Genomic DNA, 57,671 nt, shown 5'->3' with positions numbered 1-57,671 from the left:
CGACCTCGGTCGGTGATCAGAAACGAAAGTGCATACTTTCGGCCCGGCATCTCATGGTCGTTGATCTCGATAAGCAGCCCATCCTTCAGAATTTTCGACAAGGGCTTCATCATCGGACACAAGGGGCCGGGGATCTTTTCCGAGGGCACCGACCTCCACACCTTGCTTGCATTCCTCAATAGCTGCGTGACGACAAGGTTTCTCGGCGTCCTCAGCCCTGCTGTTGGATTCGAGATCGGCCAAATCGAGGATCTGCCGTTTCGCGACCCTGGGCCGGAGGCGGCATCGATCGCAATCGAACTGGTGGACATCTATCGCAAGGATTGGGACTTTAACGAGACCTCATGGGCTTTCAACACCAGCCCGCTGCTGTTGCAGAGCTCTAAAGATACAATCGAGTCGGCGTTCGAGGGCTGGAAGAATGCATGCGGTCTCGCGCTCTCCAGAGCCAGATCGCTCGAGGAAATGAACAACAAGATATTCATCCGGTGCTTTTCACTGGAAGCCCAGCTGTCCCCCGAGGTACCAGACGAGCAGATCACGCTTCACGCGGCCGAGCGCGAACAAGAGATCAAGAACATGATCTCCTACGCGGTCGGATGCTTGATGGGGCGCTTCAGTCTGGACAAGCCTGGATTGATCTACGCCGGCGAGGCGAGCCAAGACTTCGATCAGTCCCAATACAAAAAATTCCCGGCGGATGGGGACGGCATCGTTCCTGTTCTGAGTTCCGACTGGGGGGTGCCTGACGACGCCGCTGACCGGCTGACGGAGTTCGTCGCCGTGGTCTGGTCTAAGCCGAACCTCGAGGAAAACCTCAAATATGTTGCCGATAGCTTAGGGGCGGCCAATGGAGAGCAACCGCGGGACACGATCCGCAGATACCTTTCGAACGGTTTCTTCAAACATCATCTATCGACGTATAAGAAGCGGCCGATTTACTGGCTCTTTTCCAGCGGTAAATTGCGTGCGTTTCAATGCCTGGTATACCTGCACAGATATAACGACGGAACGCTGGCCCGTATTCGGACTGAGCAGGTGATACCGTTGCAGGGCAAAATCGCCGCGCGGATCGATGCCATCGAAGGCGAGAAGATCGCGGCTTCGAACTCCAGTCATCGCAGGAAGCTCCAGAAGGAACAGGACGAACTGAAGAAGCAGCTGGTAGAGTTGGCTGTCTTCGAGGAAAAGTTGAAGCACTTCGCTGATCAGAAGATCCAACTCGATCTCAACGACGGCGTGAAAGCAAACTACGGCAAGTTCGGAGATTTGCTCGCTGAGGTGAAGGCGGTCACGGGCGGGAAGGACGACGAGTGAGCGATTTTAAGCAAATCACCGCTGCCCTCTACCGTGTCTTTCACGAAGAAGGTCAACGCATCGTCTTCTGGAACGATCCGGATCGGGAATTCCTTGATGCGCTCCCGTCGATCGCAATCGATGGCGTCACTCCGGTCCGGTTGGACGAAGTCGGGGCTCTCGAGGTCAAGATCCGGTTGGAGCGTAAGGAGCCGGAAGGGAAATTCCTGCTGTACTCCCCCGCCGAGGAGCCGGATTTTGAAGATGACTGGCTGCTCGACATCCGGCTCTACAGCCGGAGCTTCAGGGCTGATCGCGCCAGCATCCTGCTGCAGGAGCTGGGCCTGGTGAACCAGCACTTGCGAACCCATATCGCCGACCGGCGCAAGTTCTTCGATGCCAAGGATCGGTTTCAGAAGCTGAAAGGCTTGGTGACGCCTGACGATACGGGTGCAGACATCGATCGCAAGATGATAGCGGTCGTTGCGAAGGCCGATCAGCCCGAGCTCTTCAATATTCTCCGGACGATCTTCCACGCGTGGTCCGAAGCGGGCGCTGACGTCGACCTCGACGAGCCTCCCGCGGCGTGGGCTAGTATTGAGAAATTTGACCTGGACGTCGCGTTTTGGCAAATGATCCGGGCAGCATTCGGGTACTTCGACGAGAACCCATCGCTGAAGAAGTTGCTGTTTGCGCTGTTCGTGACGGACTACGCCTACCAGTTGAATGGCGACATTCCCCAGGCTGTTCGTGGCTTCGTGCTGCCTCGCGTCGGCGCATCCAACGTCGTTGTCTGCCTGGCTCAATGGCGGGACAGCAACAGCAAGGGGGCCAGCTACGACAGGCTGTCCGCCGTTGCCGCGGCAATTCTCAAGATTGAGGACCATCTTCCCGACATCGAGATCGACCAGCTCGCCGGCGTGATGACGTTCTTGGCCGTCGAGAAGCGGATCGCCAGCAGCCTGCGCGAACGCGTTCAGACCACGGCGGACGCCATCAACGCAGACGACATTCGGGCGGTCGCGGTCCGTCGCCAGGTTGGTCATTGGGCATCCCTCGATGGACCGCAGTCTCCGGAGGCGCCCCGGAAGGCGCTGCACGACGTCTACGACGCCCTGGTCGCAGCCGCGGATTTCTACGCGCTGCGGAACATCCACAAGGCCGGCTTTGATTGCCCGAGCGCGATGGCCATGTATCGGGCGTACGAAGCCGAGCTCTATCGTTTCGATCAGCTTTACCGGCACTTTTGCGAGGCAGCGGACAGCGCCGAGGCTCAGGGCTGGAACATTGTCAAGCCGCTGCGGGCCGACATCGAGGCGCGATACGCAAACTGGTACCTCACGTCGCTTTCGTTGGCTTGGGGCAAATTTCTGGAGCCGAAGGACGGTCTGCTGGCCAAGTGGAAAATCGACGAGGTGCCGAACCAATACCGGTTCTACGACCGCCACGTCCGGACGTGGGTCGAGGAAGCCGAAAACCGCCGGGCTTTTGTCATCATCAGCGACGCCTTCCGGTATGAGGCGGCACAAGAGCTCACCAGCGAGCTCAACGGGAAATATCGGTTTGGAGCCGTCTTGTCGTCTCAGCTTGGCGTGCTCCCGTCCTATACGGCGTTAGGGATGGCCAGTCTGCTCCCGCATAAGTCGCTCACCTACAAGGGCGCCGACGTCCTGGTCGACGGCAGCGCCAGTGCCGCCGGCGACAGAGACGGGATCCTGCAGCGCGTCGGGGGGATGGCCTGCAGGTACGACGAACTCATGGCGAAGAAGAAGGAAGAGGGGCGGGAGTTCGTCAGGGATAAGAAGGTGGTCTACATCTACCACGACGCCGTCGACGCGATCGGTGATGACAGCAAAACCGAAGGGCACACTTTCGAAGCCGTCCGGAAGGCCATCAACGAGCTCACGGCTCTAGTGGGCTACATTGTCAACAGCCTGAACGGGCACCACATCCTGGTCACGGCGGACCACGGCTTCCTGTTCACCGAGACTGCTCGGCCGGAGACGGATAAGAGCAAGCTAACCGTCAAGCCCGACGACGCGGTTTTGACCAAGAAGCGCTACCTGCTCGCTCCCAAACTTCCGGATGTCGATGTCGCTTGGCATGGTAAGACCAGCGCGACGGCCAAGGTCGATGGAGAGATGGAGTTTTGGATTCCCAAAGGAACGAACCTTTTCCACTTCATGGGAGGCGCCAGGTTCGTGCACGGCGGCGCCATGCCGCAGGAGATCGTTGTCCCGGTCGTGACCGTGAAGCACGTGCGCGGGAAGTCGGCTCAGGAGACGAAGACCAAGCCGGTTACCGTGCAGGTGCTCGGTACCAACCATCGCATCACAAGTGCTTATTGCCGTTTCCAATTGATCCAGATGGAGGCCGTCAGTGAAAGGCTGAAGCAAGCGACACTTCGCGTCGCGGTCTACGAAGGGAACGAGGCGGTGACCGATGTTCAGACCGTCAAGTTCGACAGCCTGTCCGGAAACCTCGACGAGCGGAAGAAGTGGGTCAATCTGGTCCTGAAGGATCGAGACTACAACAAGAAGACGCCGTACCGTCTGGTCCTGAAGGATGCGGAAACGGGCATCGAGCAGCAGAGCGTTGAAGTGGTAATCGATAGGGCGTTCACCGATGACTTCTGAAGCACAGGTGATAGACAGCAGCTTGGATGATCTGCTGAACCGGTACTTCCCCGGTAAGGTGGTTCGTAAGGACCTGACCAAGCTGGTCAAGGAAGGCGCGAACGTGCCGGTCTACGTCCTCGAATATCTCTTGGGGAGCTACTGCTCGTCGGATGACGATGCAATCATTGCCGAAGGTCTCCGAACTGTGAAGCGGATTCTGGCCGAGAACTACGTCAGGCCGGACGAGGCGGAAAAGGTCAAGTCTACCATCCGTGAGCGCGGTAGCCTCAAGGTCATCGACAAGGTCTCAGTGACCCTCAACGAGAAGCGCGACGTTTACGAAGCCGATCTCGCCAACCTTGGGGTGGGCAAGATCGTCGTTTCCAGCTCGATCGTGAAGAAGTTCGAAAAGCTTCTGGTCGGCGGAATCTGGTGCATCTTGACGCTGCAGTATTTCTATGAAGAGGACCAGAAGGGAACTCCGTTCCTGCTCGAGGAGCTCAAGCCGATCCAGATGCCAAATATGGACATGGAGGAGCTATTCTCCGCTCGCGACCATTTCAGCGAGGGGCAGTGGATCGACGTGCTACTGCGCTCTACTGGCATGGAGCCTGCAAACTTCGACGAAAGGGTGAAGTGGCATTTATTGGCCCGGATGATTCCGCTCGTTGAAAACAACTATAATCTCGCCGAGCTAGGACCGCGGGGCACCGGCAAGAGCCACATTTACAAGGAGATCAGCCCCAACAGCATTCTCGTCTCGGGCGGTCAGACCACCGTTGCCAACCTCTTCTACAACATGGCCAGGCGCCAAGTCGGCTTGGTCGGCGTGTGGGATGTGGTCGCCTTCGACGAAGTGGCCGGAATTTCCTTCAAGGACAAAGACGGCGTCCAGATCATGAAGGACTACATGGCATCGGGTTCGTTTGCCCGCGGGCGGGATTCGATCAACGCATACGCATCCATGGTGTTCGTCGGCAACATCAATCAGCCGGTCGACACGCTGGTCAAGACGAGCCACCTGTTCGCTCCCTTTCCGGACGCGATGATCGACTCGGCGTTCTTCGATCGCTTCCACGCCTACGTTCCGGGCTGGGAAATCCCCAAGATGCGGCCGGAGTTCTTCACGAACCAGTACGGACTCATCGTCGACTACTTGGCGGAAGCGCTGCGCGAGATGCGGAAGCGCAATTTCGCGGATGCGATCAGCAGGTACTTCAAACTTGGACGGGACCTCAACCAACGCGACACCATCGCCGTCAAGCATACGGTCTCGGGGCTGCTCAAGCTGCTGTATCCGAATGAACGGTACGACAAGGAGGCCGTCCGGCGATGCCTCGAATACGCGCTCGAATGCCGCCGTCGCGTGAAGGAGCAGCTAAAGAAGATCGGCGGCATGGAGTTTTTCGACGTCCATTTTTCCTACATCGACGTCGAATCCATGGAGGAAAAGTTCATCAGCGTTCCGGAGCAAGGCGGGGGCTCACTGATCCCCGACGGTCCTCTGAATCCAGGGGTCCTGCATACCGTCGCCACGGGATCGGCGGGCCATCTGGGCCTCTACCGCCTAGAAACGCAGGTCACCGCCGGAAATGGCACCCTGAAGACATCGGGGCTTGGCTCCAATTCGACCGCCCGTGAGGCGATCAAGGTAGCGTTCGATTATTTCAAGGCGAACGTCCATCGGGTAAGTGCGTCGGTCAAGGCTGGCGATCACGATTACCACCTGCATGTCGTCGAGCTCCACAACGTGGGCCCGACGACTGCGATGACGCTGGCGGCGTTTGTCGCCTTCTGTTCTGGCTCTCTTGGTAGGCCGATTCAGCCGCAGATGGTCGTCCTCGGTAGCATGAGCCTTGGCGGGAATATCGTGCCGGTTGAGAACTTGGCCGAGGCCCTTCAAGTGGCGTTCGATGCCGGCGCCAAGCGCATTCTGCTGCCGATGGCCAGCGTCAAAGACATTCCGACAATTCCGGGCGAGCTGTTTGCCAAGTTTCAGACGGGGTTTTACTCGGATGCGACCGATGCGGTATTTAAGGCCCTCGGCGTGGGGTAGGCTCAGGCCGAGGGCATAACGAGACAGTTTCCAGGTGAGAAAGGTCATCCAGAAGGTTCGTTCGAGCCATATGCGAGAGCTGGAAAAAAAGGGTCTGGCCGACAGATCGTTGGCCATTGTCTTTAGGCGTAACTTCCCGCGCAAGCGGGGCCGCCGCCACCGGCGCCAAGCTTGGAGGGCACGATGCCCCTGCACGCACGAAAGGCTGACAAAGAATAGCGCACTCGGCACGATTTGAGCATGCGATCTTAGCCCTCTGAGGGGGCGCTTCCGGCATCATTTCGCGTATTTTGTGTGCGTGACTAGCGCGGCAGCTGCAGAGTGCACGGTCCACGGCGAGGGCGTTCCCCTCGTGCCGCCCATCGCCTTTATTGGCCTGCCTCAGTGGGGAAGGGCAAGCGTACGCCGGCAACTTTGCATATCTCTTCAATCAGGAGTCGAACGGCTTGAGCGTCCCAGTCAATTTGCTCGATAGGCGCATCCCAATGCTCTGAGACCACGTAGGCTGCATGGCGAGCCTTTATTCCCAGGCCTACGATACTCCGCGCTGGTGTAGCCATAATCGCCCGCTCAACGGGTTTAAGGTGCCTCAAGACCGACTCGATCTTACGAGTCAGACTCGTCTCGTCCGAGCGGAACTCCTGCGGGCGTTCGCGGCCGAAAGCTACAATGCCGCGCCCTCGCTTAGTCTCTAGCGCCGCAATCTCCGACAATAGCGTGACAAATCTTGTGTCTAGTTGGACCAGCGCGAAATCCTCCTGGATCTCGTTGGGCGGATACGGCGCTTGGCATCCATTTTGGTCATGCCGTCCCTGGTCTGTCGGAGGGCTAACGTTGTTCATCGAAATAACCTCTGGCGCCACCAGTACGTATTGTACATACGACAGTACAATAGTTACATGGACTGAACAAGCTGCATCAGAACAAATTGTTCTTATGCAGGTACTGGGCCAGAAGCTGCGAGCACGTGCCAAAGAGCTTGGCTTTTCAAACGCTGAGGTGGCGCGTCGTGCAGGTCTAAGCGAACGACGATATGGCTTTTATGTCACTGGGGATCGCGAACCGGATTTGTCGACACTATTGCGGATCTGCAAGGTGCTGGCAACGACACCGAATATCCTATTAGGTCTTTCCGAAGATGGAAAAGAAGGTTCGAGCCGAGCTGCGCTTCTCGAACGGCTTCGTGCGGCGAGCCGTGCTCTCTCCGAACACGATCTTCAGGGTTTGGTAGTTCAGGCCGAAGCGCTTGTGATGCATCGCCAACGGCTGAAATAGCGTCCTTTTGTATGCTACTTCGCTGAAGAGCGGAACCCAGAACCTGTGGAATTTCGCGGAGCCGGCCGTACTCTGTGTGACAGCGATGAAGGCCATCGGACCGATCGGGCGTGTTTGTGGTCGGGTTGCACCGCCACCACAACGCGCTGCACAATCAGAGATGAGCGTTCTAAGGTGCCAGATCGAAGCGATACTTACGGCTTCTGAGGTCAAAAGCCTCCCGCCCACCCTCCATAATTGAAGTAATGGTAGTCCTTACCGCCGGCGTTTCGATCGCGCCATCGCAGTCTAGCTGAACGCGAGGGGCATTATTGTTCGGGTTGGACGTCGGCTCCGGTGACTTAAGCGCGACAATCTTATCAGCGTCCCCGTTGACGACGATGTTCGCGTTGTGCGTCGTGAAAATGAGCTGGCGTGTCGATTTGGAGGTCCGCAGCAGCTCGACTATGCGCATAATGACCCGGTTGTCGAGGTCGTCCTCCGGTTGATCGATTATCAAGCTCCCTGCCGATTGCTTCAGTAACAGCTCTAACAGGGCGGATGCCTGCTGCCCTGGGGAGGCCATCTTGAAATCTATCGCCTTGCCCCCATCCACGTAGGACATGTTAATTGCGTCGTTGGGTACGGCAGCGACGATGCCTGCAATCACTGGGTCAGCAAGATTTTGATAGAGACGTTTGCACTGGCGATCCGTCAGTTGGCGGGTGCCGTTGAAAATAAGACCCCGCAAGGCGCTGAGTAAGCCATCGCTTGCGCCGGGTGGCGAGCCACTCATAATCTTGGCTTCGTACAGTTGTAGGAACCTTTGCCGCAACTTTGCCCAGCCTTGTGCTTCGTCTTCTTCGAGGACCTCTCGAATCCAATCGGCGCAGCCCTCCTCAACCGATTGGGTTCCGGAAGATTCGAAGAGTTTTTGTAAAGCGGCATGGTATTGAGCCGGCATGCGATCCTTCCGGACCCGGGCTTTCAGCATGTTGCTCGATCTCCCCGCGACTTTGTCGGCTGCGGCTTTCAAGATCTCGCGCCTGCGTCCGACCAGCATATCGAGACCTTCGAGGGCATCTCGGTAGTTCTTTTCCGCGGTCGCATGTGTTTGCCCGGCGCTTCTCGCTCTAGCCTGGGCACCTTCTGCATTTTGCAATTCAGCGTTGAGGCGGGCGACTTCATCAATGAGGTTGCTGTGTTTACTCTGTTCCTCGACCGCTGCATCATATATGAGCAAGAACGCCTCCCGCTTAAGAGCGAAGCGGCCCTTGGCGCTGAGCTGCTTTGCCAAAAGCTCATCCAGCGCCGCCCGAGCCGACTCGAACGCCGTCCCTACAGTGTTTTTTGCCTGGACCAGGGCGCGTTGCAACTCGCCAACCTCCTCGAAGTCACCTGCACCATCGTATTCCGCCGCATCAACAACCAGAGCCGAGGTCTTAAGCTCGTCGAGTTGGACGATCGCTTCCTCCGCCTGGCTGCCCACAGCTCCGATATACTCGCTCGCACGTCCGTACTTAGGACTTTCCTCGATCGTCCGAAGCGCCTCGGCCGACAAGCCCTCTTCCTCGAGCCGCTTGGTCAACGATGTAATGCGTACCCTGAGATCCTCGACCTTTTCGGTTGTTTGCCTGAGGTCGACCCTCGATTTCCAAAGCGCAACTAGATTGATAAGCGCCGCGCCCACACTGCGTTGCGAGTTATCGATGTCTCTGTCGACGTTTCGACGCTGATCGACTTCTTCGGCCGCGGCGATGTTGGTAATCTGATCCGAAGCCGTGACCGGATCGTTCATCGTGCTGGAAAGGCCTTTCTGCCGGAGCGCTCTTGATCGGAAACGTTCTCGTGCCGTGCTGGTTGTCAGCTGGAGTGTTCGATCTCCCACGGCGGCTGTTATGACCTCACTGTTCGTTATGACTCTCTTCCAGGTCTCCCTAACTCCCTCTCGCTCAAGAACGACCTCAACGTAGCCGTCTCCTGTCAAAGTCTCGGTGATGAGCTTCGCATCCCGGCTTTGTTCGAGATCGAGCTTGGCATCGAAATCCTTGTCGGTGCGACCCAAGCCGAAGCGCAAATATTCAAGAAGAGCACTCTTACCTGAACCGCGCCCACCGACTATGGCATTAAAACCATCGTTGAAGACGATCTTCACGGGATCCGGGCCAGTCAGACTGCTCTTCACACGAAGCTCTACCAGGTATTCTGTGGGACACGTCGGCGCCTCAAAGGCAATTCGCGCTTCATCAGCAAGGAGCGCCTGCCGCAGCGCCTCGATCGAGTGCTCGCCGAGCTTGATCCAGCAATCGTTCACTCCCAGGCGACCCCAATCGGCGCTTCGATTGTCACCAGTCGCTAAGATGGCCCGACGTCTTTTTCCCCAATCAACGATTTTGCCGCGTATCTTGTCGATGGTGGTTGCATCCAAGGTACTGTAAGCGCGCTCAATGTACACTCCATCCACGGGGAGGTTCGCGAAGCGGGGGTGGTGACCCTCTTCGTTTAGGCTTTTGTGATCCTCTTCTGTGCTGAAGTGGGGCAAGACTACGCTGGTATCGCGAAGATGCTGCTCCCCATGGACTGCCTCGACAAAGCTCGTCACCGTCTCCCGTGCCGGCACTATGTTGCACGTTTTGGGATCGGATGCTGGAGCAACGAGAATGTTGCCAGCAGCCCCAAGCGCAAGCTTCTGCGTGTCGATGCTCGCGCTCGGATCGAAAATAACGAGGCATTGGGCATTGTCTGAGCACGTAATTTCGAGAGCAGGAAAAACCCGGACCTTGGAATTGAGCCGAGCTGCGGCGTCAATAACGTAAGCGGAAAGGCAAATGTCGTGATGATCCGATATTGCTACTGCCTGCAGCCGGGCCGCCTCTGCGGCGGCGATGAAGCTCTCAGCCCATTGGCGTCGCGCGAGCTCTGACGCCTCGTCTCCGCCTGGCAGATCGGGCGACCCAGTCCAGCCCCGGTCACGTGGCGTATGGCACTGAAAATCGCACTTGTGCCACGTCGTGCCTGGATGAAGTCCAACGTCATAAGTCATTGCCCCGCCCCTCAGTTCGGGTGGGCATACTTCCGCAGGTTGTGAATGAGCACAACACCCGGCGCGCCGATGTGTGCATCCGACTTAAGTAGGGGCCAATCGGGAGCTTGGCCGCCGTCACGATCGGGAGGTGCTGGGTGGCATTGGCGACTGCTGCCCGGAGCGAAGCCGTTTCGGGGCCGTTCTGCGCTCAGTTCACCAGGCAGCCTACGATATCTCGCAGGGGATCGACGATGTGAACGAACGGCGCCGCCGAGGCTGCGAGATGCTCTATATTTCTCGGCACGCCTACGGACGGGACGGGTGATTCCGGATCCAACGATGTTCGATACCGTCAGCTTTGGAAGCAGGGTCACCTTCAGCGCCGACGCCGCAGCGTATGCGCCACCAATGATATGTCTAGTTGGCGGTTGCATAGCGCCATTTTCATTCCGGTTGAGAAAAAGCTCCAGTAGCTTGCGATGTTCAATGTGCGATATGTTTTCGCGCTCACGCAAGTTTCTCCCCGCCGATTGCAAGATCTTCGGTCCAGCGTGATGGTTCCAAATTTCCCGTACCACAGCAGGGCTGGCGATCTCCTGGCGAAAAAATGCGCCTTCATGGAGACTACCCTTGAGTAGCTGAATCAGACGTCACAGAACTCGCGCTTCGGACGCCATCGAACCGGATCTGCTATCCAGCGGTTGATGTCCGATTCATGCCATCCAGTCCCGTTGGTGCTGATCTTCAGCTGAGCAGGGAAGGTGCCCTCCGCGATCTTGCGGTAGATGGTGGACCGGGATAGCCCGGTTCTAGCGAGGACGGTTTTCATGCGGATGATACGGTCTGGTTCGCGCATGGCCGCGCTGCCTCCTGCCGGCTGTTTCTGACGACTTCTGAGACCAGACAGGACGGGCCGTTGCAGGCGCGCAAGAGAGTTTTTGCGTCGCCGTGCTACGGGGTAGAGCCGGCGGAAAATAGGATGGATCAGATTCCGATGCCGCGGCCTCGGCCAAGTTCGATGCCGTGGCTGAAGGCGAGTTCGAGGCCGAGCCGGCGACCTGACTCGAACGCGATGCCGAGCTCCCGCTTGCGGTTGTCAAGGAGCGATTCCAGTTGCGGATCGCGTTCGAGGCTTCTTGCCATGTCGCCCATCGCCGAGCGCGTGGCCCTGTAGCCGGAGAAATCGCCCGCCTGATACTGGCGCTGGCTGGCTTGGTCGAGCCTCTGCCAGTCCTCCACGAAGCGGTCGGCGCGGCGGTGAGGGGCGACGCGCAGTTCGGTCTCGAGCTGGAGCGCGCGGATGGCGCGGTCGACCCGGCTGCCAGCCGCCTCGCGGGCAAGCTCCGGGTTCTTCTTGTAGGCGGCTTCGGCATCGAGTGAGCCATAAGGCCGTACCTCCTCGAAGACCCGGCGGGCCTTTTGGAGTTCTTTCACCTGCTCGGGACTGGCCTCGCCCCCCATCTCCTGCGCCTCGAAGATCGCATCCACGGCGCGGGCATGGCGCACGAGCGCTCGGGTACGCACGCGACGCAATTCCTTTTCCGCCTCTTCCGCCACCTTCCTTTCCGGCGCTTCGGTTTCGCGCCGAAGGGCTTCCGTGCCGCTCATTTCCCTTTCCGGCGTTTCCCGCTCTGGCCTCCGTCCACCATCCGGGTCGGGCATATCTGACGGAGAGCGAAGGCCGTCGAACACGTTGCGTACCTTCTCGGGCACGACCTTGCGCACGATCTCGGCCACGCGCTCGCGGATGGTGATCCCTCGGCGTTCGGCATAGCTCTGTGCCGGATCCACACGCTCGTAGTCGGAAGCCATATCCTTAGACCGATCGCGCGACAGGGTGCGGACGAGCCGGTCCTGACCCACAAAATCGTCGCGGCCATAATGCAGGTCCACGCCGTCGCGGTGCCGCGACAGGGCGACATAGCTGCCATGGGCGTCCATGCCGGGCGTTGCCAACACATGGGTGCGGTCCACCGTCATGCCCTGCGCCTTGTGGATGGTCGCGGCATAGCCATGGTCGATCCGGTTGTAATCCTTGAGGTCGAAGCGAACGGATCGGCCATCGTTGGTTTGCACGGTCATGGATTGCGCGCTGACCTGCTCGATAGTCCCAAGCGTGCCGTTCTTGACGCCAAGACCGCGCTCGTTCTGCAGGAACATGAGGCGATCACCGCTGGCAAAATTCCTCGCGCCGCGCTCGACGGTCAGGCGGACGTCATCCCCCAGATCCCCCGCAGCCCGCATCCGCTCGCGCGCTGCCTCATTGAGAGCGCGGACTTCGTCGTTGGTGTGGGTAAGGATGATCCGGCTCTTGTCGGGCGACGCTTGCCGGTCGCGGTTCCAGCGCTCGATCAGATCGCCGCGCGCCTGTTCGCGGGTCTGGGCCTCATGCACCATACCGCGGGAGCGATAGGCTTCGAGCGCGTTGCCGGTTCGGCGATTGGCCAAGTTGCGCGTGGCGTCGCGCTGCCAGTCCTCCCGCTGACGGTGCACCTCGCCGATTTCGGCCCCGCCATGACGCTCATGGATCGACCGGAACGCCGCGCCGGCCTCGATGGCCTGCAGTTGTTGTGGATCGCCGACCAGCACGACCTTTGCGCCAGCCTCGGCCGCATGGGACAGCACGCGCTCCAACTGGCGCGTGCCGACCATACCGGCCTCGTCGATCACCAGCACATCGCGCGACGTGAACAGGTCGCGGCCCTGTCCCCAGCCATGCTCCAGGCTGGCGATGGTGCGTGACACAATGCCCGATCCACTTTCGAGGTTTTCCGCCGCGATGCCGGACAGCGCCACGCCCCGGACCTCATAGCCCGCTGCTTCCCAGGCCTCTCGCGCCACGCCCAGCATCGCACTCTTGCCGGTGCCGGCATGGCCGACGACAATGCCGAGATCGCGCCCATCGGTGACATGCGCCAGCGCCTCGGCTTGTTCGCCGGAAAGGACAAGGCCGCGCGCTTCCGCGCGTGCCAAAGCGGTCTCGCGGTCCGCGTCCTGCGTCCCATGGCCTTCCCGTTCCGCTATGAGTTCGGCCGCGCGGTGCAGGCGCTGTTCGGCCTCAATCATCTCGCGGGTGGTGAAGCGATCCTCGCCGCGGGTGTCCTTGCCCAGTTCGACCAGATCGGGCGCTCCCTGCATCGCGCCCATGACCTCGTTGAACTGGTCGATCCCGTCGCTGTGCCGGTGCGCAAACTTCGCCATGTCGCGCTGTGTGAAGGTCGATTGCTGCCGGGTGATAGCGTCCAACCCAATGGAGGGATCGGCGATGATCTGCGCGCCATTGCTGCGCGCGATCTCGCGGTGCATCTCGGCGCGATCGGCCTCGCTGCCTTCGCCCTCGATGCCGCCGTCCTCAATGCGTTTGGCGGGCGCGCCGATCTGGCTTTGCGGCTCCAGTGCGATACCCTGCGCTTCCAGACTGCGATGGTCGATCCGCGCGTCAATGTCGAGCTCCGCCAGGCGCTCATTGGCGATCTCCGCCCAGCGTTCGCGCCAGCGCTCGACCATCTCCGTGCGGTTCCAATCCCGCACCTTTTGGCCAAAGCCGTTCTCGTCCACCGCGCGCATGGTGAGCATGACATGGGCATGCGGTTTGGGCATGCCGTCCTCGCTCATGTCCCAATGCACGTTGAGATCGGCGATCATGCCCCGGTCGACGAATTCGGCCCGGGCGAAGTCGCGGGCCAGTTCGATGGCCTGAGCCTCACTCATCTCGCGAGGAAGGGCAAATTCGACCTCGCGGGCAAGTTGGGCATCCTTGCGGACCTCGAATGCCTCGACATCGTTCCACAGGAGCTCGCGGTCGCTCCATACCTGTGGAGCATTCTCCGGCAGCATCACCTCGGAATGGACGACGCCGCGCTTGCCAGAAAAGTCGTGGCTGCGGTCCAAGCCCTCGTCACGCAGCCGCGAGGCTGAGCGGTAGGCCGCCGACGCGACCGCGCTGCTCCCGGCCTTGCGGCCAATGACCTTGACGTGAAGATGATAGATCGCCATCGCGACCGGATTGTCTACACGGCGAAGCGCACGTCGGCACGACGTATAAGCGCGCCCTCCCTCGAAAAAATCTCGGGAGGGATTACCCCGTCTCAGTCTGTCCTGATGACCCTACAGCATTGTGCCTGGTGCTCGACTATCATTTCTCCATCGAGAGTCATGGAGATGAGGATGCGCAAACCAAGGGACTTTGATGCCGAACTGAAGGCGCTTGGGGACAAAGCGCGTGACCTCAAGAGCCGTAAGGTGCAACAACTCGGTGAACTGGTCATCGCGACGGGGGCTGATACATGCACCGTCGACGAACTGGCGGGCGCGCTCATTGTGCTGGCCGAGACGAAAGAGGCCGGAAAGAGGGAGGCATGGGCCAAGCGCGGCGCCGCGTTCTTTCAAAGCCGGGCGCGGCGAACTGCGCCAGCAACTGATCGCAACATGGACGGCGCTCGAGCGCAACCGGGTGGCACGCAACCGGCATCAAGCCGCAAGGGCGCGACATGACATGCGCGCGTGGCAAGTCGAGCGCCGCAAGCGCACGCGGCACCTTATCGAACTCGGTGGCCTCGTCGTCAAAGCCGGTATCGTGGACCTAATCGGCAGCGACCGCGCAATCATCCTTGGCGCACTGATTTGGATGGCCGACAAGCTCAAGAGCGACCAAGGCGAACGGGCACGAGCGCAATGGGCCGCAAAAGGAAAGAAGGCGTTCGAGGCGGACGCGGCGTCGCGCAACGAGATAGATTAAACTGGTCCGACACTTCGTCGCTAATACGCGACAACAGCGCCTCAACCGAGCGACAGCGTACCTCGCGCAACATTGGAGTGTATGCGCGAGGCAGCGCTTTGGTCGCGTTGCCGACGCCGCCGAAAAGGCCGGAAACGACGCCCGAGGTCGATCGAGGAAGTCGCTGTCCCAGTTGTCCATTTCGACGATGCGCCAATGGCCCGCAAAGACCTTGGCTAAGACGGGCACCTTGGCCTTCAACTGGCCTTCGCGATCAACTTAGGCAACCGCACCGATTGTAGGCGGCGGCAGCGAAAGTAAAGGCCCGTCCGACGCGATCACGGCCACGGAAGTGGGTCTTCCCTTGCCCGGCGACCGCCTTGATGCAGCCGAATGCCCCCTCGATGCGCTTGCGGATGCGCTGGCTGACGGCATAGCGGCCATGCCGGGTCGTTCGCCCGTCGATCGCGGAATTTGCGGCCGCTGGTGTTCTGCGCAGCATGCGGCGTCACGTTCATCGAGCGCAGCTCGTTGACGAAGTCTTCGGCGTCGTAGGCTCTGTCGGCGCCAAGCGTGATCGCTGTCGGCCGGTCGGCACGAGGCTCGATCATGTGCAGCGCGGCCACCCGTTCGGCATGCCCGGCGGCCAAAGTCAGGCAGGCGTCGACCACCAGACCATGGCGGTTCTCCACCAGCCGATGCCGGATGAGCACGGCTTCGTCTCCTTACCTTTGTCCTTGCGGTAGCGCCTGGCATCCGGATCGGTGATCGAAACACGGGCGTCGTTGGAGCGTTTCTGGCCGTGGAAGTCCGCCTTCGGCATTGCGCTCGCCGCGTTGCGCCGGCCCTTCCAGCAACCGGTCGCGGTTCTTCGAGAACACCGAATGGTGCCAGGCTGCGCCGTCCACGCCGATTCCAACGAACCAGCGGAACGGCAGGTCGTATTCAAGCCGCTCCTTCAGCAGCCGTTCCGAGCGGATCGAATAGAACGCCTGCAACAGCATCGTCCGCAGTAGCTTCTCCGGTGCGATCGACGGCCGCCCAATCGGCGAATAGAGCCTAACAAATTCGCGCTGCAGCGACGACAACGCCTCGTTCACGATCGTCTGGATCGCTCACAGCGGATGGTCACGCGCACCCGCGCCGCCAGATCGAGGTAGCTGAACGCGCCCGTTCGATTATTGCTGCGGCGCACGCACCATCTCCGAATCTCGTCGGAAACAATGAACCACGGCTGCTGGTCGGCGACGAGCACCTTTTTCAACAGCCTGCTAGTATTCCGCCGACCTCGCCATCTTTGAAATTTGTCGGCTCAACCTTGAGTTTTCCGATTGCGTTGCGATGCCAAGTCAAAATAGCATAGCGTTTCGGACGATGTCGTTTCCGTGACGAACGTGGAGATGATTAGCAGAATATTTTTGCATACTTGTTTCGTGATTTCTTGGTGCAATGATTGCGTTGTTTTGCCTTGGATGCTCTGGCTACTGGTAGCCGGTATCCGGCGGGATCAAGAATGCACTGCGATGGATTTCGCGCATTCTCTATATAGAACCGAAGCATGTCTGGCCCCACGGGTGCGCCAGGTCTCACTTTGTTGACCGTTAATTGTGAGCAAGGTTGATTGCGAATGGCAGGCGGGACCCGATCTGGAGATGGTAAACCGCCTGAGCCTGATGGTCGCACGTCCGCACCTTCGATCAGCCTCCCCAAAGGCGGCGGCGCTATCCGCGGGATAGGCGAGAAATTTTCCGTCAACTCGGCCAGCGGGACTGGGGCAACGAGTGTCCCGATCGCGGTGAGTCCTGGACGATCGGGTTTCGGTCCGCAGATATCTCTCGGCTATGACTCTGGCGGCGGAAACGGGCCCTTCGGCTTCGGCTGGTCGATCAATTTGCCGCATATCACCAGAAGAACAGACAAGGGATTGCCGCAGTATCACGATCTCGACGAGTCCGATGTTTTTCTGATTTCAGGCGCTGAGGATCTCGTCCCATTGTTGAATGCGGACGGCAGCAGATCCGCCAACACGGCCAGCTATCCAGGATTCCTGGTACAGCGCTATCGTCCGCGGATTGAGTCGTCATTCGATCGCATCGAGCGTTGGACGAGGACGAACGACGGTGACGTCCACTGGCGTTCTATTTCACGGGACAACATCTTGACGATCTACGGGAAGGATGAAACGTCCCGCATCTCCGACCCGGCTGATCCTCGCCGCGTTTTCACCTGGTTGATATGCGAGCGCCGGGACGACAAGGGTAACGCCGTCATCTACGAGCATAAACCGGAGGACGGGGCTGGCGCCAATCTCAGTCTTGCGTGCGAGCGCAACCGCGGACAACGCAGCGACCCGAGGCGCGCGGTCAACCGATACATCAAGCGCATCTTGTACGGTAACCGCCTGCCGCTGCTGGATGCGGGTGGTCGCAGACCTCGGCTCGTGACATCCGATCAGGTCCGTGACGCCAAATGGATGTTCGAGGTCGTCTTCGACTATGGCGAACATTCATCGGAGGCTCCCACGCCCGCAGAAGCCACCCCATGGGCATATCGCGCGGATCCCTTCTCGTCTTACCGCGCCGGCTTCGAAATCAGAACAACGCGTCTGTGTGAACGCGTGTTGATGTTTCATCACTTTCCAGATGAGCCGATCGGCGACGATTGCCTGGTGCGCTCGACGGATCTTGGCTACGGCTCAGCACAAGCTGGACAGGCTCCTTACAGCTTTTTGCGATCGGTCACCCAAAATAGCTACGTTCGACAGGCCGGAGGCTATCTCAAGCGCGGGCTGCCGCCGCTCGAATTCGAATACAGCGAACCAGTGGTTCAGCATTCCGTGCAGACCGTCGATGCAGCCAGCCTCGAAGACCTCCGGACCGCCGTCGACGGCACTAACAGCCGGCTCGTCGACCTGCATGGCGAAGGCGCCGCGGGCATCCTCACCGAGCAGGACGACGCCTGGTTCTACAAGAGCAACATCGGTATTGGTTTTGCTCCTCTCCGGCGAGTGCGCGCCAAGCCCAACAACACCCTTGCCGGCGGGCAAGCGCAACTCATGGACCTGTCCGGCGACGGCCGGCTCGACTTGGTCGTGCTCGATGGCCCCATGCAAGGCTTCTACGAACATGACGATGCGGAAGAGTGGCGTCCGTTTCATGCGTTCGCCAGGCCGATAAACCGCAAACTCAGCGATCCCAATGCAAGAATGGTTGATTTGGATGGGGACGGCGTTGCCGATGTGCTGATTACCGAGGATGAGGCCTTCGTTTGCTATGCGTCGCTGGCAGAGCGGGGGTTTTCCCCTGCCTGGCGCACGCGCCAGAAGGTCGACGAAGAGGAGGGGCCGCGTCTCGTCTTTGCCGATGGCAAACAGTCGATCTTCCTTGGCGATTTCAGCGGTGACGGCCTTTCCGACCTGGTGCGTATTCGCAACGGCGAAATCTGTTATTGGCCGAACCTTGGTTATGGCCGTTTCGGCGCCAAGATCACGATGGACGGCGCTCCCTGGTTCGACAGGCCGGACCAGTTCGCGAACGCGCGCATCAGATTGGTCGACATCGACGGATCCGGCACAACCGACCTCGTCTATTTGCATCGTGACGGGGTGCACATCTATTTCAATTGTTCGGGCAACAGTTGGAGCCCGCCGACGCGTTTGCCGGCATTTCCGCGCGTCGATAATCTCGTCTCGATCTACGCCGCCGATCTGTGGGGCAAGGGCACCGCCTGCCTCGTCTGGTCCTCATCCTTGCCGTCCGACGCGCATCATCAAATGCGCTATGTCGATTTGATGGGAGGCCGCAAGCCCCACTTGCTGGTGAGGATCATCAACAATCTCGGCGCGGAGACCCGGATCGAATATGCGGCTTCGACCAAGTTCTACCTGCAGGACAAGTACGCCGGCACGCCGTGGCTCACCCGGCTTCCTTTCCCCGTGCAAGTGGTGGAGCGGGTGGAGACTTTCGATTACATCAATCGCAATCGTTTCACCGTCCGCTACGCCTACCACCATGGCTATTTCGATGGCGTCGAGCGCGAGTTCCGAGGCTTCGGCATGGTCGAGCAGTGGGACACCGAGGATCTCGCCGCGGTGACAGGCGCGTCGGCGAGCGACACCGGCATCGACGCCTCGTCGTACGTACCGCCCGCCTATACAAAAACGTGGTTTCATACCGGTGCATTCCTTGGCGAAGGCCGTATTTCACGCCTGTTTGCCGGCGATGCGGTCGAGAGGGGTGATTACTACCGCCCGCCCGGGCTCACCGACGATCAGGCTCGCGCGTTGCTGCTGTCCGACAGTGTATTGCCGTCCGGCTTGACGCCTGATGAGCAACGTGAGGCAACCCGCGCGTTGAAGGGTGCGATGCTGCGCCAGGAGATTTATGCGCGCGACAACACACCTAAGGCAGCGCATCCCTACCTGGTCGCGGAGCAGAACTTCAGCATCAATTGCCTGCAACAGCGCAGCGGCAACCGGCACGCGGTGTTCCTCAGCCATATCAGCGAGTCCCTTCAGTTTCATTACGAGCGCAATCCGGCCGATCCGCGGATGCAACATGTCATCAACCTGGAGGTCGACGCGTACGGAAACATGTTGAAAGAAGTATCCATCGGTTACGGTCGGCGGCAGCCCGTCCTTGGGTTGCCACTGCATTCCGATCAGGACAAGCAAACCCGCGCGCTCATTACCTACACCGAGAATAGTCTGACGAACGCGATCGATGACGTCTCTGTTCACCCCGACGACTATCGAACGCCTCTCGCTGGCGAAACCGAGCTCTTTGAACTCACGGCTTACACCCCAACCGGCCCGTCCGGCCGCTATCAAGCGGGCGATTTCATCCGTGTCGACGCCGCCCGGCCGGGCGAGCTCATCGCCATATTCGACAGTGAGATCGCATACGAACAGGCGCCCACCAACGGCAGGCAACGTCGCCTGATCAAGAGCGAGCGCACACTGTATCGTCCCGACGATCTGGGCACTGCGCGCGGCGACCCTCTCTTCTTGCTGCCGCTGGGCCAGGTCGAATCGTTGGCATTGGTCGGCGAAAGCTACAAATTGGCGTTCACCGCGGGCTTGCTGGCGCAAGTATTTCAGCGTGAAGGTCAGGCGCTCCTGCCGAATCCTGCCGACATTCTAGCGGTGGACTTGTCCGGCGGCGCTGCGAGCGACCGTGGAGGCTATGTCGATTTGGGGGACGGCCGCTGGTGGGCCCCGAGCGGTCGAGCCTTTCTTTCGCTGGGCACCGGTGACACGGCGGCCCAGGAACTCGCCAACGCGCGTGCACACTTCTTCCTTCCCTGCCGTTTTCGGGATCCCTTCCACACCAGGGGAGCGAGCACCGAAAAGTTCATCGTCTATGACGCTTACGACCTACTTGCGGTCGAGAGCCGGGATGCGGCAGGGAACCGCATCACGGCGGGTGCCCGGTCGGCGGATGGGACGGTACAGCCGGCCAACGACTATCGTGTGCTCCAGCCACGCCTCGTGAGCGACGCCAATCGCAATCGCACCGAAGTGTCCTATGACGCGCTCGGCATGGTGGTCGGCACTGCGGTGATGGGCAAGCCCGAGGGAAATCTGGGGGACTCGCTGTCCGGTTTCCAGCCCGACTTGTCGGATGCCGTGGTCGCCGATCATATCGCCAATCCGTTGTCGGATCCGATGGCGATCCTTGGACGAGCGACGACGCGGCTGGTTTACGATCTCTTCGCTTATCTGCGGACCCGTGCCGACCCTCAGCCGCAGGCGCTGACGGTTTATACGTTAGCGCGGGAAACCCACGCCGCCGACCTCGTCGCTGGGCAAAAGCCCAACGTGCAGCACAGCTTCTCCTATTCGGACGGACTAGGCCGGGAAATTCAGAAAAAAGTCCAGGCCGAGCCGGACAATGCTGGCGCCTCTGCGGGGGCGCCACGCTGGGTCGGAAGTGGTTGGACGATTTTCAACAACAAGGGCAAGCCGGTCCGGCAATACGAGCCGTTTTTCAGTGCGACACACCATTTCGAATTTGCGCCTCTCGTCGGAGTAAGCCCGATCCTGTTCTACGACCCGCTGGATCGGGTGATCGCGACCCTGCATCCGAACCAGAGCTACCAGAAGGTGGTTTTCGACGCATGGCGGCAGGACACGTGGGACGCAAACGATACCGTGCTTGCCGATCCGCGCACCGACGATGACGTCAAAGGTCTCACACAGAATTTTTTCGCAAGCCTGCCGAATAACCCGCCATGGCAGACCTGGTACGCACAACGGCAGGGCGCCGCCCTGGGAGCGCACGAGCAGGCCGCCGCCGTCAAGGCCAGCGCGCACGCCAACACACCTACCGTGGCGCATGTCGACAGCATTGGCCGGCCGTTTCTCACTCTCGCGCATAATGGCTTTGACCCGCAAACGCAGCCGATCCTGTACGCCTCGCGGGTCGATCTGGATATTCTGGGTAAGCAGCGTGCCGTTCGCGACGCATCGATTCAGGCCGGCGATGCGCAAGGCCGCGTCATCATGCGGTATGACTATGACTTGCTCGGTAACTGCATTCATCACCTCAGTATGGAAACGGGCCCGCGCTGGATGTTGGGCGACGCGGCTGGAAAAGCTATCTGGGTATGGAACAGCCGCGGCCACGGCTTGAGCACGCAATATGATGTTTCGCGCCGACCGCTGCGTGTATTCGTCACCGGCATCGATCCCGCGACCCCCGACCGCGCGCTGTTGACCGAGAGGTTCGTCTACGGAGAACAGCATCCGCAAGGCGAGATGCAAAACTTGCTTGCGCGAGTCTACCTGCACCTCGATCAGGCGGGGGCCGCGGTCAACGACGAACACGATTTCAAGGGAAATCCGTTGGTGGCGTCGCGCCGCATCGCCGTCGAATACAGGCAAACACTTGATTGGGCTGCGGTCGACGCCACGGTGCCACCTGGTCCCGCGAAACTGGACCCCGACGCACTCAAACTCGCGCTTGGGCCGCGGCTCGAGGGCGACGTCTACACAAATCACATGACCTATGACGCGCTTAACCGCATGCTGACGCTGACCATGCCTGACAATTGCATGATCCGTCATGGCTACAATGCCGCTAATCTGCTTGAGCGGGTGGACGCTACATTGTCGGCCGTCACCGGCGGCAGTCAGCCGGTATGGACCGCATTCGTTGCCAACATCGATTACGATGCTAGGGGCCAGCGGCTGCGGATCGATTACGGCAACGCCATCAAGACCGTCTACGAATACGATCCACTGACATTTCGCTTGACGCATCTGGTCACGCAGCGGGACGCTGCGGCCTTCCCGAACGACTGCCCGCAGTTGCCACCGGGAGGCTGGCCCGGCTGCCAGTTGCAGAATCTCCGCTACACCTATGATGCCGCCGGCAACGTCACTCATGTCGACGACAGCGCACAGCAGACCGTTTACTTTCGCAACAAGCGTGTCGAGCCGAGCGCCGACTATACCTACGATCCCCTGTATCGCCTGATCGAGGCGACCGGCCGGGAACATCTGGGACAGGTTGGCGGCGCGCCGATCCCGCATTCCTGGAACGACGCGCCGCGGGTCGGCATCGCCTGGTCGGGCAATGACGGTAATGCGATGGGGACGTATGTCGAGCGATATTTGTATGATGCCGCCGGAAATTTTCTCGAGACCCGGCATCGCGGCAGCGATCCGGCCAACCCCGGCTGGACCCGCAGCTACGCCTACGACGAAACCAGCTTCATCGAGAACGGCGCAGCCGGCGCACCGCGCAAGACCAGCAATCAATTAAGCCGCACGACGATCGGCGGTGCTTCCGAAAACTATCGTTACGATGCCCACGGCAACATGACGCGAATGCCGCAGTTGGGCGCCGTCGATCCTGCCCCAAACATCACCTGGGATTACCGCGATCAACTTGGGAAAGCGGATCTTGGCGGCGGCGGAACGGCGTACTATGTCTATGACGCCGCCGGCCAGCGCGTCCGCAAGGTGTGGGAGAAATCCACCAATCTCGTCGAGGAGCGTGTTTACCTCGGCGCCTTCGAGATTTTCCGCCGCCGCCAGGGCACCACGCGGCTGGTGCGCAAAACCTTGCACGTCATGGACGACAAGCGGCGGATCGCGCTCGTGGAGACGCGCACGCTCGACATGGCCGGCACCGATACTTCGCCGGCGCAACTTACCCGCTATCAATTGAGCAACCAGCTCGATTCATGTTGCCTGGAGCTCGACGCGCAGGCGCAGCTCATTTCCTACGAGGAGTACACACCTTACGGCAGCACGTCCTATCAGGCGGTCCGCAGTCAGACCGAAACACCGAAGCGCTTTCGTTACACCAGCAAGGAGAGAGACGAGGAAACCGGCCTCTACTACAACGGGGCGCGATACTACGCGCCGTGGCTGGGGAGGTGGACCGCATGCGATCCGGCAGTGTTAGCAGGAGGATGGAATCTCTACGTCTATTCCAGAAATTCGCCAATTGGCTATCACGATCCTACGGGACTGGCTGAAGAGGATACGATCGGCGAGTCCTTTCGGGCTGGCGGGAATGGAAACTTGCCAAGACCAGGAACGTTGGACATCGACGAGATTCAGGCGATTTCGAGAGGCGGGTCATGGAGTAGTGCGAGCAACAAACGATTCGACATCTCTGTGAACAATCGATTCACAAAGAAAGATTTTGATTTCATGGGTCCAGCGCCTCCCCCGAGATCACAAATTTCGTTGGCAGAAGAATTCGCAAAAGGAGAGGAAGCGTTTCTGAAAGCGGCTGGACAAATCACTTTCCGCACTTTCGGCGAAGTCAAGGAACTCGAAAAAATCACCAATGATGCCGTAGCCGCGCTACGGAATACTAATCGTTCTCCCAGAGAGCTGGCCAACGCGGTGAACCGATCCATTCGTGGACGCATCGCACGCGAAGCCACCGATGAGACGAAGATCGTGGCACGAGCCATGCGTGCGACTGGAATCGATCCAAAGACCCTTTCCCTCGTCAAGCAAGACGTTGTCACCGCCGAGTCCTCAGCAAAGACCGCCGCCGCCGCTCTGAAGTCTTCAGGGCCGGCTGCGGCGGTTTCAGAAGCTGCGGCGCCGAGCCGGTTTGCAGGGGCTATCTCGCCGGCAGGTGAAGCTCTGCATATGGTGTCAGTCTTCGCTGGAAGAGCCTTAACCGTTGTCGGAGCGAAGAGCGAAGCGGACCGGATGGTCAATTTCGAGCTGCAGCACGACCGGGGCGCGCTCAACGCCGCCCTGATGGGAACGACCATGTTTGCGGCGGGTGTGGCGGCCGGCGCATTCGACGATGCGCTTGCGATCGCCGAGGCTCCGCTGACGGGCGGTGCGATCACCATGGGCTCTTGGGAACAGAACGGCGCGGGTCCGATGCAGCACGCTATCGGCGAAGCGATGCGCGGATTCCTCGAATGGTCTTTTAAACATGGGCTCTAGATGCCGTCCAGCAGCAAAGGTGGTGAGGTAGCCATGAGTACTCCAGGACAGCATTTCTCGACAAAGCGGTCGTCAATTTCAGCTGAGTCGAAAAGCCGATGACATGACGAATTAAAGCAGCCGGATTTGATACACGATGGCCAAGCGAGGGGGAAGTTCCATGGCTGCGAAGAAGCAGGACTGCTCGATTCATGGCATCGTGAAGCTGCCCTCCGGTGTTACCGGGAGCGATCTCGACGTGATCGCCTATGCGCGAGAGCTGCGGACGCGTCGCGAATTGGGTCGCGCCCGTACTGACCACATCGGCGAGTACGTCATCCGCTATCAGTGGGAACTGCCGGAGGGAACGCGGAGACAGGGGCTGGACCTGGCGATCGAGGTGACGTCGCGGGCCGGGCCGTCACTGTATTTGTCGTCCATCATATTCAATGCGCCCGACCAGCTCGTCTTCGATATCGACCTGCAACGGGAACCGGATGAACCGGAATTCGACCGGATTGTCCGGCTCGTTCAGCCGTTGACGGAGACGCAGCATCTGCCGCTGCGCGAGCTCGAGGAGAATGACCAACACCGCGACATCACCTTCCTGGCCGGCGCGTCGGGCCTCCGGCGCGATCGCCTCATCGACTTCGCCATTGCGCAAAAGCTGGCCACCGACCGACTCCCTGCAGAGTTCTGGTTCGCATTATTGCGCACCGCCGTGCGCCAGCCGCTGCCGCCGGTGTCCGGATGGCCTTCGCTGCAAGCCGCCGCCCAGGCGACGATGGCGCGGGCGCTGCGGGTTTCTCCGCGCAGCGTCGCAACGGGGTTGAACGAGGCGCTCGCGCGCGGCGTGCTCGGCGCCACATCAGAGGATACGCGTTCCCGATGGTCAAACGCGTTCCGTGATTCCGTGATCGCGTCCGCAGGTGCTTCCGGCTCCGACGCGGCGACCGATGCGTCGCTCGACCCGGCCGTCGCGCCAGTTGGCCACATCGGGCGTATATTGCACGTTGCCGACATCCCGGCGGACAAGCACGGCCCGGTGATCGAAGCATTCGCGGACGCGGACAGCCACAGGAATGCGCTCGATCAACTGCATGACAACAAGATCGTCGATACCGGCGAACTGCATGCGCTCAATACGCATTTGGCTGTGTACGACATTGCGCGCGGCGATCTGGGCATCGCCGCTGCCGTCAAGGAACTCGAGGTGGATGCGCGACATCCGCATGCGCTGCGCAATCTGGCCCGCAACCAGGCGGGCGATTGGCTCGGTGTCATGGAGAAGCTCGGATTGCAGACGCCGGACTTCATTGACGGTGAGACGGCGGAGCAGAGGCGCGCTAATTACGCCGACTTTCTCGTGTCGCAATTCCATGGCCGTTTCCCAACCGCCGCGTTTGCCGCGCAGCTGGCGAAAAATCAGGGCGACACCGGTCCCGGTCACGCGTCCGAGCTGGTGCGGTTTCTCGACAGCAATCCCGGCTTCGAGTTGACCTCCACACCGGTCGATCAGTTCCTGAAGAATGGGGTGCACCCCAGCACGGCGGCCCTAGCCGGGAATCCGGATTTCGTCGACGCGCTCAAGGCAAGCCAGCGGGTTCTGAAGATTTCGAATCCGGTCGCGGCAAACACCTTGCTGGCGAGTGGCCTCCATTCGGCGCAGCAGATTCATCAAATGGGCCAGGAGAGTTTCGTCAAAACGTTTGCCGACAAGCCCGGCTTCACCGAGTTCGCTGCGGCCGATGTTTTTCAGAGCGCAACCGATACCCACGCAGCGACCCTCGCGCTCGCCGGCGAACTGCACGCGCTGGACAGCGCCAACGCGGTATTCGCGTTGAACACCGGCACCAGCGTGATCGACAAGCTCCCGGATCTCGCAGGTCTGTTCGGCAATCTTGGCTCGTGCACGTGCGATCAGTGCAGCTCGGTATTCAGCGCGGCGGCCTATCTGGCGGACGTCCTGATGTATCTCAAAGCTCGCAAGATAGGCAATTCCGACGTCAAGTCGATATTGCTGACCAGGCGGCCGGAGATCGGCGACATTCAGCTGACCTGCGAGAACGCCAATACCATGCTGCCCTATGTGGACCTTGCGTGCGAGGTTCTGGAGGAGCGCGTGGCGCCATGGAAGGTGCTGCACGGCGCCGGCCTTGCGGCCCATCTGGTGCCGGGGGCCGTGGATGACACCGTCAGAACTGCGTTTTCAGTCGGCGAACCTTCGATCTCTCTCACGAACAAGGCGGTGATTGCGGCCGCCGACGGCTCGGGAGCGATCATGGTGCGCGACGGTCATCGCGCATGGCGCGTTCGGCTTGTCAGTGGCGCATTTCAGGTATCAGTGCTCCGCCAGACGACGGGTACCAGCGACGAGCTTTCCGCCAATCCCGAATATGTCAACGTAGCCGCCTACCAAAAGCTATCCGACGCGACGTACCCACTTACGCTGCCATTCGACCTTCCGAGCGAAGAAGTGCGCGCATATCTCGCCAAGGTCGGTGTCGAGCGTTCTGCCGTCATGGAGGCCTTCCGCAGCAGCGCGCCGCAGTCGGATGACAGCGACACGGCGGGTGAATTCTTCGGCATTACGCCAAAAGAGGCCGGGCTTATCTTCACCAGCGATATCGCAAGTCAGTCTCAGTATTGGGGTGAGGCCACCAACGATTCCGCAAAAAAAAATCTCGCTCACGTGGATGCCTTCCTTGCGAAGTCGCGATTGTCGTACGACGAATTGCAGACGCTTTTGGGTCTGACATTCATCAATCCGGACGGCCGAATCTCGATCGTTCCGGTGGATGCATCGTGCGACACCAGCACAAAGTCTATCCAGCCGCTGGACGAGACCATTCTCGACCGAATTCATCGCTTTCTTCGCTTGTGGCGCAAGCTTGGCTGGCGAATGTGGGAAGTCGATCTGGTGATCGGCAATCGCATGATCGGGAACGGCCAAATCAATGATGAGTTGCTCCGCAAACTTCACACCTTCACACAAGTCCGGCGAATGCTCGGCAACCTGGAGGTGGAGAAAGCCTGCGCGCTGTTCGACAGTATCAACACGCGAGCGAAAGCTACCGGCACCGGCGGCCGGCCTGAGCCTTCGCTTTACGAGCAGCTATTCCTGAACAAGCGAGTGTCGCGTACGCCCGACCCGGCATTCGCGATGGGGCTGGTCACACAGGCTGACTCTACGCCACCCCCGCCGAACGTGGCTGCGATCATTCCCGACCACGGCGGTGCAGTGATGGCGGCGCTGCGGGTGAGCGACGCCGATCTCAATCTGCTCCTCAAGCTCAACAAGTCGGCAGCGGCGCAGACCGCCGCGTCTTCGACCTATATCGACGGGAAGTTGAGTCTCTCCAATCTTTCCTTCCTTTACCGGCACAGCCTGTTGATGAAGCTCCTGAACATCAAGGGGAGCGATTGGGCGAGACTGCTGTATCTTGTGCAAGCCGACGTGTTCGGCTCACCGGCGAACCTACTTTCGTTCCTGAGGCTCAACGAACGGTTCAAGACGCTCGGTTTCACCGTCGATGAACTGAGCTATCTGCTCGCGGCGGACTTCGCGGCAAAAGCAGCGCAACCGGAGACCACAATTGCGGGCGCACTGACGCCGTTACGAAAGGCGCTGCAGGCGATTCCCGTTACCGATCCCGCAACGCTTCCGACCGATCCGGCAGGCTGCATCGCTCTCATCACGGCGCAGCTACTCGCGCTGGGATGGAATGCGAAGATCATCGATGAACTTGCGGCTTTGCTCAAGCCTGAGATCAGGGTCGATACCATTCCGGATGCGTTTGCAGGATTCCCCGATGCGTTGGGAATTCGACAGATCGGTTACGACGCAAAAGCAAAAAGCATCACGTTCACCGGCATCATGACCGCTGCGCAGCGCGACAAGCTTTTGCAAGACAATTCGCTCAACGCCATTACTGGCCTGCCCAAGTACCAGGATGCCATCAATGGCATGTTCACGCGCACGCACGTGGCGATGAAGTTCTTTTGGCCGGAGTTTCGCGTGCCATTGAAGGTATTGCCGGCCGGTGCCGACTTTTCCAAGCTGTCGCCCCCCGCCTTTGCCAGCAAGGTCAGTTACGACGCCGACGATGGCGAACTCGTCTTCTTCGGTGTGATGAATCCGGACCAGCAGCGCCAGCTGAAGGGATTGGCCGCCGGCGACCAGGCCTACGCTGCTGCGGTGGACGCCCTCTTTGCCGCATGCTCCGGCGACTTGCCGGACCAGCACTGGGTCGGGGACGGCGATGATGTCGCCGCCGCCGCGAAGAGCCTCGCGGCGTATACCGCTGTCCACATGACGCGCGCCGCGGCGATCCAGGGGCTGAGCCAGGCCGTGGGTGTTGCACCGGATGTCGGCGGGCGCCTGCTGACCACGACCACGCTTTTCAACGCCAGGCCCGTGCTTGACGATTTTATCGACCAGGCGTTCGTCGCATCGAGCGCAGCGATATCTTCCGCAACGTTCCCGAATGTGATCGCCGGATATCGGTGGCTTCACCGCGTCGCGCTGATCCTGGGCAAATCGAAACCCAATATCGTCGAAGTCGAATTCGTTACGGACAACGCCGCGACGATCGGTGTTGTCGACCTCAAGGCGCTTCCGCTGATCGCAGATACCGGCAAGCTCGGGATGAAGGCGATCGCTCCGCTGCTCGATCTGACGCGGTTATTTCAGCTGCAGCATGGGCTCAGCGCCCCCGGCCTGACACCGTTCGATGTTTTGGGCCGGCTGCTCCCTGACACCGGTTATTCCAACACGGCTTTTGCCGGTGACATGTCGGCGTTGACTGGCTGGTCGGCCGCAGACGTCGTGGCATTGACTGCCGCGCCCGGCGGTCTTGCTGAGGCCTATCCAGCGAAGTACCGGCAGGTCGCAGCATGGGAACACCTTGTGCGATGTTTCGACCTGATGACCCGCATGAACGCGTCGGCCGCAGCCGCCATGTCGTTGGCCGGAAAGCGTGTCGACGCCACAAGCGCGCAAACGCTTCAGCAGTTGCTGCGCGGAAAGTATGAGGAAACGCAATGGCTCGACATCAGCAAGTCGGTGCAGGACGGTCTGCGGCAACGCAAGCGAGACAGCCTGGTCGCTTATCTGCTGGCGCAGCCGGCACCGACGGACGCTCCTCCTGGAAAGTGGAACGACGCAAACGACCTGTATTCATACTTCCTGATCGACGTCGAGATGTGCGCATGCATGCAAACGTCGCGCATTGTGCAGGCAACAAACTCCGCACAGCTATTCGTTCAGCGCTGCTTCATGGGGCTCGAGCCGAACGTTCGTATTAGCACGGATGACGATTCGACCTGGCGGCAATGGAACTGGATGAAGGAGTATCGGGTCTGGGAAGCCAACCGGCGGGTGTTCGTTTATCCGGAGAACTACGCCGAGCCCGAATTGAGGCGCGATAAATCAGAGCTGTTCCAGAAGCTGGAGGACGACCTCCTGCATTCCGACATCACCAAGGACAGCGTCGATACGGCGTTCCGCAACTATCTCACGGGCCTCGACGAGATTGCCCAGCTCGAAGTTGCCGGCACCTATTTCCAGGAGTCGAACTCCACGTTGCATGTCTTCGGCCGTACGCCGGGCAGGGAACCGCACGTCTACTATTACCGCCAATTTATCAGCGCTCAGGAGCCCGGGCGCTGGACGCCATGGGCGAAGGTCGAGTGCGATATCAAGAGCGACTACCTTGTGCCTGTGGTGGCGAACGAACGCTTGCATCTGGTGTGGCCGGAGTTTCGCGAGGCGCCAAGCGAGCAGCCGGCGCAGCGATATCCCAGGGACCAGGATAAAGACGTCAAGCTGCCCACACCAACAAAGAAAATGGACGTCTATCTTGCGGTCACTGAATTGCGCAGTGGGAAATGGTCACCGAAGAAGGTTTCGCAGGAACCGGTGAGTGCGGGCGCACCGTATGATAACGATTTCAACGACAAGCCGTATGTCATTGTACCGCTCGACTTGAGCACGGTTTCCAAGGGCGCGTTGGCGCAAGGGCCGATCCTGCTACTGGTGTTCAAGCAAGACGACAAAGAAGGGCTGCCAAGTCTCCGACTTTTCGAGCTCGCCGGCTGCAAAGGTTATCCGGAGCCTTATGCCGGAAATCTGACGTTCGCGCCGAAGCTCACGCGCTTCGACAATGACGCAATGCTCTACATGAAGAACGTCGAGGGGACCAGAACGGACACCAATCCGCTGGCGATGACGAACAACGTCGGGTTCAGCGGACCAATCCTTTCGACTACGCCCGATCAGTTCAAGATCGCTTATCCACAATACTTGTTTGCGCTGGACCGGAAGAAACTGGAAAGTGCAGCGCCAACGGTTCCTCCCTCTGCCTATACGGTCACGTTGGGCGGGGGCGGCGACTGGTTCTACGCCGACAAGCTACGGACCTTCTTTGTTCGTTACGTAGGGCCGGTGGATCTCGAGCCCCTGCACTTCCAATTTCATGCGTTCTACCACCCGCTGACATGCTTCTTCATGCGGCAGCTCAACAGTCCCAGAGGTCTTGACGCGTTGATGTCCCGGGAGACGCAGTTCAAGGATAACAACCTGAATTTCAGCGAGCTGTACGGTCCGGTTTCGCCACTCATCTCTGATAAGACGTACCCAAAAGACGTCGCCAATTTCGATCCCGGCGAAAGCTATTCCGAGTACAATTGGGAGCTGTTCTTCTTCATCCCTCTGATGATTGCGTTGCGTCTGTCGGCGAACCAGAAGTTCGAGGATGCCATGCGCTGGTTCCACTACATTTTCGACCCAACCGGCGGGCACGACAAGGACCCGACGAAGCGGGATCCGAACACAAATGAGCCGCTAACAGCGCAGGCACCGCAGAAATACTGGATCGCCAAGCCGTTTTTTTCCACGATGGCCCAGGACTACATAGATGAGCGTATCGAGAGCCTGCTGACTCTGCTGGCCAAAAATCCCGGAATTCCCGACCCTTCGCCGCCGCTCACCATGGTTCGGATGATCTGGAACCATGTGCAGGAATGGCGCGCCAATCCGCTCGACCCGCACATCGTGGCCCAGTACCGGACCGTCGCCTATCAGAAACTGACGGTGATGAAGTATCTGGACAACCTGATCGCCTGGGGCGACCAGCAGTTCAGGAAATTCACCATGGAGTCGGTGAATACGGCGACGCAGCTCTACGTGCTCGCCTCGGAACTGCTGGGCCCGCGTCCAACCACCATTCGCCCGGCAGTGACGCGTGCGCCGGAGACCTATAATGAGATTGAGCCGCGGCTCGACGCGTTATCCAATGCCATCGCCAAACTGGAAAATCTTGTTCCGCCTCCACCGGCGGGCACGGGTGGCGGGACAAATGTGACGCCTCTTCCGACGCTGCCTCTGCTTTACTTCAGCATTCCGGGCAACGACAAGCTGCTCGGCTATTGGGATACTGTCGCCGATCGCCTGCACAAGATACGGAATTGCAAGGACCTGGACGGCGTGTCCCGTCAGCTCGCCTTGTTTGCTCCGCCGATCGATCCGGCGTTGCTGATTCAGGCCCTGGCCAGCGGCGCCAACCTTGCCGACGTCGTCGCGGGCCTCGACGCTCCGCTCCCGAATTATCGTTTCACCGCGATGTTGCGTACTGCCAACGAACTCGTCGGCGACCTCAAGGCACTGGGATCGTCACTGCTCTCGGCGCTCGAGAAAAAAGATGCAGAGGCCCTTACGCTGTTGCGCCAGCGGCAGGAAGTTGCGCTGCTGACTGCGACGCGCGCGGTCAAGCAAGCGCAGATCGGCGGCCTCAAGCAGTCGCTTGAGGGTCTGCAAAAAAGCAAGGAGATGGTGACGGTTCGGCGCGACTACTATGCGGGCCGACCCTTCATCAACCCGACCGAGGCGGGAGCGCTGGCCCTCAACACGGCGTCGCTCGTCGTGCATACCGCGGGCACCGTTGCAGACAATTTGGGTGGCGTCGTCGCGGCCATTCCCGATTTTCAGCTCGGCGCATCGGGGTTCGGCGGATCGCCCCACGTCACCATCAAAACGGGCGGTCAGAGCTTCGCCAAGGCTGCCGAGCTGCCGGCGCGCGCGTTGTACAACGTCGCGGCGATCATGGACAAAAGCGCGATGATAGCCTCGGTGCTGGCAGGCTATCAGCGGCGCATGGACGATTGGCAATTCCAGGTCAGCGTGGCCAACAAGGAACTGGAGCAGATGGACCGGCAGATTGCCGCAATGCAGGTTCAGCTCGACAATGCGCAACGCGAACTGGACAATCACGACCTGCAAATCGACAATGCCAAGGCGATCGACGCGTTCTTCCGCGGCAAGTACACCAACCAGGCCCTTTACCAGTGGACGATCGCGCAGATTTCGCAGACTTTCTGGCAGAGTTACCGGCTGGCCTACGACCTGGCGAAGCGGGCGGAACGTTGTTTCCAGTACGAGCTCGGCGTCGACAACACTTCGATTATCCAGTTCGGTTACTGGGACAATCTGCGCAGCGGCTTGCAGGCCGGCGAGCAGCTGCAATTGGCGTTGCGCCAGCTGGAAAGCGCCTATCTCGACCGAAACGTGCGCGAATTCGAGTGTACCAAGCACGTTTCCGTTGCCGCGTTGAATCCGCTGGCCTTGCTGAAGCTGAAGGACCTGGGTACCTGTCAGATCGACGTGCCGGAGGAACTTCTGGACCTCGACTACCCTGGTCACTACTTCAGGCGCATCAAGTCGGTGAGCCTGTCGCTTCCCTGCACCGCCGGGCCGCACACGACGGTCGGATGCACGTTGCGCCTCATCAAGAACATGATCCGGGTAACGCCGTCGGTCGGCGACGGCTATGCTCACAACAATGACGGCGGCGTCTTGACCGACGACGTTCGATTCCGGGAAAGCCATGTGCGCGTGAACGCCATCGCGACCGGTAGCGGACAGAACGACAGCGGAATGTTCGAGCTCAACTTCCACGACGAGCGCTACCTGCCGTTCGAAGGCGCAGGCGCGATCAGCACATGGCAGATCGAGCTGATGCCCGCCCGGAATCTGCGGCAGTTCGATTACAATACGATTTCCGACGTCGTCCTACACATCCACTACACGGCGCGGGAAGACGCCGGTCAACTCAAGATCGGCGCGATCGGCAACCTTCGCGACGTGTTGAGTGCGAATGCTCCGGGCATGGCCTTGCGACAGCTGCTCGACCTGCGTCGCGACTTCGCGACGGAGTGGAATGCGTTTATTCATCCTGCGGGTACGGATCCGCAGTTCCTGAAGCTCCGGCTCGGCAACGAGTATTTCGGAATGCTGGCGAGCGGGGCCGAGGTCGATATCACGGCTTTGACGCTGATCGCGCAAACCAAATCGCCTGACGAGATGAGGATGCAGATCAATCCGCTGTTCGGCGGCCAGGTCGTCCTGCCCGGAAGGAACGGTGGCGCGACATTCCGTTATGCCACGAAGACCTTCGACTACGTTTTCAATCCCAATGAGACGTGGTCGACCCGGATCTTCAAGACGGCGGATCCCAACAAGAACCTCGACCCCGACGAGTTCGAGGAGTGTTTCCTGATGATCGAATATAGATTGAAATTCCCATGATATCCGCGAGGAAAAGTCGGCGACCAGGCAATCGGGTCGAGCAGAAACGAAAGAGGGGACGCCATGGCGATTGAAAGGATCGGCACTGGCAGCGCGGGTCGTGCGCTCCGGCATCAAGGTCGGCAGTCGGCTTGGTATCGGAGAGCTGCCGTTGGCGCCGAACCACGCAAGTCTCGGCGCCGGCGAGCCTTGTTGCCGTTACTGGTTGCAGTGCTCGGGTTGATTACAGTCTCGGACGTGTTTGCGCAGCAGCGTTTGTACGGGCTGACCGGCAACTGGAATAGTGTCTTCTATCTGGATACCAGGAGTGGGGGCTCAAGCCAGATTGCCGTTGGATCGGGTGGGCTCATCTCGGATCGGGGGCTGGGTTTGCAAGGAAATCTTCCAACAGGCGAAGACCTTCGCGATGTCTTTCTCTTGGCGGACAGCAAACGGGGTTGGGCGGTTGGCGCAGCCGGCACAGTGCTCGTAACGACCGACGGAGGGGTAACGTGGCAGGCGCAGCAGCCACCCGCGGCCGTGGGACTGTACGGCGTCACCTTCGCGTCGGATGGTCGGCGTGGCTGGACTGTCGGCGAGAACGGCAAGATCTTTGCCACGAGCGACGGCGGTGCCAGTTGGTCCGCGCAGGACAGCGGCACCAAGACGTCACTATTGTCGAAGGTCGTCTTCACGCCCGACGGCAAGCAGGGCTGGGCGGTGGGAACCGACGGGTTTATCACTACGACAACAGACGGAACGACCTGGCAGCCACAGGCCAGCGGCACCTCGGCCTGGCTCTACGACATCGCGGTCGCGGCCGACGGGAAGCGGGCGTGGGTCGTAGGTTCGGAAGGCACCATCCGTTTCACGCTGGACGGCGGCACGGTTTGGCAGCAGCAGAACAGCCCGACGACGGCAGCTCTTTATGGCATTCGGTTCGCGGCTGGCGGGCAACTCGGTTTGGCGGTGGGCGAAAGCGGAACGATTTTGGCGACGGTTGATGGCGGCATCCACTGGAAACAAGTACCCAGCGGCACGACTGCTGCACTCTATGCTCTCGGCATGTCGTCCAATGGCGTAAGTGCGGTTGCCGTCGGCGAGCATGACACTGTGATCTATAGCTCAAGTCGCGGTTCTTCCTGGAACCCGTATGTTCAAGGAAAAGACAAGAGCATCAACGCCATAAGTTTCGATGCCAATCACCAGAACGCGTTCGCTTTGCGCAATGACGGGATGCTGATCAGGTCGAACGACGGTGGGGCAAGTTGGCAACTGCTGCGGGGACTTAGCGGCGCGAACATCGCTTCTGCTGCCGACGGAAAGCGTGGCTGGATTGCCGGCGCAGGATATATTGCGGGCACAACTGATGGATGGAAGACTTCGCGCACGCAATGGACCCAGGGTTCTGGACAGCAACTATCGCTCAACAGGGTTGTATCTACTGCTGACGGCCAGCTGGCTTGGGCTGCAGGCGTTGGGGGCAGTATCCTCGCCACGCGCGATGGAGGATCAAATTGGCAGCCGCAATCGAGTGGCGTTTCGGATTCAATCGGTGCTCTCGCCTTTTCACCCGATGGTCAGCGCGGATGGGCTTTTTCACCTAGCGCGATTTTAACGACGTCGAACGGAGGAGGGACATGGACGAAAGCGAAATTCCCCTGGGCAGTCGTCCGCGATGTATCGATGGGGTCGGATGGTTTACATGGCATCGCGGTGGAAGATTGGTTGGTTTGGACGAACGATGGCGGCCAAAGCTGGGATCGCCCCGTAATTAGCTTTGATGCGTTCCGGCTTTTCAACGTTTCTCTTTTGTTACCCGACGGGCAGCGTGGATGGGCGGCAGGCAAAGAGGGTGTGATTGCTGCAACCACGGACGGTGGGCAGAGCTGGCAAGTCCAGGCGGAGTTCGGGCGGCAATCGGACATCATCGGAATCAATTTCGCTTCCGATGGCCGCAAGGGCTGGGCGGTATTCGCAGATGGAATGATCGTCGAGACCCAGAACGGTGGGTTGACCTGGACGTACCAGACGGTGACGAAAGCATCGCTGAATGCGGTGCAGCTTGCGTTGCCCAGTGGACACGGCTGGGCGCTCGGCGAGAACGGCACCATCATGGCGACGGGTGACGGCGGTGTCAGCTGGCAGGCGCAGGCGAGCGGCACGAAGGCCTATCTGTTCGGGGTCAGCTTTACGCCCGACGGACGGCGCGGCCTTGCGGTTGGGGCCGGCGGCACGATCATCGCGACTCGTGATGGCGGTACGACGTGGCGGCCACGGTCGAGCGGCATCCCCTCCAACATCGATCTCCACGCCGTTGCGCTTGCGCTGGACGGCCAGCATGGCTGGGCGGTCGGGGACGGCGGCTCAATCTTTGTGACGACCAACGGAGGAGCGAGTTGGACCCGGCCAACGACGTCAGCAACAGCAAATGCACTCTACGGCGTCAGTTTTGTGGATGGGCAGCAAGGCTGGGCGGTGGGCGCGAGCGGCGCGATCGCTGTGACCACCGATGGCGGGATGAACTGGCAGTCGCAGACCAGCACCGTCGCGGTTAAGCTTGCGGCAGTGACATTCATCGATAACCAGCACGGTTGGGCCGTAGGCGAGGGCGGTGCAATCGTGGCGACGAGCGACGGTGGCGCGCATTGGAATCTCCTGAAGCCGAGACCTACCCAGGTCAACCTCACCGGCGTCGGCTTTGCGGCCGACGGCCAGCACGGTTGGGCGGTCGGCGAGGGCGGCGTCGTTCTGGCAACACAGGACGGAGGCGCGAACTGGCAAGCGCGGCGCCTCGCGAGTGCATCCTTGTTGGGGCTCAACGTTGCCGGGGACGGGCAACACGCGCTGGCGGTCGGACAGACCGGGACGATCTTCGCCACCGGCGATGGCGGAACGACCTGGCAGATGAACTATCTCGAATAAGGGCGGGTCAAGACAGCGGCCGCCATCGTCAACATGGCAATGGCTGAGAGATAAACGGGCGGGGACGCATTTATGGACGATCGTACCGGACATACGCACGAACTACCGTTGGCCAGGTTGCGCCGCGCTGCAGTTGCCGCTCGCGTTGTCTGGCGCGTGTCTTGCCTGGCCCCGGCCATCTTCCTGTCACTGATCCACATACCGGAGGCATGGTCGCAACAGCGGCTGTCGACAGCCGCGATCAGATGGAACGGCCTGGCCTCCTTTGGTGATTCCAACACCGTAATGGTCGGATCGAATGGGGTCATCGCGCGCGATCTGTCCAGCCAAAACAGCGGCACCGATGCCGATCTCGCGGGTGTCTTCTTCCTATCTGATGGAAAGCACGGCTGGGCCGTAGGTGCGCAAGGAACGATCGTTTCAACCAGTGACTGCGCGACATGGACGGCCCAGACAAGCAGAACGACGGTCTCGCTCTATGGCGTCAGTTTTGCGCCGGACGGCCGCCATGGATGGACCGTCGGCGCGAACGGGGTCATCCGCGCGACCTCCGATGGAACGAACTGGGACGACCAAACCAGTGGCACGACGGCGACGTTGTCCAGAGTCGCCGTTGCGCCTGACGGAAAACAAGTCTGGGCGGTTGGAACCGATGGCGTGATCGTGACAACCGAGGACGGCGCACAATGGCGCCCGCAAACCAGCGGCACATCAGCCTGGCTCTACGACATCACCATTGCTGTCGATGGCCAGCGTGGCTGGGCAGTCGGTTCGGAGGGCACGATTCTTTATACATTCGACCGCGGGAATAACTGGCAGCAACAGAAAAGCGGTACGAAGGCCCACCTCTATGCCGTCACCTTCGCACGCGACGGCCAAATGGGTTGGGCGGTAGGGGAGGCCGGCGTCATCGTCGCGACACATGATGGAGGTCAGCATTGGACGCCGCAACAGAGCAATTCGACCGCTGCGCTTTACGCCGTAAGCTTTACACTAGACTCTCGAGTTGGCGTCGCGATCGGAGAGCACGGTACGGTGCTGCACGCGGAAAATGGCGGCTCGTCTTGGATGCAACGGGCAAACGAATCGGCGCCAATCGTGAACGCCGGCTTTTTGGCCGACCGGATACATGGCTGGGCCTTGCGCAGCGACGGCTCGCTGTATGCCACCGGGGATGCAGGTTCGAGCTGGCAGGCACGGGCGTTCACTTTCGAGTTGGCGTACCAACCAAGCCTATTCTTCCTGCCCGATGGGCAACATGCGTGGGCCGCGGGATTCGGGCGGAGTGCGATCACCACCGACGGGGGGAAATCCTGGATTTGGGTTGCCGAGAGCGATGTGGTTTTCCAGCGCAGTATCCTGTTTGCCGCTGATGGCAAGCATGGTTGGATTGTGGGTGGCTTCGGAAGAATTGCGACAAGCCAGAATGGTGGACTCAACTGGCAGGCACAACCAAGCGGCCTTACAACGCAGACGGAATTGAGCAGCGTAGCGTTCGGGGCCGACGCCCAGCACGGTTGGGCTGTGGGACAAGGAGGGGCTATTACCAGGACGGTGAATGGCGGCACGAACTGGACCGTCGTACCTAATCCGGCCGACTTACCCTTTCCCTTTCCGATCTCTCTTCCCGGCCCGCCGCATCGCGGCGACCTTGCAGTGACCGCGATTTCGCCGGACGGTCAGCGCGGTTTCGCGGGATCGCCAAGCGGCGCGATTTATTGGACCGGCGACGGCGGAGGAACGTGGAATTCTGCAAATGGCTCGCGTTTCGCGGGATATACGACCGCCATCATGGAGGGGGACGGTCAACACGGGTGGATGGGCGCAGACGGTGGGGCGGTCATTGTGACCGAAGATGCCGGACGAACCTGGCAACGGCTGACAAGCGGCCTGCGGAACGCCCCCGTGATCGCCGTCAACTTCGATGTTGGCAGGGTTCATGGATCTGTAATGTACAACGACGGCACGATCGTCGAAACGTCGGATGGGGGCACGAGCTGGACGTACCAGACGGTGACGAAAGCATCGCTGAATGCGGTGCAGCTTGCGTTGCCCAGTGGACACGGCTGGGCGCTCGGCGAGAACGGCACCATCATGGCGACGGGTGACGGCGGTGTCAGCTGGCAGGCGCAGGCGAGCGGCACGAAGGCCTATCTGTTCGGGGTCAGCTTTACGCCCGACGGACGGCGCGGCCTTGCGGTTGGGGCCGGCGGCACGATCATCGCGACTCGTGATGGCGGTACGACGTGGCGGCCACGGTCGAGCGGCATCCCCTCCAACATCGATCTCCACGCCGTTGCGCTTGCGCTGGACGGCCAGCATGGCTGGGCGGTCGGGGACGGCGGCTCAATCTTTGTGACGACCAACGGAGGAGCGAGTTGGACCCGGCCAACGACGTCAGCAACAGCAAATGCACTCTACGGCGTCAGTTTTGTGGATGGGCAGCAAGGCTGGGCGGTGGGCGCGAGCGGCGCGATCGCTGTGACCACCGATGGCGGGATGAACTGGCAGTCGCAGACCAGCACCGTCGCGGTTAAGCTTGCGGCAGTGACATTCATCGATAACCAGCACGGTTGGGCCGTAGGCGAGGGCGGTGCAATCGTGGCGACGAGCGACGGTGGCGCGCATTGGAATCTCCTGAAGCCGAGACCTACCCAGGTCAACCTCACCGGCGTCGGCTTTGCGGCCGACGGCCAGCACGGTTGGGCGGTCGGCGAGGGCGGCGTCGTTCTGGCAACACAGGACGGAGGCGCGAACTGGCAAGCGCGGCGCCTCGCGAGTGCATCCTTGTTGGGGCTCAACGTTACCGGGGACGGGCAACACGCGCTGGCGGTCGGACAGACCGGGATGATCTTCGCCACCGGCGATGGCGGAACGACCTGGCAGATGAACTATCTCGAAGGGGGCGTCGGTCGTTTGTGATCGACCGAGACGACCGCCGGACATGGCGGCCGAAGACGAGGCAGGAGACCGCTCGACGCGAAAATGTGATCCAGTTGGTGAATTGAAGGGGGGCAGCATGGGTGTCGTCAGCAATACGCAGATTGTCTGGACCGAAACGAAGAATCTTCGCATTCCGCAGGGTGGAGACCACGCACCGCTGTCAGCGCTTCGCCGCTACATCGCCGCAATCGCGACTCAAGCGGAAAAAACTTTTTCCAGGTTCGAACCGCTTCCGTCGTACGACGATGATTTTTTGGCCGATGACGTTGCAGATTGCGCCGCGGCTGCCGAGGGCACGACGCCTGAGGCGTTGAAAAACCTTCGCGTGATTGTTTGGCCAAGCGCGGACGGGAAGACGTTGAGCGCGCAGGAGCGAAAACCTCCGGCACCGTGGGCTGACGCTCCGGCCGACAGCCTGACATTGATCGGCCGGTTCAAGGCGGGTGGAAACGACGTGGCGGCATTTTCGCGGCCGGTTGCTGCAAACGAAGACGCGCCGCGCTTTGTTTCGCTCGTGACCGGAACTGGTCTGCCACCCGGAACGGGAGTTTACGTTCCCAGAGAGACGAAGCGCAAGCCAGTGGATCCAAAGGCAGCCAAGACGGCGTTCCGGCTCGCTATCGCAACCGTGATCGTCTTCGCGATGGCCTGTATCTGGTGCCTCAGCGTAGGAAGTCTTAGCCAGGCAGCCTACGCCAATTTCGCAACGGCTCTGTCGGACGCCAACACGTGTCCGACGTCGATTGATCTAACCAGTCCAACGACGGTGTTCGGTGCGCCGCGCCAGTGGCTGCCTACCGCCGATGGTCCCGGGGATTGCATGAAGGCCTGGCAGAACGCCAGCAAGAGCGCGCTTTCTTCCAGCAAGGGCGACTGGTGGTCAAAACTGCAGACCTGGCTTGCCGGCCTGACCGTGTCGAACGCCGGCCAGTCATTCTCGTTGCGAATTCCGATGTTGTTGATGATGGCGTCGGTCGTATTGCTTGCGATCTCCGCGGGTCTTGGCGTCGTCGGACGCCCGCTCGGACTATTCATCGACAAGCGTAACAGAATGAGCCTTACGCGAATCCAATTCGCGTTGTGGCTTGTCATTCTCGTCGGAGGGTTAGGCAGCTACGCGATCTACAATGTCGGCTTCTGGGGCGATAATCTGAACTGGATCCACGCGAAAGTCGCCTACGCGACAGAAGCAGGCCAATCCGATCAGAAGCTGACCGGTTGGTCCGATCAATTGTCCGCGCTCCTCGAATTTATTCCGCACATGAACGCCGCGCTGTGGGCGCTTATCGGAATTTCAGGTGGAACGACGATCGTGTCCAGTTTGCTGATGCAGCCGGGCACACCCACCGCTCCGGGGGCGGGCACGCTGGTCATGCCGGCGCGTCAAACCCGCGTGAATACGAACCCCGCCCCGAAAGACGCACAACTTTCTGATCTCGTTCTCGGGGAGACCGAGGAAGACGATGGTGTTGTCGATTCTACGCGCGTGCAAGCCATCGCCATTACGGGAGTGTTGGCCACCATCTATGTGAATCTGATCCTGGAAGCTGGCGATCGGATCGGCGGATTGGCCGTGTCCGGCGCGGTCCATGACGTAACGCAGGTCTTCGCGAATATGCCGCCTACCGGGTCGACGTTCCTGTCCTTGCTGGCTGTCAGTCATGGCACGCTGTTGGGAGGCAAGCTGCTCGGTGCTTACAAGGGGACGGAGAAATAGGATTGGTATGAGCGGCGACCAGTAGTAAGAAGCGTCATATGAGAAAAATTTTCATAATTTTCATCTTTGCGGTGTTTGCCGTCCCCCTTTGGGCAAAGGGCGAAGAGATTCTAATCCTAGGGCGGAGCAGCAGCACGACCGAGACAGTGCCGATCTACGACTCGGCAACAGCCAGGATTTTCGGCCGATCGTTCGTCTTGATCGGGAAGAGTTCGGCTGTTCGCAAGAATCAGTTTTTAACCAAGTCCTCGACGTATGTAATGCAGATGTTCGTACAGAATATTGCCGCCTACGATGCGATTCGGGTCTGCACAGATAGTACGCCGAACGCCGACAACGCATTGAACGCGTTCGACTCTCAAAACGTCGTTGCGATTCGATTGGATTTCGTGAGCTACCTTAACGAAGGGCCGCAGAGAGAATTTAGTGATGCCTTTAGAGCCAATGGCATCGATACCAAGGACCCCGCAATAGCTCAGTTCCTGAGTCTGGTGGGTGAAAATAGCGTAGTACCTGGAGATTCTCTGACCATTGTGATTGAACGGAATGTCGGTGGGAATGACGTTCTTCTTCTCGAAAATACCAAAGGGATGGTCGGCAAAATCGTCGGATCCCTGCTGGCGAGGCTAATTACTTCCCTTTGGATCGGTCGTCCATCTATCGACCGGCAGCCGGACTTCGCCAGAAAGCTTCTCTGTGGAATGTGAGCAATCAATCGTGCTGGTCGGCGGCATACGGTTAGCATTCTCGATCGCCTGAAGCAATTGATAAGGGTGGAGCTGCCGGAGACCGGCAGCGTGCGGATGGTCGGCTCCATCAGCAATGTAGGGACGGCGTTGCCTGACCGACGTCTGTACGTGATGCTAGAGACGCTCCCAGCTGAAGCAATTTTCACGTGGTTCGACCTCGCCTTCTCATCGAACGTAGGTCTGCTCTCCCTTCGAGGACATTTGGAATCGTTATTTCTTCTTGTCGGTCATCCAACTGACTCCGGTTCGCGGTATTTTGATGTCAGTCGACGAACTGACTGCGTTTGGCTTGTTTGCACGAAACAAAAAATCGATTTTTGCCAACGGCTTCGCGGGATGACGACGGACAACAAAGCCGGCCCCGTGCGACGTTTTCCGCGGTCGGGGAAGCGCCCTTCAACGTACGAAGCGTGGATGCGGCTCCGGTGAACTCGATTGTAGGCCTTTGTTCAGGCCTCTCACACCAGGTGTCGTGGGTTCTGAGTCCGCTTTTTCGGCGCGTCCATTTGGACCCAGAAATTGAAGCCTTCCAAGCTGACGGGGGTCTCTGAAAAACTTGCTGCAACGCCCGTCAGTCCTCCTTAATCGGGAAAATTCCATGCCGCAGTTGATATCCAAATACGCTCGAACAGCCGTCGCTAAGCTCCAGTGTGCGCGGGAGCCCTCAGGCGTCCGCATTGACGTTGATCGCCGCACAGAAAATTCTCGTCCCGCCGAGCTTTGTGGAGTAGGAGGGGCCATGGGATAGCAGCAAGTGCATCTGCTGCTATGCGGAACAGATACTTCGGCCTTCGGTCCTCGAACGAGCCCGGAACAATGGGTGAGGGAAAGGTGCGCCGTTCAGAATGAAACTGCGAACGCGTACATATTTGAAATTTCTCATAAATTTTTATCGCTCGACCGGTATCTGCCAAAACCGGATGCCTAAATGCATCATGATTTTCATTGATGAGATTTGGGTCTGGAGGCGGCCGAACTGGCCCGTTCGGGGATATTCGACGTCTATCTTCTTCACGAGATTAGACAGATCATGACAGACCCATCAACTTCGCGGATGACGGATGGGGGCTCGATTGTTTGAGAGGATTGGATTATGTTCTTCTTTTGGTAGTTTATTTGGATGATTGCTATGCAAAATAGAACGCTAATTATGACACCTGTTTTGTTCTTCGCTTGGATCGCTCTTGCCTACGCAATCGGAATTTGCGTCCCTGGTGCAAGTTGCCTCTCGGTGTAGACGACCGGAGAAGCAGCGCCGGGCCCGGCCCCATGATTGCACAGTGTTCGGGCCGCTTCTCGGATTTCATCACTCCGGTCGAAATGCAGCCGTCGACTGCGCCTTGGTTCAAATTGGCTCAATATTTTCCGACAACGGCTCCAGCGGACGATTCGACTTGATCGAACATCGATTTTACCCAACGGGCGACAGGCGCCGACGCTTATCTTTATGCACCAAACGGAGGGATTCGTGGCGGATACGTTGCTGTTCATACATGGCACCGGCGTTCGAAAGGATGGCTTTGATCAGACGATGGCTCTCCTGCGGCGGGGGTTAGAAGGCAAGCTGCAGATCGAGATCGAGGGCGTATGCTGGGGTCCGCACCTAGGCGTCAACGTCGACGATCGGGCGATCGAGCAAGTCCTTCCTATCGCACTTACGAAAGCGGATGAGATCGGTCCGGAAGAAATCGGCGTTCGAGCGGCACTTTGGGCGGAGTTGCTTCGCGATCCTCTTTTAGAATTGCGCATGGCATCGATGCGCCCGCCAGCACAGGGCGTACAAAATGCCGCACTTCCTGGCGTGCAAGCGCCTGACATGGCGATGATCGACATGGTGTCGACAGTCGCAAGGAGGGTTTCTGATCCGCTTCCCGGCGAGGTGAAGGCACAGGACATCCGGGAACCTGCTTTATGGTTGATCAAGCAGCCATTGCTCGGCTCCGCCGCTTCGGCGGCCGGCGATCCGCTGGACACAGACCTCGTAAATGCCGTCGCGCGCGTGATCGTCGCAAAGGCTTTGATCGGATATAGGAATGAGATCGGCACGGGACCAAGTGCACTCTACGTCGCCGACGATCGCGATCGGCTCGTTCAGTCAATTGTCGATCTATTTCCGAAGACGAAAGGTCTCGGGACGTGGCTTTGGTCCGGGATGAAGGCCCTCGCCGAGGGCGTCGCAACTCACTACGGACGCGACCGAAGGACGGGGCTTATGAACGGCGTGTCACCGGGCGTCGGCGACATCCTACTATACGAACGTCGTGGCGACGATATCCTAGCTGAAATCGAGAACAAGATCGTCGCGCTGCACGAGCAGAAAAAGCGCGTCGTGGTTCTCGGTCACAGCCTCGGCGGCATCATGATGGTCGACTTGCTGACTCGCAGTCGGCAAGCGGGTCCGCTGCCGGTGACGAAACTAATCACCGTCGGATCCCAAGCCCCCGTATTGTTCAAATTCGATGCCTTGGGCACAATGCGTTTGAAGGAGGCTCTTCCAGCCGGCGCGCCCTACCGACCTTGGCTAAACTTCTTCGACAGGAACGACTTTCTTTCGTTTTGCGCGAGTCGTGCATTTCCGGGCGTGGCCGCAGGGATCGAGGATTTCGAAATCGAATCCAATGTCTCGTTCCCGGAAGCGCACAGTGCCTATTTTCGCCAACCCGCCTTTTACTCCAAGATCGCTGAAAGCTGGCCTGCCCCGTGAAACTGAATGCTGACGCATTGATCATCGGAATAGACAGGTACGACCGGACAGATTTTCCGGAACTGCCGGGCTGCGTCAACGATGCCGTCGCGGCCGCGAAATGGCTGCTCGACATCGGTGTTCCTCCGGAGAGGATCATCGCTCACGTTTCGCCCATGGACCCACATCAATTTCCGGGCGGGCTCATCGTCCTTCCGGCGGACGCGAAGGCAATCAGGCTATCGTTCACGAAGCTGTCGGAAAAAGGGGCCGGTGATAAGCTTTTTCTCTTCATGTCGGGGCACGGAAAGCACGTTCTAGGCGAAGGACCTCTCTTTCTCTGCCAAGACTTCATGGTCGGGAATGACCCGTCCTACAATCTTAAGATCGATGAATACATCGGATGGCTCCGGAGTTGGCGCTATCGCGACCAATTCCTTTTCTACGATGCCTGCCAGGACGCGACCGCCAGCGTGCGACAGATCGGGGATGTCAAGGGATCAGGGCCAACGGCGGTGATTGGCACCTACAGACCGGATCCTGCGGTCGCGTTCACCGCATGCTACGCTTGTTCTGCTGGAGAGAGGGCTTGGGCCGGCGATGGCCGGGGCGTGCTCGTTCGATACGCGTTGGAGGAGCTCGATCCGAAACTTTGGGCCGGCCTGCATAACGACGATCCAGAGCAGGATGCGATCGTTTACGATTGGTCGACCGGAACACGCATCGTCGATTTAAACGAATTGTTCAAAAACATCATCTCGGGAAAGATAATGGACGTCGCCAACACCGGCGACAGATTTCAGACGCCGTTCTGTCAGCCCCTCGGCCGAGCACTCGTGGACGGCTATTCGGCCGTCATGGCGCTGCCGCCAATAGCGACTTCCACCGTCAATCTTGATGTCGACCCACCGGGCGCCGTCAGAGACGTGCGATCAGTTTCGTTGCGGTCGCAGATTATCGTGGCGCCATTTCGGATGCCTTCGAAAGGCGTCCCCCTGAAGATACCGGCGATCCTGAAGCTTCCTCTACAGGATCAGATCAATGCTGCGTGTCGTCTGGCGCCCGAGAGTGTTTGGCGAGTGGTTAATATCCCTCTCGTTCAAAGGCTCGGAAGTGCGGACGCGGAAGTTATCTTCGAGCTGCGGCAACCGCCTCCGACCTTACCGAGGAGCAACGATGGCACGGACGAAATCAACATTGTCGTCGATCCCCGCCCGGGAGGTGGTCTCATGTCGACGGAGATCGCTCGGCAATTGGCGCCGGATGGCAAGATCGGAGGAGCGATCCTCCCGCCCAATGCGACGTTCAGGAAGGATGCGAACGGACTGTCGATCACATTTTCCCAGAACGATAGCGTGTCGATCCTGAACGCCAGCCGCCTAGCGATAGATTGGTTGAAGACGCTCAGGCGCGCCGATCCCGGCAAAGGCGGACACATCGTCCTCTCTCCCGTAGGACAACCGAGGGACGTTCAACCGAACGTTCATTTCGATTTCGACAAGTCAACCGCCGCCTTGCTCGGCGGCTTCCTCGAAAACAACGAGTGCGTCACGATCGACAGTTACTCGGATGAGATGCCCAAGCGGACGATGTCGCTTCGGGATACGGAAAACCATCCCGTCGAATGGCTCGAGCCCGGACAATATCGGATAACAATAGATCTTCCGTGGGGCAAATGGACCGAGCGTTTTCGGGTCGGAGAAAAAGCGGTCGTCGTTGGGTTACCGCAAAGGATCGGTCTCGAGCCGTTGCGTAACCGGTATAGGCGCCACGATTTGGATGGTCCAGCCCTCATAAAAACGGATGACTTCATCGACTTGGAGACCATGCCTATCGCTGTCCGGAGTAAGGACACCTTGGCGTTCTGGACGGTCCCGGCGACTGGCGTGCCGGTGGTCGCCATCGCAACGAAAGGCGGACTTCGCGTCGAGCTCTACTCAGAGACCACGCTGAGGGAGTGGGACGAATTAATCACGGTAGGCCGGTTCTCCACTCGAGATTCGGCCGGCCTTCTCAAGGCCTTGGGCGGAAAGATTCCGGACGGGACAGCTCTGGATTTCGTCTTGTTTGCAATTGCCTCCGCCTATGCCGAATTCGATCGCCGAAATCTGCCGGCTGTCCGGATGATCATGGAGATGATCGACGAGCAGGCCGTGCGTTTCCGTGACATTGGCTTGCTCAGGTTGGCGGTCGACGTCGCGGAAGGCAGACTCGTGGGAAGCGAACGCCAGCACGCGATCATGCTCGAGATCGTCGAGCTCTTTCCGAAGGCTCCGGTGTTCCGATGGGGCGTATCGCTCTTGACGGATCTGGCGAGGCGGACCGAACTGCCCCTTCCTCGGTGGGTGGACGGAATTGATCCGTCGTCCTCCCTCACAGTGTTGCATGTGCGGCAATCGGCGCGACTGGATTTCCCTTTGAATCCGCTGAACTTCCAAGCTTTCGGCCGCCCAGTAAGAGTACTTCCAGCCGTAGGCGAAGTTCTCGCTGGGCCGCTATACACCGACGTCGTCATGCAACCTGACCTCGATGGCAGAATGGAAAAGCGTCTGGCTGAATGGCAGAAGCTACAAGGCATGATCGAGACTGACAAAGCAGCGGCCTACGACCCAGACATTCTGCAAGAACAGAAGCTCCTCCTCGAACATCTCGTCGAAGAAGACGACACCGAAAGAGAGACCAAGCCAGAAAAGGACGAGTCGGGTGAGGCCGAGCCTGCATAACCGTCCATGTCTCCGATCGTGTGATTGATCTGCTCATCGCGGAACGCACTACTCGCCTCGGAAGGAATTCGGCTCTTGCGCGACCATGTCGACGCGAAAGAGCGCCTCCGGACCGAGCAATGACAACAATAGGAGCAATGGCGCGAAAAGGACCGGGTCGACCGGGAGAAGCGACTCCTGTCCGGTGCCGATTGCAAGCGGACGCAGCTAGCGAAACCGCCCGACTGGCGCTGCCACATGAACGGACGGCTGTACCGGCTCTCGCCGACAAAGGACAAGATGTGGAACCTCTACCGGGCAAGCCGTGTCGACGGCCCGAACGGTTCGCTGATGGGGAAATACCAAAGGCGAGGTGATGCGTCGAAGGTCGTCGCACAAGTGGCGTATCAGCCCAAACGAACTCTAACCCGGCTTCAAACTTCGGCCGTGGCGGTCTTCCTTGTCAAGGCAATAGTTCGGAACGCCCGTGACTAGTAGCGCGCGAGGCGGTCTATATCGGATCTCCGGAACCCACGAAGTTGATTGGATCGCTTGGCTTGATGCACTGAGCGACGGCAACGTTTCCGATTGGCTCGCGCGGTTTGAGGCAGGTAGCCACAGCACGGCCACTGAAAAAGACACTTAGGACTGTTTTGTCATGTGTCCGTCTATTGCCTGCTTGATTTGTTGCGTCGCCAACTATGATCGTTGGGCTTCATTAGCGCGTGCTTACCGTCGCCGAATAGCTCCGCGTGTGTACCTTTCAGCCTTCGCAAATGTCGTGTGACCGAGCCCGGCAACGATCTCATATGCGCCTGCGTCGGCGAGCAATCGCGCCGGCGGGCTGCGTAAGCCGGGGGGCGCTCGAGGAGCAGTCCAGCGGCGCAAATCCGTCGCGAATGACGCGACCGAATTTGTCCACGGTGTAGCACTTCCATTTCGGAGATGGAGCGCTGGGCTGACGTACGAGCACCATATCACTCAAGGAGCGATCCGCGCTTCAAGGGCAGAACGCTGTACCACTTATTGGCGGGAGCCAAAGGCTATAGTCATACTCTTTGACATTGCTGTAGGAGTGCGCGCGCCTGGTGCCAATACGGCCGATCTGACCCGTAACCGCGAGAAGGCCCGCTTCAAATGAGACGATTGCTGACCAGAAGGAACACACATAATCCAAAGAATGTTGGCCTGCCTTTTTACGAGCCGCACCTCCTCCGCTGCTTCCTGATGTACGCCAAGACACTCTACTCGTTTGCGTCTGTTGACGTGGAGTGTGGGTGGCCTCACGTTAGCTCCTCGCTTGTGGAGGAGGCACAACCTTGATGCGGCGTGGCCGGCGAGTTGAACACGCTACCCAAACTGAGCCTGATGTGGCTCCAGATGAGCCGAAGCGCAACCACATGGATCGTATCCCATTTGCGCAGCGGCTGACCTGCACCGTGGCAGAAGCGTGTGAAGTGACTGGTCTTGGGCGAACCAAGATCTATGAACTCATGGGGGATGGTCGAGTTACAACGACGACTATTGGTCGTCGCCGGCTTGTCATTGTGCACTCTCTACTGTCTCTGGTTGGCATCAATGCGACACCTGCCGACCGCGGATAACATTGTCGCCCCGCAAAAGCCACTCAAGTAGCCCGCAGCTCGGATTCTCGTATCAACGCGAAAACGGCCGCAAATGGGCTTGGAGCCTGAAGCGTCACAATAGCGGACCCCGGCAGAGCCGTGCTCATCGAGGAGCATCATCGATAGGTGACGGGAGCTTCTTGTGGTTTTTCGCCGTCGGCGACATGCTCGCTGCGGCGCGGAACAAGCGGTACGACTGCCGCCCGGGCGAGATCCTCTAACGCCGTTGTGATATATTTCGCGTAGTGCCGTTCGATCATCTGCACCGATGTGTTGTGCAGTTTGGCAACGTGCTGGATGGGGAGCAAATTCCGTAGGGCGCGCACGATGCTGGAATGCCGCAACGCATAAGGAATGACTTTCGGAAGCTCTGCGCGCTCACGGATGGCTTGCCACGGCCGAGTGAGTTCTGCTGTCCTCCACGGACCGCGCTCTGACTTCTTCCATCCGAAGCTACCAGCCTGCTCGTATCTCCATCGCTCGAACAGTGGCGCTTCTTTCGGGCGACCTGAAATTGCCGGCAGCAGAACCTCGATCACGTCTTCGCCCACCGGGACCGGGACGGAGCCGCCATTGCCGCCGCGCCCCTTGTAGGACCCACGCACCATCAAGCGTTGCTCTTTTGGTTGCGCATCACTCACGCGCATTCGTTTGAGTTGCGCAAATCGCGCGCCTGTGGCCGCAAGGCAGACGACAATGCGAAACAGGTCTCCTTCAAAGCCTTGCTCCTTGTCGATCTCGCGTGCGGCTCGAATGAGTGTACCAATCTGTGCATCCGTGAGGATCTGGTTGTCTCGGGCGACAGATATCTCATCGTCATCGTCGATGCGCTCGGCCCTGAGTCCGTCTTTCACGATCGAGGGGAATGTCGGGTTCAGCTTCTTTTGTTCCGAGGACATACGGAGCCATGCAGCATTTAGGGCGGCCTTCAGGTCCGCTGCGAGCCGCTGCCGGGTCGTGGGCTTCAATTTTGCGGGAAGGCTCTCGCGCCAAGTCAAAAGGTGATTTTCGGTCAGCGCGTACAGGCGGACGGCGACAAGGGGGGCAGCCTTGATAGCTTCCTGACGACCGCGCCGCTTCTGACCAAGAAGATAGCGCCGCAAACGGTGACCGGCATCGGATCGAATCTCGCGGCCAACCCTCCGGCTGTCACGAGCATTGCGCTCCCTGACATATATCTCAATGGCCGTTTGTACCGTGGGAGGCGGTCCGGCAGCTAGCGCCGCCGCTTCTGCTCTGGACCGGGTAACGTGTTCCCGCGCTTGTATCACCGCTTGTTCAAAGGTCAGCGTTCCTTCGGCTGGTTTGTCGTTGACGTCGTTGGCGATGCCGAGCGGCGCCTGCCTGTAGTTGGCCCCATCATGGTGATTGCGCCAGCGGACAAGCCATCTTCCGCTCCGCTTGCCCTTGCGATAGCCTAGGTGCGCCTCGGCATCGAGACGGCGCCAATGCACGCCAAGGTCGAGCCTGGAGCGCGCCTTGGCCGTCGTGATCTGTCCCTCTGCGAGTGTTTTGGCCATGATCACCATCTCGAAAGCGTCGAATATTCGTCGAATAAGCGGGGGCGTACGGAGGCGACCGACCGCGAACTGCTTTAGTCTAAGTATCTGATAATATTGAATTGTGGCGAATGGATGCGAACTGGCGGAGAGCGAAAAGGCTCGACTCTCAAGGCTGAAACAGGGGTTCGATTCCCCTAGGGAGCGCCATTTCCGGCGCTCAACCCTTCATGTCTGACCTGTAAGCGCGGCTCCGCAGCCTCGCGGCGCGCTGTCGCGTCCAAGCTTTGCTCTTCGGGACGCCCTTCTAGAAGAAGGGCGCAGGAAAGGCCGGGTGCAGGCCGCACCCATGGCCCGCCTGCAGAAAGAAAAGCAGGCGGCAGTCACCACAGGATTGGCCGAACAACCGGCCTTCCCTGCGCGATGGGTTGAACGGCTGCTCCGTGCTCTCCCAGGGGACCGGGCTTGCTTGCCCCCGTCATCGGGATGTCGCCGACCAAGACACCAGCGTCGGGGTGTCGGGACCACACGGCTTGACCGTCCGCCTCGGGTTCGTTCGTCCGCACGCGAAACGCGCACTGCGACCCCAGGCGGCCACCGCATCTCCCGCTCCACGGTCCGTGACGATCGCGAAACGCCCCTTCAGTGAGCAAGAGACGGCGAAGAGCATCGATCTGATTTGCCCGACGACACAAGGCCGGATTTGCCCGACGGAATGCGGCAAACTGGCACGACGGGCAGTTTGGGAGGGGGGCTCAACGCCAGCTGTAAGTGCAACGCCACCGCAATTTTGAGCCGTAAATTTCAGGCTGGTCTGCTGCTCATATTCCATCATGCTAGAGCAACTGATAGTCGGGCTGGCGGTGAAACAATTGATGTCTCGCTCGCGGCTGCAGCACTGAGAGCCAGCGCTGGCCTGGATCTCTCCAGGACGCAGAAAACGGATTCCTGCGACTTGCAGAGCAAACAAAAAAGAGCGAAAGATAATGAATCTCAATCCAAGGTAGTTTTCGCTTTAGGCGAGTTCCGGAGCCATAAGCAGTTGAGTTCTAGCTCTAATCAGCCGGGCGCGCCGCGCATCATTGATTGCCGCTACGCTCTCACCAGCGACCCTGTGAGGCACGGGGGCATGTCGACCGTCAGCAAGGCTGTCGACCTGCAAACTAGTAGGTTTTGCGCAATCAAGAGAATGAAGGCAGGAGGCGAGACCGACCTTCGCTTCAAGGACAGCTTCAATCGAGAATACGCCGCCCTCAACGAACTCTGCCAGCATCCGAATATCGTGGAGTTGCTGGACGCCGGAGCCGACGACGTTGGCTTCTATATGGTTCTAGAATGGGTGCCGATCAATCTCGTTGATTTCATTGCGCGACGTGGGTCACTAGAATGGCGGGAGTTCTACTCGTGCATAGGCCGTCCCATCTTGGATGCGTTGGTCTATGCGCAGAGTCGAGGATGGAACCATCGTGACATAAAGCCGCAGAACATCCTCATCGATGACAAAGACGTTCCCAAGCTCTCAGACTATGGCATCGCAAAGCAGTTCGAGCGACCCTCCCTCGGACTGACTTTTGCGCAGTTCCGCTCGGCTCCCTTCACTCCTCCCGAAGATGACGGAGGAGAATGGAGCTGTTCTCGAGATTGCTTCTCCTGGGCCGCTGTAGCGGTGTATTGTCTGTCTGGGAAGATGCCGGCGGACTATGGTGAGCTGTCAGAGCTGTTCGCGGGTCTGGACCATAGTGCGGTTCCTTCATCGTTTTTGCAGCAGGCGCTCTCGCACATTCCTTCCGAACGGCCGCCGCTCGCAAGTGCTCTGCTGGCGGATCTCGACGCGGTCGCAGCCGCCTCGGCTGCAAAATCGCGGTCAGCATTCACCTGCTATATCCGGCTCGAAGCGGAGTGTATGCAGCGCGTTTTGCGGCAGATCGATCGGAGCGATCCAAGGGATGCAGAGAAGTTCGTCCTGGACGAATTGCATGAAGTGGAAGTCGGGTTGCAGCATATCCCCGCGAAAGAGAACACTGACGAATTGCTTCGTATTACCGCTGTGACCTGGACGTTCGAGGCGCGCAGGTCTTCCAAGAACAGCGAGCGGTGGTCCATACGAAGAGCACGGCAAGGAGGAGCAGCTAACGTTGAGCGCGAACGGGAACTATGTTTTCGAGCTCCCGTCAAGTTCTCCTTCAGAGATCCTCCAGACGTCGCGCAAGCAGTAGAGGAGGTACGGGAGTTCGTTTTCGAGATAGAGGCTTTCGAGCAGGAGAGGAGAGAGCAGGCGATTGCCCAGCGGCGCGAGCGGGTGTTCCGGCTGTGGTATTCCTTCCTTAGAAACAAGGCGGATTACGAGGAGAGTCGCGAAAACGCGATCGTCTATATAGATGCGAAGCGCACGGATAACGCCGTTACCCTGTCGACCGAACTGCCCGTAAGCCTTGAGTTAATAGGTCAATCGCGCGTTATCAAAACCACCTCCGGAGCACATGTCTTTTGCGACATCGTTGATGTCAACCTTCAAGAAGTTGTAGTCGTAGCCACCTTCGGCGACTCGAGTTTGATACCTCGACAGGGACGCCTCGAACTCAACACGATCGCAGCGGAAAAGGCTATCGAACGGCAGCGTAGGGCGCTTGATTCCATCAACTACGATCGAGCAGCGAGCTCAAGGCTGAAGTCTTTGCTGGTCGAGCCCTTGACAGCACGACCAGCAGTCGCCTTGACCGTCCCGGCCATCACCTCGGGGTCGTTCGATCTGGAAAAGCAGGAGATCCTGTCCAGGGCCCTAGGGTTGCAGGACATCTTGGCGATTCAGGGCCCACCGGGCACCGGGAAAACGAGGCTGATCGAAGAGATTGTTGTCCAGTATCTGCTCCGGAATCCGCAGCATCGCGTCCTTCTTTCGTCGCAAACCCACGTAGCGCTGGACAATGTAATCGATCGAGTCCGAGGGCGGCAGCCTACAATCGATATCGTCAGGATCGGAAGGCTTGATGACCTTAAAGTCAGTCCATCCTGTCGTGACCTGATCCTCGATCGCAAGGCCCAGGTTTGGTCTGAAACTGTGCGAGAGCGAGCTCGCGCGTTCATCGCCGAGTTGGCGAAGTCGAAGGGCATCGATCGGTCTAACATCGAAGTAGGCATGCTGGTCGAGCGATTGTTGCTTCTCCTCCAGCAGGAGTCCAGCATAAGGGAGTCGCTTTTGAGGGCTGACGACCGTGTCAAATCGGTAGACGCTCTGGCAGAGAAGACCCTGATGGAAACGGGTACTTCGGCCTCCGCCGGCACTGACGCCGCCGCTGTGGAGGCTCAGGAAGCAGCTGGAGCGTTCCGCAATGCGCTCGCACGTGTCCGGTCCGATATCGAGGAAGTCAGGACTCGTCTGAGTCAGTCCGGCGGCTACGGAGCTGAACTTTCGACGCGGTCTGAAGCGAAGGAATTGCGGGACTGGTCGTTGATGCTGCTGGGCGACACCGAGGAGGCGAAGCACTTCAGGGAGCTGCTCGAGCTGCAGGAAAATTGGTTGCTCCGGGTCGGAAGGTCATCGGATTTCCATGCGGCGATGCTTGCCTCAGCCCAGGTCGTTGCCGGAACGTGTATCGGAATGGCGAGCGTTCGCGGGATGGCAGAAGTGGCCTACGATCTTTGTATCGTAGACGAGGCGTCGAAGGCGACAGCAACGGAGATCCTGGTTCCGATGGCTCGCGGCCGCAAATGGATACTGGTAGGCGATCCCGCACAGCTCCCACCGTTCTTCGAAAACGACTCCATAACACGGCTGGAGGAATTCGACGAAGCGGAAGTGAGGCAGACGCTTCTGGATCGATTCTTGTCGAGCCTTCCGGAGCATTCCGTCGCGTTGCTAACAAGCCAACATAGGATGGTGCGGCCCATAGGAAATCTAATCAGCGAAGTGTTTTATGGAGGAAAGCTGAACAGTCCTAAAGCGAAGCCCGATGTTACGTTTCCGGGCGCTCTTCCTAAACCGGTTACGTGGCTTTCGACGACGGAAGCTCCCGACTTTCGCGAGGTGCGTCGAGGCCAAAGCTTCCAGAATGAGGCGGAGTGCAGGATTATCAGGGACCTGCTTCAACAGATCGACTTTTTAGCTAACAGAAGGAAGGCCACCTACGACATTGCGGTGATAGCGGGCTATGTCGCCCAGGTGAAGGCCCTGCAGGACGCCATCCGCGACCGCATCCACGAGTGGTCGGGTCTGAAGATTATTTGCAGCACGGTCGACGCCTTCCAGGGCAGTGAGGCGGAAGTGTGCATCTACAGCGTGGTTCGGTCCAATCGTGAAGGGCGCCTCGGATTTCTGCGCGAGAGGCCAAGACTTAACGTCGCCCTATCTAGGGGCAAGAGCGCATTGGTGATTGTCGGCGACGACGAGTTTTGCCGGGAGGCGGAAGGCGAGAACCCGTTCCGGAAAGTGCTCGATTTCATCGATGCCAATGCCGACAGTTGCGAAAGAAGGATGGTGCGATGAACGCGAGTGACGTCGCAAGGCGGTTCGAGCGTCGGCACGGCTATGATCTGATCGACTACGCGGAAGTCGCGCTCCCACTCTACCGACTAACGGTAGACGCTATCACGATCGTCCATCACGGGATTCCTCCGATAAAGGAGTTTGTCATGCGATGCGTGGCACTCGGCCTTGCGAGCGCGCAGGAAGTTGGAGGCTTTCTCGGTATCGACGCGACAATAGCGGCGGCGACCCTCAATCAGCTACGGACCGAGCGATACATCACAAGCGACGAAGAAGGGTCCGTCGGTTTAACCTCGCGCGGTCGCGAAGTGCTCGACAAGGCGATGGAGTCGGCGCCGCAGGACGAAATGCTCGTATTCCTGTACGATCGCTTGCTTCTAAAGCCGGTCAAACTGCCGCCCGAACAGTTGCTGGTGCCGGCGAACATTGATGCGAAGAAAGTGATAGAGATCCGACCGTATCCTGCGGAGGGGCCAGAGATCGAGCAGGTTGCGTTGCCGGACGTCCTCCAGGTGCTGGCTCAACAAGCGGGAGGGCGAGATGTCCTGGGGCGCGACCTACTACGGCTAAAGAGGATTGTACGTCGTGTGAGGCTTTACAGGCTGGGCGTGGCACTGGTTTATAAGAAGTACAGGTCGTCTGAGATACAAATCGCGTTCATCGTGGACGAAGCCAGAAACGAAGCTCTCGAACATGCCTTCGCGGAGCGCGGCGGACCCAAGAAAATGGGTTTTCTCAAGGCCATTGATGAGTCGGCTGCGCTCAGTGATCTCAGGCGCTATCTAGGGCCCGATATTTTGAAGAAAGTCGCTGAGCAGGAGTCGCTGGAGGAGAAGCGACTGGCTGTATCGCTTGCTCGGATTAAGCACCAGGCTGCGCTGACCAAAGCCGAGCGGAAGGCCGCAGTTGATCCGTCGGGGGACACGGCCGATCGCGAAGCCGTCGCACTCGCCGCACAAACACTGGCGGACGCAGAGGCGGAGCTTGTGGGTTTTGCTGCGCGTCCAGTTGCGCCGTTTGAAATAGCCGAATTCCTCGAAGCCGCATTCGAGAGATGCGAAAGTCAGCTCTTTGCGTCAAGCCGAGTCGTCGATCGGTCCGTGGTGGATTCTTCGTTTATGAAACGGCTCGAAAAGCTATTGAGCCGTGGTGTACGCGTCAGATTCACGTTGCGAGAGCCTCCCAAGCCAGAATCTCCGGTAATCGAGCTCGAGCGTTTGAACAAGCGATACGCCAATCTTCAAATTACGACCGGGGGGCGGGGAAGCCAATTCCATCACCTCGTCTGTGATGATAAATTTGCGTTAATCAGCAATCGGCCGATGTTGGGCAATCTTGGAAAGGTGCGGTCTTTCACGCATGTGGTCGGCTACGTTCTGCAGCAGCCGGAACTGGTGCTTGATTTCACCAGAAGGCTCGATGGTGCTGTGGGACGAGAGGAACAGAGCGAATAGAGGCATGCCATCGCTTGAAGTCGCTGCTTTGACGAACGTTGGTCTTGTCAGAAAGATCAACGAGGATGCAATTTTAATTGGAGAGGAGCTGATTTCGGAGAGAGAGTACGGCCCGGAGCGGTTTACGCTGCCTGACCATAAAAGTCTTTTGATCGTCGCAGACGGGATGGGTGGACACCGCGACGGGGCTTTGGCTAGTAGGACTGCGCTTTCGGCAATACTTCAGATCTCACCAAGCGGTACTGAGCTGTGGGAGTGGGAGAATGCGATTCACTTTGCTAACGATGCCATTTACAGCGCTATGGACTGCGCTCCCTCGTCTCGGGGGATGGGTACGACAATTGCGGGAATAGCCGTTGGAAAGAAAGATATCGTCCACTTCAATGTCGGAGATAGCCGGGTCTATCGCCATTCGCGAGGTGGCTTAATCAGGTTGAGCCATGACGACGTGCCGCTAGGTACGGGACTAAAAACGAAGCGACTGTCGCATCAGATTACCCAGTCGCTTGGCGGTAGAGCGGCAAGAGTCGCAATACGCCCGCATGTCGGAACGACATCAACTCTGGATTTGGAGGAGGCTCTGTTAATCTGCAGCGACGGTCTAACCGACATGGTCGAGGAGAAGGTCGTCAGTTCCACGATTGAAGAAGAGCCAAAATTGGAACGGTGTGTTCGGAGATTGCTGAGGTTAGCCCTTGACGCTGGAGGTCGAGATAACATCTCGATCATTGTGGCACGTCTAACAGCATAACATGTCGACTGCTATGCCCTCCGCAAGGATGCGGCGTTACTCAGGTAATTTTAGATCGAATGACTGAGCAGCTCGCAACGGTTTTGACCTTGCCCCTCGGGCTTAATCCAGCTTGAAGTTCGTTCTGGCCCCAACGAGGACCAGAGCATGAAGCGCAGCCGCTTTACGGAAGAGCAGATCATCGGGATTTTGAAGGAGCACGAGGC

Annotated in this window: 21 protein-coding genes and 1 pseudogene (1 of these 22 running past the window's edge); 17 read left to right on the top strand and 5 right to left on the bottom strand. The window is 59.3% G+C overall.

Annotated features, from left to right (window positions below; translation table 11 throughout):
• From pglX to QW868_RS18230, 4 genes are all read left to right on the top strand, one after another.
• Positions 1-1,317: the 3' portion of a BREX-1 system adenine-specific DNA-methyltransferase PglX gene (gene pglX / locus QW868_RS18245; protein ID WP_316231132.1), read on the top strand. The gene continues 2,268 nt to the left of window position 1, outside the view; the window shows 1,317 of its 3,585 coding nt (coding positions 2,269-3,585); its start codon lies off the left edge, out of view; the stop codon is at positions 1,315-1,317.
• Complete coding sequence (pglZ, locus tag QW868_RS18240; RefSeq protein WP_316231131.1) at positions 1,314-3,932, top strand: BREX-1 system phosphatase PglZ type A; 2,619 nt, start codon at positions 1,314-1,316, stop codon at positions 3,930-3,932. Before pglX ends, pglZ begins: the two co-directional genes overlap by 4 nt.
• A complete protein-coding gene (gene brxL / locus QW868_RS18235; RefSeq protein WP_316231130.1) occupies positions 3,922-5,970 on the top strand; it encodes a protease Lon-related BREX system protein BrxL in 2,049 nt (682 codons plus the stop codon). Before pglZ ends, brxL begins: the two co-directional genes overlap by 11 nt.
• Before the next feature lie 834 nt (positions 5,971-6,804).
• On the top strand, positions 6,805-7,245 hold the full coding sequence (locus QW868_RS18230; RefSeq protein ID WP_316231129.1) for a helix-turn-helix transcriptional regulator: 441 nt from the start codon (positions 6,805-6,807) through the stop codon (positions 7,243-7,245).
• Positions 7,246-7,414: 169 nt separating this feature from the next.
• Here the strand turns inward: QW868_RS18230 and QW868_RS18225 are convergent, their stop codons facing one another.
• The 3 genes from QW868_RS18225 to traA all read right to left on the bottom strand — a co-directional run bounded on the left by QW868_RS18225 (position 7,415) and on the right by traA (position 14,245).
• Positions 7,415-10,267: a TrlF family AAA-like ATPase gene (locus tag QW868_RS18225; protein ID WP_316231128.1), complete on the bottom strand. Its 2,853-nt coding sequence runs from the start codon at positions 10,265-10,267 to the stop codon at positions 7,415-7,417.
• Positions 10,268-10,892: 625 nt separating this feature from the next.
• Complete coding sequence (locus tag QW868_RS18220; protein WP_316231127.1) at positions 10,893-11,105, bottom strand: AlpA family transcriptional regulator; 213 nt, start codon at positions 11,103-11,105, stop codon at positions 10,893-10,895.
• A 128-nt stretch (positions 11,106-11,233) separates the two neighbouring features.
• Positions 11,234-14,245 (bottom strand): Ti-type conjugative transfer relaxase TraA, encoded by a 3,012-nt coding sequence (gene traA, locus QW868_RS18215; RefSeq protein ID WP_316231126.1) that lies wholly within the window; start codon positions 14,243-14,245, stop codon positions 11,234-11,236.
• Positions 14,246-14,416: 171 nt separating this feature from the next.
• Between traA and QW868_RS18210 the strand changes: the two genes are divergently transcribed.
• Positions 14,417-14,743 (top strand): conjugal transfer protein TraD, encoded by a 327-nt coding sequence (locus QW868_RS18210; protein ID WP_316231125.1) that lies wholly within the window; start codon positions 14,417-14,419, stop codon positions 14,741-14,743.
• 1 nt (position 14,744) lies between these two features.
• The gene (locus tag QW868_RS18205) at positions 14,745-14,987 is read left to right on the top strand and encodes a conjugal transfer protein TraD (RefSeq protein ID WP_316231124.1); all 243 of its coding nucleotides are present in this window, start codon (positions 14,745-14,747) and stop codon (positions 14,985-14,987) included.
• A 236-nt stretch (positions 14,988-15,223) separates the two neighbouring features.
• Here the strand turns inward: QW868_RS18205 and QW868_RS18200 are convergent.
• A pseudogene (locus QW868_RS18200) lies at positions 15,224-16,161 on the bottom strand (IS5 family transposase).
• A gap of 432 nt (positions 16,162-16,593) precedes the next feature.
• Here QW868_RS18200 and QW868_RS18195 point away from each other — a divergent pair.
• The 8 genes from QW868_RS18195 to QW868_RS18160 all read left to right on the top strand — a co-directional run bounded on the left by QW868_RS18195 (position 16,594) and on the right by QW868_RS18160 (position 47,674).
• Positions 16,594-24,393, top strand: a complete 7,800-nt coding sequence (locus tag QW868_RS18195) for a SpvB/TcaC N-terminal domain-containing protein (RefSeq protein ID WP_316231123.1) — start codon at positions 16,594-16,596, stop codon at positions 24,391-24,393.
• A gap of 160 nt (positions 24,394-24,553) precedes the next feature.
• On the top strand, positions 24,554-33,955 hold the full coding sequence (locus QW868_RS18190; RefSeq protein WP_316231122.1) for a neuraminidase-like domain-containing protein: 9,402 nt from the start codon (positions 24,554-24,556) through the stop codon (positions 33,953-33,955).
• 192 nt (positions 33,956-34,147) lie between these two features.
• On the top strand, positions 34,148-36,859 hold the full coding sequence (locus QW868_RS18185; RefSeq protein ID WP_316231121.1) for a WD40/YVTN/BNR-like repeat-containing protein: 2,712 nt from the start codon (positions 34,148-34,150) through the stop codon (positions 36,857-36,859).
• A gap of 72 nt (positions 36,860-36,931) precedes the next feature.
• Positions 36,932-39,781, top strand: a complete 2,850-nt coding sequence (locus tag QW868_RS18180) for a WD40/YVTN/BNR-like repeat-containing protein (protein ID WP_316231120.1) — start codon at positions 36,932-36,934, stop codon at positions 39,779-39,781.
• A gap of 22 nt (positions 39,782-39,803) precedes the next feature.
• On the top strand, positions 39,804-41,519 hold the full coding sequence (locus QW868_RS18175; protein ID WP_316231119.1) for a hypothetical protein: 1,716 nt from the start codon (positions 39,804-39,806) through the stop codon (positions 41,517-41,519).
• A gap of 38 nt (positions 41,520-41,557) precedes the next feature.
• Positions 41,558-42,226, top strand: coding sequence for a hypothetical protein (locus QW868_RS18170; RefSeq protein ID WP_316231118.1), 669 nt, complete (start codon positions 41,558-41,560; stop codon positions 42,224-42,226).
• Positions 42,227-43,736: 1,510 nt separating this feature from the next.
• Complete coding sequence (locus tag QW868_RS18165) at positions 43,737-44,972, top strand: hypothetical protein (RefSeq protein WP_316231117.1); 1,236 nt, start codon at positions 43,737-43,739, stop codon at positions 44,970-44,972.
• A complete protein-coding gene (locus QW868_RS18160; protein WP_316231116.1) occupies positions 44,969-47,674 on the top strand; it encodes a caspase family protein in 2,706 nt (901 codons plus the stop codon). The genes QW868_RS18165 and QW868_RS18160 overlap by 4 nt, the downstream gene beginning before the upstream one ends.
• A gap of 1,720 nt (positions 47,675-49,394) precedes the next feature.
• On the opposite strand, the gene QW868_RS18155 is transcribed toward QW868_RS18160, so the two are convergent.
• On the bottom strand, positions 49,395-50,798 hold the full coding sequence (locus QW868_RS18155; RefSeq protein WP_316231115.1) for a tyrosine-type recombinase/integrase: 1,404 nt from the start codon (positions 50,796-50,798) through the stop codon (positions 49,395-49,397).
• 658 nt (positions 50,799-51,456) lie between these two features.
• On the opposite strand from QW868_RS18155, the gene QW868_RS18150 reads away from it, so the two are divergent.
• The 3 genes from QW868_RS18150 to QW868_RS18140 are packed head-to-tail and all read left to right on the top strand — an operon-like array spanning position 51,457 to position 57,465.
• Positions 51,457-55,260 carry an AAA domain-containing protein gene (locus QW868_RS18150; RefSeq protein ID WP_316231114.1) on the top strand — a complete coding sequence of 1,268 codons (3,804 nt, stop codon included), beginning with the start codon at positions 51,457-51,459 and terminating at the stop codon, positions 55,258-55,260.
• The gene (locus QW868_RS18145) at positions 55,257-56,714 is read left to right on the top strand and encodes a hypothetical protein (protein WP_316231113.1); all 1,458 of its coding nucleotides are present in this window, start codon (positions 55,257-55,259) and stop codon (positions 56,712-56,714) included. The genes QW868_RS18150 and QW868_RS18145 overlap by 4 nt, the downstream gene beginning before the upstream one ends.
• 4 nt (positions 56,715-56,718) lie before the next feature.
• Positions 56,719-57,465, top strand: coding sequence for a PP2C family protein-serine/threonine phosphatase (locus QW868_RS18140; protein ID WP_316231112.1), 747 nt, complete (start codon positions 56,719-56,721; stop codon positions 57,463-57,465).
• Positions 57,466-57,671: the final 206 nt, after the last annotated feature.

This window comes from Bradyrhizobium sp. SZCCHNR1051 (assembly GCF_032489615.1).
Taxonomy (GTDB): Bacteria; Pseudomonadota; Alphaproteobacteria; order Rhizobiales; family Xanthobacteraceae; genus Bradyrhizobium.
The sequence above is the reverse complement of the archived record's forward strand: the minus strand, read 5'-3'. Positions and strand labels throughout refer to the sequence as shown.

Excerpts from the sequence above, each read along its gene's own strand:
- QW868_RS18140 (WP_316231112.1), top strand. The coding sequence starts at position 56,719 with ATGCCATCGCTTGAAGTCGCTGCTTTGACGAACGTTGGTCTTGTCAGA.
- QW868_RS18175 (WP_316231119.1), top strand. The coding sequence starts at position 39,804 with ATGGCGGCCGAAGACGAGGCAGGAGACCGCTCGACGCGAAAATGTGAT.
- QW868_RS18225 (WP_316231128.1), bottom strand. The coding sequence starts at position 10,267 with ATGACTTATGACGTTGGACTTCATCCAGGCACGACGTGGCACAAGTGC.
- QW868_RS18170 (WP_316231118.1), top strand. The coding sequence starts at position 41,558 with ATGAGAAAAATTTTCATAATTTTCATCTTTGCGGTGTTTGCCGTCCCC.
- QW868_RS18145 (WP_316231113.1), top strand. The coding sequence starts at position 55,257 with ATGAACGCGAGTGACGTCGCAAGGCGGTTCGAGCGTCGGCACGGCTAT.
- QW868_RS18220 (WP_316231127.1), bottom strand. The coding sequence starts at position 11,105 with ATGCGCGAACCAGACCGTATCATCCGCATGAAAACCGTCCTCGCTAGA.
- traA (WP_316231126.1), bottom strand. The coding sequence starts at position 14,245 with ATGGCGATCTATCATCTTCACGTCAAGGTCATTGGCCGCAAGGCCGGG.
- brxL (WP_316231130.1), top strand. The coding sequence starts at position 3,922 with ATGACTTCTGAAGCACAGGTGATAGACAGCAGCTTGGATGATCTGCTG.
- QW868_RS18195 (WP_316231123.1), top strand. The coding sequence starts at position 16,594 with ATGGCAGGCGGGACCCGATCTGGAGATGGTAAACCGCCTGAGCCTGAT.
- QW868_RS18210 (WP_316231125.1), top strand. The coding sequence starts at position 14,417 with ATGCGCAAACCAAGGGACTTTGATGCCGAACTGAAGGCGCTTGGGGAC.
- QW868_RS18190 (WP_316231122.1), top strand. The coding sequence starts at position 24,554 with ATGGCTGCGAAGAAGCAGGACTGCTCGATTCATGGCATCGTGAAGCTG.
- QW868_RS18180 (WP_316231120.1), top strand. The coding sequence starts at position 36,932 with ATGGACGATCGTACCGGACATACGCACGAACTACCGTTGGCCAGGTTG.
- QW868_RS18155 (WP_316231115.1), bottom strand. The coding sequence starts at position 50,798 with ATGGCCAAAACACTCGCAGAGGGACAGATCACGACGGCCAAGGCGCGC.
- QW868_RS18205 (WP_316231124.1), top strand. The coding sequence starts at position 14,745 with ATGCGCGCGTGGCAAGTCGAGCGCCGCAAGCGCACGCGGCACCTTATC.